Source organism: Pseudomonas putida (assembly GCF_002741075.1).
GTDB classification, from domain to species: Bacteria; Pseudomonadota; Gammaproteobacteria; order Pseudomonadales; family Pseudomonadaceae; genus Aquipseudomonas; species Aquipseudomonas putida_T.
This window is the reverse complement of record NZ_CP016446.1, coordinates 1-52710: the sequence shown is the minus strand read 5'-3', so window position 1 is coordinate 52710 and position 52710 is coordinate 1. Positions and strand designations below refer to the sequence as shown.

Annotated in this window: 59 protein-coding genes and 3 pseudogenes; 30 read left to right on the top strand and 32 right to left on the bottom strand. The window is 59.2% G+C overall.

The features are described from left to right. Positions 1-612: 612 nt before the first annotated feature. Genes IEC33019_RS00325 through IEC33019_RS00310 form a run of 4 tightly spaced genes read right to left on the bottom strand, consistent with a single transcriptional unit; the run spans position 613 to position 1955 of the window. On the bottom strand, positions 613-954 hold the full coding sequence (locus tag IEC33019_RS00325; protein WP_019692582.1) for a hypothetical protein: 342 nt from the start codon (positions 952-954) through the stop codon (positions 613-615). A gap of 10 nt (positions 955-964) precedes the next feature. Next, positions 965-1276 carry a TrbM/KikA/MpfK family conjugal transfer protein gene (locus IEC33019_RS00320; protein ID WP_019692583.1) on the bottom strand — a complete coding sequence of 104 codons (312 nt, stop codon included), beginning with the start codon at positions 1274-1276 and terminating at the stop codon, positions 965-967. 4 nt (positions 1277-1280) lie between these two features. After that, positions 1281-1697, bottom strand: coding sequence for a hypothetical protein (locus tag IEC33019_RS00315; protein WP_019692584.1), 417 nt, complete (start codon positions 1695-1697; stop codon positions 1281-1283). Between the two features lie 3 nt (positions 1698-1700). Next, on the bottom strand, positions 1701-1955 hold the full coding sequence (locus IEC33019_RS00310; RefSeq protein WP_086239839.1) for an H-NS histone family protein: 255 nt from the start codon (positions 1953-1955) through the stop codon (positions 1701-1703). Positions 1956-2017: 62 nt separating this feature from the next. On the opposite strand from IEC33019_RS00310, the gene IEC33019_RS00305 reads away from it, so the two are divergent. From IEC33019_RS00305 to IEC33019_RS00235, 15 genes are all read left to right on the top strand, one after another. Continuing rightward, on the top strand, positions 2018-2890 hold the full coding sequence (locus tag IEC33019_RS00305) for a lytic transglycosylase domain-containing protein (protein ID WP_019692586.1): 873 nt from the start codon (positions 2018-2020) through the stop codon (positions 2888-2890). A 175-nt stretch (positions 2891-3065) separates the two neighbouring features. Next, positions 3066-3365: a hypothetical protein gene (locus IEC33019_RS00300; protein WP_086239838.1), complete on the top strand. Its 300-nt coding sequence runs from the start codon at positions 3066-3068 to the stop codon at positions 3363-3365. 48 nt (positions 3366-3413) lie between these two features. Beyond that, positions 3414-3731: a type IV secretion system protein VirB3 gene (locus IEC33019_RS00295; RefSeq protein WP_044275511.1), complete on the top strand. Its 318-nt coding sequence runs from the start codon at positions 3414-3416 to the stop codon at positions 3729-3731. Further along, positions 3731-6379 carry a VirB4 family type IV secretion/conjugal transfer ATPase gene (locus IEC33019_RS00290; RefSeq protein ID WP_099592750.1) on the top strand — a complete coding sequence of 883 codons (2649 nt, stop codon included), beginning with the start codon at positions 3731-3733 and terminating at the stop codon, positions 6377-6379. Before IEC33019_RS00295 ends, IEC33019_RS00290 begins: the two co-directional genes overlap by 1 nt. 1 nt (position 6380) lies before the next feature. Beyond that, a complete protein-coding gene (locus tag IEC33019_RS00285; RefSeq protein ID WP_081311800.1) occupies positions 6381-7154 on the top strand; it encodes a type IV secretion system protein in 774 nt (257 codons plus the stop codon). A gap of 5 nt (positions 7155-7159) precedes the next feature. Then, entirely contained in the window at positions 7160-7405 is a 246-nt protein-coding gene (locus tag IEC33019_RS00280; protein WP_065862995.1) for an EexN family lipoprotein, read from the top strand. Between the two features lie 12 nt (positions 7406-7417). Beyond that, positions 7418-8485 (top strand): type IV secretion system protein, encoded by a 1068-nt coding sequence (locus tag IEC33019_RS27950; RefSeq protein ID WP_065862996.1) that lies wholly within the window; start codon positions 7418-7420, stop codon positions 8483-8485. Between the two features lie 91 nt (positions 8486-8576). Further along, on the top strand, positions 8577-8768 hold the full coding sequence (locus IEC33019_RS28025) for a hypothetical protein (RefSeq protein WP_032491391.1): 192 nt from the start codon (positions 8577-8579) through the stop codon (positions 8766-8768). Then, positions 8765-9484 carry a virB8 family protein gene (locus tag IEC33019_RS00265; RefSeq protein ID WP_065862997.1) on the top strand — a complete coding sequence of 240 codons (720 nt, stop codon included), beginning with the start codon at positions 8765-8767 and terminating at the stop codon, positions 9482-9484. Before IEC33019_RS28025 ends, IEC33019_RS00265 begins: the two co-directional genes overlap by 4 nt. A 2-nt stretch (positions 9485-9486) precedes the next feature. Continuing rightward, entirely contained in the window at positions 9487-10365 is an 879-nt protein-coding gene (locus tag IEC33019_RS00260) for a TrbG/VirB9 family P-type conjugative transfer protein (protein WP_065862998.1), read from the top strand. After that, positions 10362-11519: a type IV secretion system protein VirB10 gene (virB10, locus tag IEC33019_RS00255; RefSeq protein ID WP_065862999.1), complete on the top strand. Its 1158-nt coding sequence runs from the start codon at positions 10362-10364 to the stop codon at positions 11517-11519. Before IEC33019_RS00260 ends, virB10 begins: the two co-directional genes overlap by 4 nt. 11 nt (positions 11520-11530) lie before the next feature. Further along, a complete protein-coding gene (locus IEC33019_RS00250) occupies positions 11531-12562 on the top strand; it encodes an ATPase, T2SS/T4P/T4SS family (RefSeq protein WP_065863000.1) in 1032 nt (343 codons plus the stop codon). A gap of 51 nt (positions 12563-12613) precedes the next feature. Further along, a complete protein-coding gene (locus IEC33019_RS00245; RefSeq protein WP_099592748.1) occupies positions 12614-13165 on the top strand; it encodes a hypothetical protein in 552 nt (183 codons plus the stop codon). A gap of 11 nt (positions 13166-13176) precedes the next feature. Continuing rightward, positions 13177-13647, top strand: a complete 471-nt coding sequence (locus IEC33019_RS00240) for a hypothetical protein (RefSeq protein WP_132476325.1) — start codon at positions 13177-13179, stop codon at positions 13645-13647. A gap of 111 nt (positions 13648-13758) precedes the next feature. Then, entirely contained in the window at positions 13759-14502 is a 744-nt protein-coding gene (locus IEC33019_RS00235) for a hypothetical protein (RefSeq protein ID WP_181859260.1), read from the top strand. A gap of 35 nt (positions 14503-14537) precedes the next feature. On the opposite strand, the gene mobF is transcribed toward IEC33019_RS00235, so the two are convergent. The 3 genes from mobF to IEC33019_RS00220 are packed head-to-tail and all read right to left on the bottom strand — an operon-like array spanning position 14538 to position 19360. After that, complete coding sequence (gene mobF / locus IEC33019_RS00230) at positions 14538-17492, bottom strand: MobF family relaxase (RefSeq protein ID WP_015272413.1); 2955 nt, start codon at positions 17490-17492, stop codon at positions 14538-14540. Beyond that, positions 17493-19031: a type IV secretion system DNA-binding domain-containing protein gene (locus tag IEC33019_RS00225; protein ID WP_015272412.1), complete on the bottom strand. Its 1539-nt coding sequence runs from the start codon at positions 19029-19031 to the stop codon at positions 17493-17495. After that, positions 19031-19360 (bottom strand): hypothetical protein, encoded by a 330-nt coding sequence (locus tag IEC33019_RS00220; RefSeq protein ID WP_015272411.1) that lies wholly within the window; start codon positions 19358-19360, stop codon positions 19031-19033. Before IEC33019_RS00220 ends, IEC33019_RS00225 begins: the two co-directional genes overlap by 1 nt. Before the next feature lie 492 nt (positions 19361-19852). Here IEC33019_RS00220 and IEC33019_RS00215 point away from each other — a divergent pair, with 492 nt between their 5' ends. From IEC33019_RS00215 to IEC33019_RS00200, 4 genes are all read left to right on the top strand, one after another. After that, positions 19853-20215 carry a hypothetical protein gene (locus tag IEC33019_RS00215; protein ID WP_020723543.1) on the top strand — a complete coding sequence of 121 codons (363 nt, stop codon included), beginning with the start codon at positions 19853-19855 and terminating at the stop codon, positions 20213-20215. A 3-nt stretch (positions 20216-20218) separates the two neighbouring features. Beyond that, complete coding sequence (gene stbB / locus IEC33019_RS00210) at positions 20219-20923, top strand: StbB family protein (RefSeq protein ID WP_019692575.1); 705 nt, start codon at positions 20219-20221, stop codon at positions 20921-20923. 18 nt (positions 20924-20941) lie between these two features. Continuing rightward, complete coding sequence (gene stbC, locus IEC33019_RS00205; protein WP_232881935.1) at positions 20942-21325, top strand: plasmid stabilization protein StbC; 384 nt, start codon at positions 20942-20944, stop codon at positions 21323-21325. Positions 21326-21593: 268 nt separating this feature from the next. After that, on the top strand, positions 21594-22373 hold the full coding sequence (locus IEC33019_RS00200; RefSeq protein ID WP_019692577.1) for a SprT-like domain-containing protein: 780 nt from the start codon (positions 21594-21596) through the stop codon (positions 22371-22373). Between the two features lie 46 nt (positions 22374-22419). Here IEC33019_RS00200 and IEC33019_RS00195 read toward each other — a convergent pair whose 3' ends face one another. From IEC33019_RS00195 to IEC33019_RS00125, 15 genes are all read right to left on the bottom strand, one after another. After that, positions 22420-22665: a hypothetical protein gene (locus IEC33019_RS00195; RefSeq protein ID WP_015272406.1), complete on the bottom strand. Its 246-nt coding sequence runs from the start codon at positions 22663-22665 to the stop codon at positions 22420-22422. Positions 22666-22725: 60 nt separating this feature from the next. Next, positions 22726-22902, bottom strand: a complete 177-nt coding sequence (locus tag IEC33019_RS27235) for a hypothetical protein (protein WP_019692578.1) — start codon at positions 22900-22902, stop codon at positions 22726-22728. A gap of 70 nt (positions 22903-22972) precedes the next feature. Then, positions 22973-23227, bottom strand: a complete 255-nt coding sequence (locus tag IEC33019_RS00190) for a hypothetical protein (RefSeq protein WP_015272405.1) — start codon at positions 23225-23227, stop codon at positions 22973-22975. Between the two features lie 657 nt (positions 23228-23884). Further along, positions 23885-24097, bottom strand: a complete 213-nt coding sequence (locus tag IEC33019_RS00185; RefSeq protein WP_172959791.1) for a hypothetical protein — start codon at positions 24095-24097, stop codon at positions 23885-23887. A 47-nt stretch (positions 24098-24144) separates the two neighbouring features. Then, the gene (locus tag IEC33019_RS00180) at positions 24145-24495 is read right to left on the bottom strand and encodes a TrfB-related DNA-binding protein (protein WP_015272403.1); all 351 of its coding nucleotides are present in this window, start codon (positions 24493-24495) and stop codon (positions 24145-24147) included. A 60-nt stretch (positions 24496-24555) separates the two neighbouring features. Further along, on the bottom strand, positions 24556-25059 hold the full coding sequence (locus IEC33019_RS00175; protein ID WP_015272402.1) for a hypothetical protein: 504 nt from the start codon (positions 25057-25059) through the stop codon (positions 24556-24558). Positions 25060-25075: 16 nt separating this feature from the next. Further along, complete coding sequence (locus tag IEC33019_RS00170; RefSeq protein WP_015272401.1) at positions 25076-25504, bottom strand: hypothetical protein; 429 nt, start codon at positions 25502-25504, stop codon at positions 25076-25078. 55 nt (positions 25505-25559) lie between these two features. Then, a complete protein-coding gene (locus tag IEC33019_RS00165; RefSeq protein ID WP_015272400.1) occupies positions 25560-26396 on the bottom strand; it encodes a DUF932 domain-containing protein in 837 nt (278 codons plus the stop codon). Positions 26397-27076: 680 nt separating this feature from the next. After that, positions 27077-27337, bottom strand: a complete 261-nt coding sequence (locus IEC33019_RS00160) for a hypothetical protein (RefSeq protein WP_015272399.1) — start codon at positions 27335-27337, stop codon at positions 27077-27079. A 127-nt stretch (positions 27338-27464) separates the two neighbouring features. Further along, entirely contained in the window at positions 27465-27626 is a 162-nt protein-coding gene (locus IEC33019_RS27445) for a hypothetical protein (RefSeq protein ID WP_015272398.1), read from the bottom strand. A gap of 6 nt (positions 27627-27632) precedes the next feature. Beyond that, positions 27633-28070, bottom strand: a complete 438-nt coding sequence (locus IEC33019_RS00155; protein WP_012477632.1) for a type II toxin-antitoxin system VapC family toxin — start codon at positions 28068-28070, stop codon at positions 27633-27635. Beyond that, positions 28067-28303 carry a type II toxin-antitoxin system VapB family antitoxin gene (vapB, locus tag IEC33019_RS00150; protein ID WP_012477631.1) on the bottom strand — a complete coding sequence of 79 codons (237 nt, stop codon included), beginning with the start codon at positions 28301-28303 and terminating at the stop codon, positions 28067-28069. The genes IEC33019_RS00155 and vapB overlap by 4 nt, the downstream gene beginning before the upstream one ends. Positions 28304-28312: 9 nt before the next feature. Beyond that, positions 28313-28738, bottom strand: a complete 426-nt coding sequence (locus IEC33019_RS00145) for a DUF192 domain-containing protein (RefSeq protein WP_015272397.1) — start codon at positions 28736-28738, stop codon at positions 28313-28315. 352 nt (positions 28739-29090) lie between these two features. Continuing rightward, the gene (gene ltrA, locus IEC33019_RS00135; RefSeq protein ID WP_099592740.1) at positions 29091-30512 is read right to left on the bottom strand and encodes a group II intron reverse transcriptase/maturase; all 1422 of its coding nucleotides are present in this window, start codon (positions 30510-30512) and stop codon (positions 29091-29093) included. A 767-nt stretch (positions 30513-31279) separates the two neighbouring features. Beyond that, entirely contained in the window at positions 31280-31930 is a 651-nt protein-coding gene (locus IEC33019_RS00125; protein ID WP_015272395.1) for a DNA-binding protein, read from the bottom strand. 194 nt (positions 31931-32124) lie between these two features. On the opposite strand from IEC33019_RS00125, the gene IEC33019_RS00120 reads away from it, so the two are divergent. After that, a complete protein-coding gene (locus tag IEC33019_RS00120; RefSeq protein ID WP_099592737.1) occupies positions 32125-32337 on the top strand; it encodes a hypothetical protein in 213 nt (70 codons plus the stop codon). Here the strand turns inward: IEC33019_RS00120 and IEC33019_RS00115 are convergent. From IEC33019_RS00115 to intI1, 3 genes are all read right to left on the bottom strand, one after another. Then, entirely contained in the window at positions 32334-35300 is a 2967-nt protein-coding gene (locus IEC33019_RS00115; RefSeq protein WP_027590725.1) for a Tn3-like element TnAs1 family transposase, read from the bottom strand. The genes IEC33019_RS00120 and IEC33019_RS00115 overlap by 4 nt on opposite strands. 3 nt (positions 35301-35303) lie before the next feature. After that, positions 35304-35864, bottom strand: a complete 561-nt coding sequence (locus IEC33019_RS00110; RefSeq protein WP_015648284.1) for a recombinase family protein — start codon at positions 35862-35864, stop codon at positions 35304-35306. Between the two features lie 434 nt (positions 35865-36298). Then, positions 36299-37312 carry a class 1 integron integrase IntI1 gene (gene intI1 / locus IEC33019_RS00100; RefSeq protein WP_000845048.1) on the bottom strand — a complete coding sequence of 338 codons (1014 nt, stop codon included), beginning with the start codon at positions 37310-37312 and terminating at the stop codon, positions 36299-36301. A gap of 152 nt (positions 37313-37464) precedes the next feature. On the opposite strand from intI1, the gene IEC33019_RS00095 reads away from it, so the two are divergent. The 3 genes from IEC33019_RS00095 to IEC33019_RS00085 all read left to right on the top strand — a co-directional run bounded on the left by IEC33019_RS00095 (position 37465) and on the right by IEC33019_RS00085 (position 40192). Then, positions 37465-38202 (top strand): subclass B1 metallo-beta-lactamase BIM-1, encoded by a 738-nt coding sequence (locus IEC33019_RS00095; RefSeq protein ID WP_099592735.1) that lies wholly within the window; start codon positions 37465-37467, stop codon positions 38200-38202. A gap of 345 nt (positions 38203-38547) precedes the next feature. Then, positions 38548-39204 (top strand): quinolone resistance pentapeptide repeat protein QnrVC1, encoded by a 657-nt coding sequence (locus IEC33019_RS00090; protein WP_000415714.1) that lies wholly within the window; start codon positions 38548-38550, stop codon positions 39202-39204. 148 nt (positions 39205-39352) lie between these two features. Next, the gene (locus IEC33019_RS00085; protein ID WP_096862041.1) at positions 39353-40192 is read left to right on the top strand and encodes an AadA family aminoglycoside 3''-O-nucleotidyltransferase; all 840 of its coding nucleotides are present in this window, start codon (positions 39353-39355) and stop codon (positions 40190-40192) included. Between the two features lie 239 nt (positions 40193-40431). Here IEC33019_RS00085 and IEC33019_RS00080 read toward each other — a convergent pair whose 3' ends face one another. Then, entirely contained in the window at positions 40432-41475 is a 1044-nt protein-coding gene (locus IEC33019_RS00080; RefSeq protein WP_096862040.1) for an IS110 family transposase, read from the bottom strand. A gap of 221 nt (positions 41476-41696) precedes the next feature. Here IEC33019_RS00080 and IEC33019_RS00075 point away from each other — a divergent pair, with 221 nt between their 5' ends. The 7 genes and pseudogenes from IEC33019_RS00075 to IEC33019_RS00040 form a co-directional block, all read left to right on the top strand. Next, complete coding sequence (locus IEC33019_RS00075) at positions 41697-42044, top strand: quaternary ammonium compound efflux SMR transporter QacE delta 1 (protein ID WP_000679427.1); 348 nt, start codon at positions 41697-41699, stop codon at positions 42042-42044. Beyond that, positions 42038-42877, top strand: a complete 840-nt coding sequence (sul1, locus tag IEC33019_RS00070; protein WP_000259031.1) for a sulfonamide-resistant dihydropteroate synthase Sul1 — start codon at positions 42038-42040, stop codon at positions 42875-42877. The genes IEC33019_RS00075 and sul1 overlap by 7 nt, the downstream gene beginning before the upstream one ends. A gap of 127 nt (positions 42878-43004) precedes the next feature. Beyond that, on the top strand, positions 43005-43505 hold the full coding sequence (locus IEC33019_RS00060) for a GNAT family N-acetyltransferase (protein WP_000376623.1): 501 nt from the start codon (positions 43005-43007) through the stop codon (positions 43503-43505). A 320-nt stretch (positions 43506-43825) separates the two neighbouring features. Beyond that, positions 43826-43894: pseudogene (locus tag IEC33019_RS27660) on the top strand (hypothetical protein); the annotation flags it as partial. Positions 43895-44011: 117 nt separating this feature from the next. Further along, entirely contained in the window at positions 44012-44776 is a 765-nt protein-coding gene (locus tag IEC33019_RS00050) for an IS6-like element IS6100 family transposase (protein WP_001389365.1), read from the top strand. 24 nt (positions 44777-44800) lie between these two features. Beyond that, positions 44801-45385, top strand: a pseudogene (locus IEC33019_RS00045) (DUF4158 domain-containing protein); the annotation flags it as partial. Positions 45386-45682: 297 nt separating this feature from the next. Beyond that, positions 45683-48016: pseudogene (locus IEC33019_RS00040) on the top strand (Tn3-like element ISPa38 family transposase); the annotation flags it as partial. Positions 48017-48529: 513 nt separating this feature from the next. Here the strand turns inward: IEC33019_RS00040 and IEC33019_RS00035 are convergent. From IEC33019_RS00035 to IEC33019_RS00005, 6 genes are all read right to left on the bottom strand, one after another. Continuing rightward, positions 48530-49666, bottom strand: coding sequence for a replication initiator protein A (locus IEC33019_RS00035; RefSeq protein ID WP_015272393.1), 1137 nt, complete (start codon positions 49664-49666; stop codon positions 48530-48532). Next, on the bottom strand, positions 49653-50270 hold the full coding sequence (locus IEC33019_RS00030; protein ID WP_015272392.1) for a recombinase family protein: 618 nt from the start codon (positions 50268-50270) through the stop codon (positions 49653-49655). Before IEC33019_RS00030 ends, IEC33019_RS00035 begins: the two co-directional genes overlap by 14 nt. Before the next feature lie 338 nt (positions 50271-50608). Further along, positions 50609-50869 (bottom strand): hypothetical protein, encoded by a 261-nt coding sequence (locus tag IEC33019_RS00020; protein ID WP_015272389.1) that lies wholly within the window; start codon positions 50867-50869, stop codon positions 50609-50611. Positions 50870-50879: 10 nt separating this feature from the next. Beyond that, entirely contained in the window at positions 50880-51968 is a 1089-nt protein-coding gene (locus tag IEC33019_RS00015) for a DNA cytosine methyltransferase (protein ID WP_015272388.1), read from the bottom strand. 3 nt (positions 51969-51971) lie between these two features. After that, positions 51972-52322, bottom strand: coding sequence for a hypothetical protein (locus IEC33019_RS00010; protein WP_019692581.1), 351 nt, complete (start codon positions 52320-52322; stop codon positions 51972-51974). Further along, entirely contained in the window at positions 52322-52690 is a 369-nt protein-coding gene (locus IEC33019_RS00005; RefSeq protein WP_015272386.1) for a hypothetical protein, read from the bottom strand. Before IEC33019_RS00005 ends, IEC33019_RS00010 begins: the two co-directional genes overlap by 1 nt. Between the last annotated feature and the right edge of the window lie 20 nt (positions 52691-52710).

Below are 52710 nucleotides of genomic sequence, written 5' to 3'. Positions count from 1 at the left end.
CCCGGAGCGGTTGCCGCCGCTGGTTTCCGGGGTGTTGAAGCGGTATTGCTTCGACGTGGTTAGTATCTCAAATCGCGGCCCTGTCGTCAACTGTTGGTCAAACAATCTTTGACGAATAATTGACTTGACGCGGCGCGCTTTTCGGAGCTGCTTAGATGCCGAGGTGGGAGCGGGAGGTAAACATAAAGCGCGCCCGCGAAGCGGGTGCAGCCCCGCTTTTGCCCTGGAGCGTAAGTCTCCCCCGGTGGATCTGCTCGTCAGCCTTCGGTTGGTCGCGGTAAGCCCCGACTACCCGGAGCTGGGCCGCCGTCATGGGGACCGTGGAATAGCGGAGCGACCGGAGGGAGTGAGCATATGCCGCGAAAGCCCCTTGACGGCATAGGCCCAGCGGAGGGTAGGCGAATAGGGCTGATAGCGGCCAGCCGGAGGGTGATGAGCACACCCAGGACGCGCAGGGGCGGCAAGGTGGCCAGCAGGCCGCCGCGCAGGCCGACAGGCCGGAGGGCAAGCGGAGCGCGCAGCGCCTGGCGGGCCAGGTGCGCAGTAGGAAAGCCGTGGCCAAGGTTTCGCATGGGCAAGAAAAAGCCCGCTTGCGCGGGCTTCTGTGGAGGCTTATCGCCGTGGGTTGGTGTGCAGGCCCCAGCCGTACACTGGTGGTTGATCGCTGATGCGAATACCGCGTGTGTCTTCGCAAATCCGACCCGCGACTACTGCGCCTGGTGAGTAGATCTGACCGCCCAGCAGGCAGCCACGGGCAGGAGCTGGGGCAGGGCGGTTTGCCTTCGCTTCCAGGGCGGCGAGCTGGGCCGAAATGTTGACCAGACCTTGATTGACTTGGTGTAGCTGCTCGTTGGTCTGATCCGCCTGTTTCGACGTGGCGCAGCCAGTTAGGCCAACGGTGGCCAGCAACAATGCCGGCAGGAGTTTGGTGATAGTGCGAGTCCTGTTTTCCATAGAGATTTCCTTAACGTGTCATGCCGAACATTGAAATGATCGGGCTGATGGTGCCTTGGTTTTTGTCCGAGCCAGGGCAGGAATTCAAGAATTCTTCCCTGGCCCGGGCTGTTGCCTCGGGTTTGAATTTGCCCTTCTTCTTGACGACGATTGAGAAGAAGTCGGATACCGCTCCGCTGCAATCGCTGTCTGCCAGCGAACCGCCCTTGAGACCTGCTTTGCCTGCCATGCACATCATGGTCTTGCACGGGTCACGGGCTTCTGCGGTGCCTACCAGTACCAGGCTGGCCAAGAGGGCGACGACGACCGTTGATCGTTTCATGGGACTACTCTCCTTTTAGTCTGTGCTCGATGTGGAAAAATGCGCGGGCTAGGCGGTCGTAGCCGCCCGAGGCGGCAAGGAAGGCGATCAAACCGACTATGGACAGCACAACCAGTTTCGGATCGGGCCAGCCATTGGCGGCCTGGATGACGAATACCACCAGCATCGACACGGCGCCGAACGTCAGCACTAGGCTAATGGGGCGGCGCACAAGCCAAAGCAGTCGGCCTGCGAGGCCGAACAGGTTGCCGGTGGTGATACGCAAAGCATCGATGGCGAAGCGTTTAGCGCCCGAGGCAGCCCTTGCCAAGAACGACGGTTGCTTACCGTTCGCTGCTCGATCCTTCGTAGCCACAGTGCGGATCTTCTGCACCTGGCGGTTCCGCTTTCTGCCTGCGGGCAGCTCAACGACTTCACCCATATCTCAGTCCTCCTTTTCCTGTATCTCGAATTCCGCGAGCTGTCTGCCGGCGTCCAGATACTCCTTCAACCAAGCGGGGCGTTTACCCCTGCCGCTCCACGTATGAAACGGATTGGTTGGATCTCTATACCTGGCCTGGCCTCGCGGCGGTCTCTCTCCCAAAGGTACGAATTCCAGTTCGCGTGTTGTGGGCACGGATTTCGGTTTCCCCGCTGGTTTGCTCTTGTCGGCATCTTTGTCATCGCATTCGCTTGACATGTTCTCAACTGTCCTCATAATAGCGGTTACTCACTGAAATTGCAATTTCAAGGACAAACGGAATGGCCAACCATCAAACCTTCACCGCAGTCATTGCTCTTGCGCTCGTCGCCGCCGGAAATCCATTGCTGGCTAATGCGAACGGTAAATTGTCGATGAGTGTCATGGCTTTGGCAAAGCAATGTGCGCCGAACGTGGCGCCTGAGACGGTCGGTTATTTGGTTAGCCATGAGTCGAGAAACAACCCATTTGCAGTCCATGTAAACGGCGTGCCCTGGAGTAAGCAGCCGAAGACTGAAACCTTCGAGGACGCGAAGGGGGTAGTCGAAAAGCTTGCTCGCGAAGGCGCCAGTTTCGATACCGGCTACGGGCAAATCTGGTCGGGGAACTTGGCAGCGTTAGGGGTTTCTGCTGTGGACATGCTTGAGCCGTGTAAGAATCTGGCCGCCCTGGACCGAATCTTGTCGGACTGCTACCGGGCCGCTGTTGTGACTAATCAGGACGGGCAGGCTGCTTTGCGAAATGCCCTTAGTTGCTACAACACCGGCAACCAGCGGGACGGTTACACAAATGGATATGTGGGAAAGGTTCTTGCCGTGGCTCAAGCCAATAACACTATGAAAGTGCCTGCGCTGCGCGTCGATGGAGTCGAGAGTGAAGGCGGCCAGGTGGGAAGTAGCGTTGGGCAGGAGAACGCGCTACCGGCTGAAAACGCAAGGTTAGGTAGGTCTGATGGGTTCGATGATTCAACCCCGGACGGGTTTGCCAATAGCACTCAAGACGGTTTCGAGGTGATGGCGCGGCAACATGACGGAGCGCCCAATGAAGGTCTTTCTCATCCAGCAAAAACAATTAGAGGAAATGTGCAGCAAGAAGAAATTAATACGGACATGGATTCAGAGGTTGGAAGAAAAGAAATGGCTTCCACTCTTTGAAGTCATTAGCGACGACGGGCAAACGGTGTGTTGTTCGTTGCGCGTAAAGGATACAGGGGAGGTTAGAACGTGGGCTGATCTTCGACTGTTAGCCGAGTGGCTGAGGGAAAAGCTAAGCATCGAAAGGTGTGAGCTTCTATTAACGGACTTTGATTTACCAGTAACGGAGTGAAATATGGACAAACTGAATGTTGGTGTAAACGGCAAGAAACTGGGCATGGTCTGCATGGTTCTGCTGTGCATCTTTGGGTCTACCCTGGCCCAAGCAGCGGGGGTTGATACGGCAAACTCTTCGCTGACCTCGATGAAAACCTGGCTCGATACGTGGATTCCGCTGGCCTGTGCCGTGGTACTGGCGGTGCTGTGCATCCTCTGGTGGGCACACGTTGTACGCGCTGACTTCGCTACCCGTGGCGCCCTGGCAATGATCGGTGCTGGCTCTGCCAGTTACATCGTCAGTTTCTTCTTTGGCTGATACCAGAAGGGTGGGGCCTACGGGTCCCGCCCTTGGGAGGTTATCGAATTGAATTTCTCACAAGGACGGTTCCCCTTGTTCAAAGGGGCAACTCGGTTGCCGACCTTAGCTGGTGTACCTCGAACTGTGTTGCTCGTCACCTTCATGTTCTGCGGCGCGTTGTTCCAGTTCATTCACCTGTGGGCCATTGGGGTGTTCGTGTTCCTGTTTGTTATCGAATGGTGCATCACCAAGCATGACGACCGCGCTTTTCGGATTCTCTACCTGGCTTGGAAAACCAAGATTGTGAACAGGTCTGAATCGTCATTTACGAACTTGTGGGGTGGGTCCAGCTACTCGCCCAGGGACTACGGAGATCAAGACTAATGGCCGTAACAGCCCGTGATGTGAAGAGCGTCAAAAAATTCAAGAAGGAACCAGCCTTCAAAAAATTCCTACCCTATCAGCACCATATCACCGACCACGTAATCAGCACGGAAAACGGTGAGCTGCTGACGATGTTCAAGCTGCGCGGGCGCACGCATGACTGCGCCTCGGATCTTGACCTGATCCGCTGGCACCGCGACCTGAACACCATGTTCAGGCAGATCAGCACCGAACACGTAAAATACTGGACCCATCAGCATCACCGCGAGGTCAGCGACTACCCGGAAACGGAGTGGAACCTGGCGTTCGCCCAGCACTTTGACGACAGCTACCGCAAGAGCTTCCAAACCAAGCCGCTGATGGTGAACGATCTCTACCTCACTGTGGTTTACAACCCTGTTGGCGACCTGGCGCAAAAGGTCTTCTCCAAGATGGAGCGCCCTACCCGCGAGGAGTTGGTAGACATGCGCAACGAGGCGTTGAGCGCCTTGGAAGAGATCAGCAGCCGCATCATGCACACGCTCAAGCCTTACGATATTGAGCGACTGGGCGTCTACTATCGCAACAGCCGAGGCGAAATCACCATTGCCCAGGATCAGGACGATGATTCCTGGCTGGCTGATGAAACCGGGCTTGAGGCTGATGCCTTCGATATCGATCCTGACGACCTGTTGGCCGATACGGTGGCGAGCGCGCCGGCGCCGGCAATACCTGCGCAAGAAGGCGCCGGCAGCCTTCGGGCATTTTCTACTGCCCTGGAATGGCTCTCATTCCTCATCAACGGCTATTGGCAGCCTGTTCCCGTCTGCCGCTCGCAGATTCGCACATATTTGATGGAAAGCCGGCCCGTTTCCTCTCTTTGGGGCGACATTATCCAGCGCCGCCGTTTCGATGGCGTGGATTACTTGGCAGGCGTTGAGATCGTCGATTACGACGATGAGACGGAGCCTGGCCAGCTGAATTTGCTGATGGAAGCAGATTTTGAATACGTGCTGACGCAATCCTATTGCTGCATGTCCCTGGGTGCTGCTCAGACGTTCCTGTCTAATCAGCAAAAATCGATGCTGGAAACCAAGGACAAGGGCAAGTCGCAGATTCGGCAGTTGGAAGACGCCGAGGACGATGTGACCTCGCGGCGGTTCGTCATGGGTTTCCATCACGCGACCATCCACGTTTGGGCAAATACTTCGAAAGGCGTACAGAAACTGGCTCGCAAGGCCAAGGGCATGATGACCGACTGCGGTATCAAGGCTGACTCGGTTGGCCTCGCTTCCGAGGCTGCCTTCTACGCCATGCTGCCGGCCAACCATGCGTTTGTTCCCCGCCCGGTCCCAGTTAATAGCTGGAACTTCCTGTGCTTCTCGCCGTTTCACGGCTTCATGACTGGCAAGGCGAACAACAACCCATGGGGACCAGCAGTCACGTTGTTCAAGACCACGGCTGGTACGCCGTTGTTCTTCAACTGGCACGTGTCGCCAATGGAAGAACAGTCGTTCGGCAAGCGTCCGCCAGGCCATACCCTGATCCTGGGTCAGACCGGCGCCGGTAAGACGACTCTGCTCAATGCGTTGATTACTCAGTCCAGCAAGTTCGAGCCACGGGTTATCTGCTACGACAAAGACCGGGGCATGATGCCCCTGGTGACGTCCCTGGAAGGGCGCTATACCGTGCTGCGCGAGGGCGAATCGACGGGCTGGCAGCCGGCGCAAATCGAGCCGACTACCGCCAACGTTGCCATGGTCAAGCGTCTGATCAGGATTTGTGCGGAAACCACGAACGGCGGCCCGATTGAACAGACCGATGTGGAACTCATCGGCAAAGCTGTTGACCATGTGATGGTCAGTGGCCTGGTTGCCAAGGAGCTGCGTTCGTTCTATGCAATCTGGCGGCAGATTCCGGCAGCGGCGCGAGTCAACAACCAGCAGAAATTGAGCCTGGCTGAAATGCTCAAGCCCTGGTGCCGTGGTGGAGAACATGGGTGGTTGTTTGATAACCCGTCCGACGCCTTGACCTTCGACACGCACAAGGTGTTTGGCTTCGACCTGACCGACTTTATCGTGGCCCCGGATCAGCCGGCCCCACAAGCTCGCACGCCGTTGCTGATGTACCTGTTTTATCGGGTGCGCCTGGCTATCGATGGTAGCTGCCGCGTGATTCAGGTATTCGATGAGTTCGCCCAGTATCTGGACGATCCCTACATGGATGTGGAAGTGAAGCGCGGTTTGAAGACCGACCGGAAAAAGGACGCAATTTACGTCTTCTCCACGCAGGAACCAAACGACGCCCTGGAAAGCCGGATCGGCAAAACGATCATGCAGCAGTGCGTGACCAAGATCCTGCTGGAAAACCCGGAAGCTGACCCGGTGGACTACATGAAGGGGCTGAAACTGACCGAAGCGGAATACCAGGCGCTGCTTAACATCCCTGAATTCAGCCGTCAGTTCTTGGTCAAGCAGGGCAGTCAATCGGCCATCGCCACCATGGATCTGCGCGGGATGGAGAAGGCAATCAGCATCCTTTCGGGCACCCCGGACAATGCGGATCGACTGGAAAGCATCCTTGCCGCCAATCCAAACGCCAAGCCAGAGGTGTGGCTGCCGAAGTATTGGGAAGCGGTTTTACCCAAGCAACAGAACAGGAGCAATTGACATGGAAAAGTACGTTTTTGCCGCTACGGATACCCAGGACGTAATGCGTCTTCCGACGCTCAAGGCAAAGGCCATTGTGCGTAGCTGCACGATGGCCATCTTCCTGGGGGTCGCAAGCGTTTCGCATGCGCAGGTCGTTGTCGAAGATCCTGGCGTGCTGGCCAACACAGTGCTTCAGGTCGAGAACATGGTTCAGCAACTGGCCAACCTCAAGTCGCAGTTGGAAACCCAACAGGGCATGTACGCCTCCATGACCGGCGCACGTGGATTCGGTGGGATGCTCCCAGGCAGTGCTGGGGCATTGCAGAAAAACCTGCCTGCTGACTGGAGCAAGGTCTACTCCGACGCGATGAACAGCAATTCGAGCATCACAGGTTCTGTGCGCGACATGCTCGGGCAGTTCGATAGCGAGGTCGAGAATATGGGTCGGACCGAGGCCCTGGACCTGGTGAACCAACGTCTCAAGGAGAAAGGGGCGTATGACCGCGTGATGGCGCAGCAGGCTTACAACAACCAGATGCGTGAACTGGAAGATATCCAGACGCTGACCAACCAGATCGACACAACCACGTCGCAAAAAGAAATTGCAGACCTGCAAGCCCGGATCTCGACCGCCCAAGGTGCGATCCAGGGCGAGCAAGCCAAGCTGCAACTGATGGCCATCCTCCAGCAGTCGCAAGACAAGGTGCTGCAACAACAGCAACAGACTGCCGTTCGCCGCTATGTCATTGGCGATCAGAACGACAGTCTTGAAGCCCCCAACCTCACGGAATGACCGCTATGAAAAAGATCGTATGCCTGCTGCCACTCTTCGCTGCCCTGGCCGCTTGTGGTGAGGCCAACACCAAAGAGTGGTACATGCAGCATGACAAGGAACGGGCCGTTCGTGTTGCCGAGTGCCGTAACAATGCCAAGGAACAGGTGAGCGCTGATTGCCAGAATGCCCTGGCCGCCGAGGCTCAAGTCGTGACCATGGGCAAGGGACAGTCGGATTACAGCATCGACCTCAAGCTCGATAAGAAGTGACGGGGGTGAACAATGGCCTATAACGCAACGACTCAGATATTCAGCTACATGGACGAAGTGTCCAAGGAGTTAGTGGCGTCGAACGTGGCAACCATCATTGCCGCCGTGACGCCGTTGGTTGCCCTGGGCCTAACCATTGTTCTCATGGTCGAAGGCACCTTCAAACTCTACGGCGGTGATGGCGAACCGCTGACCGACATGCTCAAGAAGTTCGCCTTCTGGGGACTCATTCTGAGCATCTCGTCAGCAGGCGGTTGGTATCAGCGCGATCTCGCTGATGTAGCGCTGAAAACGCCTGATGAGTTCGCCTCGATCCTGATTGTCGATGGCAAGTCGGGTTCCAACGTGCAGAACGAAGTCGCCAGTACCATTGACAAGGCACTGGAGAATGGCTTGAAAACCGCGCAGCGCGCATTTGATAACGCAGGCGTGACCAGTGGTGCAGGCCTTGCGAGCTTCTTGCTGGCTGCTGCGGTGCTTCTTTCCACGGTGCTGGTCTGCGGCATTGGTGCGGCGTTGATCCTGATGGCCAAGTTTATGCTGGCCATCGCGGTCTGTTTCGGGCCGATCTTTATCATGTGCCTGATGTTCGACTCCCTGCGCGAACTGTTCTCGAAGTGGATTGGTTCGGTTATCAACTTCGGGCTGATAACCATCCTGCTGTCTGCCACCTTCGGCCTGCTGATGAAGTTTTACGGCAAAGCGGTGGCGGCGGCGGCAGATCCGGCAGCCGACTCGCCGATCTTGGTACCAATCATCACTTGCGGCCTTCTGACCGTGGTGACGTGGTTTGTTCTCAAGAAGATCCCCGACCTGGCCGCGTCGTGGGGCAGTGGTGTCTCGGTGCAGTTCGTACCGGGCCGTCAACGCCCAGGCAAAGGTGGCGGGGGCCAGGGTGCGGGTGGCGGCGGCAAAGGCGGTGCCGGTGCCGGCGCTGGCTCCGGTGCAGGAGCGGCAGGAGCTGGTGGTGGCGCAGCGGCTGGAGCAGGTGGCGCGGCTGCCGGAGCCGCTGGAGCAGCCGCGAGCGCTGTGGGTTCGGCCATGCAAGGCATGGCTAGAGGTTCACGCCGAGCAGGTTAAACGGAATCACATTTGGGCCATAATAGTCCTTGAAATTAGAATTTCAGGGATTTATTATGGCCCTGTCTTTTTCTCATCTGAGGTAAATCACATGGTGCGGTTTTCGACGGGATTGGTCGGGATCTTACTGGTTGCGGCTCTGGCTGGATGCGCAAGCAAGCCCAAGCCCGCACCTGAGCCTGACATGACGAATTTGGTGCCGGTCAACAAGACGTTGCCCAGTGCCCTTGTAGGACGCCCCGGGGTAATTCCCCAGGCCACGAATGGAGAACGTAAAGAATGAGTCGGGCTGATAAGAACGAGGCGATCACCAAGGCTGACATGGCCGTTTTCCAACAAGAGAGGCAGGATCTGGAAACGGATCTGCTTAGTGAGGTGTTGAACTCTCGTCGCACCGCCTGGTGGGCGGCGACTGGGCTGGGCGGCCTGGCGGCGGTGGCGTTCGCGGTAGCTGGCTTGACCATGTATCGCTATAGCCAGCCAGTGCCCGCCCATATGCTGGTTTTGAACCCCGATGGGAGCATCCAGCAAGTGTCGTTGCTGACACCGCAATCGACCTACGGGGAAGTGTCAGACACCTACTGGGTTTCTGGCTTCATCCGCCATTACGAAACCTACGAATTCAACACGGTGCAGGCGGACTATGACGCCGTTGGCCTCATGTCTGGCCCTGATGTGGCTGAGCAATACCAGAACCGCTACAAGTGGGGCACCAAGGAGGCGATGGACAAGGTTGTTGGCGACCGCAAATCCGTCAGGGTCAAGATTTCCTCGGTCATTCTCGACCGGGAAAAAGGCATCGCCACGGTTCGTTTCTCGACTACTGAAAAATACCGTTCGCGAGCGACCTCGGAAGAACCTCAATACTGGATCGCAACTCTGTCGTACACCTACGACAACACCTTGTTGAAAGCCTCCGAGCGCTACATCAACCCGCTGGGTTTCCGCGTCTACTCGTACAACGTGAACGCTGAAACCGCCGCAAAAGTTGGGGGCTGACTATGAATCGTAAATTCGCTATTGCAACCGCGTTGGCGGCGGCGCTGACATCGGCGCCGGTTCTGGCACTCAACGAGAAGACAGACAGCCCCTACGACTATCGGATCAAGACGGTGATCTACAACCCGATGGACGTTGTTCAGATTGACGGGGTGGTGGGTTTGCAAACGCTCATCCAGTTTGCGCCGGATGAGGTCTACGTGACGCATAACTTCGGTGCGAAAAGCGCCTGGGAGTTGGTCAACAAGGATAACAACGTGTTTATCCGGCCAATTGCCGAGCTGAGCGACACGAACCTGACGGTAGTGACCAACAAGCGGACGTATTACTTCCTACTCCACTACATCGGCAGCAATGTCGTCAAAGGCCCTGATGGCCAGGTGAAAGAAGAGTTCATCAAGACGCCCTGGAGCATGCGCAAAGCCACGGTCGGCGTCATCTTCAAATACCCGTTTGAAGACATGAAGGTCGCTAACAAGAAGCTCGAAGAACGCCGCATCCGCGAGGCGCTGGCCAAGGGTAATAACGGGCCGGTGAACATCGCCTATAGCCGCTCCGATGAAGAAAACAGCTCCGAGATCAGGCCGACCCACACCTGGGATGATTTCCGCTTTACCTACTTCGAGTTTCCGGCCAATGCAGCGTTGCCGAACGTCTACATGATTGGCCCGGATGGCAAGGAAACCATCCCTCAGACGCATATTGAGGGCGAGTATTCCAACATCATCGTTGCCGAGACAACGGCGCGTGAATGGCGGGTTCGCCTGGGTGATCGCGTGGTGGGTGTAGTCAATGGCGGTTACAACCCGGCGTTGGGCGCTAGCAAGACCGGCACCAACTCGCCCGAGGTCAAGCGTGTGTTGAAAGGGGGTGAAGAATGAGCCGCGACGTAAATATCGACGAACTGGAGACGTTCGAGGACGACCGGGGCGGGTTCGATGGTGGGCCGAAAAAGAAAGTGCCAGGCCTGCGAGCATTCATCGGCGTGCTGTTGCTGATTGCGCTGTGCCTCATCGGCTGGATCGTCTACAAAAACGTGATTGTTCCGAAACTCCAGCAGCAGGAACAGGCTGAAAAAGCGTCACCCAACAGGGCCAATAACCTGCCGCGTGCTAGCTTCGCAACCACGCCTGGTAACGCTGATGAAGAACCTGTCGAGCAGCCCGCCGAGCAGGCGCAATCCGCAAGTACCTACCAGCAGCAGGCACACCAGACACAGCCTGGACAGCAGGGAAAAGTCGAGCTGACGCCTGAACAAAAAGCCATGCAACGCCGCCTCAGTTCGTCGAGCGCTACAGAACAGATTGGCGCACAGGCTATGGCCGCGACTCCAAGTCGTGGCGAAAAAGCTGAACCAGTAAAAACTAGCAGTAGTAGCTCGGAGCTGGCTTCGCGCATGAACAGTGCCCGGTACGCTGCATCAAAGGCGACGCTCATGAAAAACATGGGTATGTCGATAGCCGCTGGCACGATGATTCGCTGCGGCACGATCACCGAGCTGGATACCACTGTCCCTGGTTTCGTGTCCTGCCAGGTGTCGAAGGAAGTCCGTTCGGCTGACGGCTCGGTGGTGCTGATCGACAAGGGCGCGACGATCACTGGTGAAGTCAGTGGCGGCATTCTGATGGGGCAGGCCAGGGCCTTTGTGCTCTGGTCGCGGGTTCGTAACCGTGACGGCGCTGTGGCCTACCTCGATGCACCTGGCACCAACCGCCTCGGTAGTGCCGGCGTGCCCGGCCAGGTCGATACCCACTTTTGGGATCGCTTCGGTGGTGCCATGTTCATTTCCGTGTTCAGTGACCTGAGCCGTGGTCTGATGCAGGCCCTGGTCAACTCCACCGACAAGTCCGACAGCGACACAACGGTGAACCTCGACAACACGTCCAACACCTCCGATTCGCTGGCCCGCGAAGTGTTGCGCGCCACGATCAATATCCCGCCAACCCTGACCGTGAATCACGGCGAGGCGGTATCGATCTTCGTGCCGCGTGACGTTGATTTCAGCGATGTGTATGGCCTGGAAATGGTGGAGTGAGGGAGGCACGTATGGATACTGCGACCGATATCGACCTGGCTTTAGCAGACATGGACATGGCCCTGGCGGCGGCGAACTTCGCCCCGCTTCGCCAGTACCTCGACGATCCAGAAGTGTTCGAGATCCGGGTGAACAAGTTTGGCCAGGTGGTATGTGACACGCCCAAAGGGCGTGTCTTGCATGCCGACCCACGGATCACCTACGACTACCTGTGGGCCTTGAATGACCATCTGCTGAGCCTCAACGGACTCGGCCGCACGCCAATCAGCTACGTGAAGTTGCCGGACGGATCTCGGGGAACGTTCTGCTGGCCCCCTGCGACTGTCGAGGGGACCATGCTCATGTCGATCCGTAAGCATTTGCCGGTATCGAAGAGCCTGAGCCAGCTTGCCCAGGAAGGCCGCTTTGCCAAGGTGCGGCATCGTAAGCAGTCTGAGCAATTCATGCTTGAGCCGTTCGAGGAAGAACTGCTTGAGTTGTTGGAAAAGGGTGATGTGGAAGGCTTCTTGACGCAGGCCGTCAAGACGAAGCGGAACATTGCCGTAGCCGGTCCTACCGGCTCCGGCAAAACCACGCTTACCCGCTCGCTGATGGGGGCGGTGCCTACGATTGAGCGTGTGCTGCTGATGGAAGATACGCACGAAATCGACGATAACCGCCTCGATGAAGTGGGCTATCTGATGTACGGGGAAGGCGATGGCCGAATGTCGGCCCGCGAATGCCTCAAGCTGTGCATGCGCCTGTCCCCTGACCGGATCTTCCTAACCGAGCTGCGCGACGATGCGGCGTGGGACTACCTGGCCGGCGCGAACACGGGGCACCCTGGGGGCATTTTTTCGACGCACGCTGACAGCGCGGCCAGTACCCCAGCGCGTATCGCCACTTTGGTAAAGGCCTCGGAAATCGGTCGGGCGCTCGACTACGACGTAATCATGAAGACCATCAACACCACGTTGGATGTGGTCGTGTACATGGAAAAACGTGAAGTGCTGGAAATCCTGTACGACCCGATGTTCAAGAAACAAGCAATGGCAGCGGTGTAGGAACTCAAGCCGCTTAGCGCCCTGCAGGGCTAAATCCAAGGAGAAGTACGCATGACCGAAGCAACCAATATCTGGACCGCCACCGCTACCGAAATCATCAACGCGGTGCGTGAAAGCGTTATCGCCATGGGTTGTGGAACGCCACAAACAGGTGATATCTACGACCAACTGCTGTTGATTGGTCGTAGTGGCGTGGAAGAGCTGGTGCCCTCCGTGAGCAAATTTGGCGCCCGAGAGTTTGAAAGCGTCATGGCCGTGGTCGTAGACCTGCTGGGCGGTGATGGCATTGCCGTCCACGGTGAGCTGCCTATTTGGCTCCGTGTTTATCCAAGCGTGGAAGGCAGGCTCCCTTCCTTCAGTGTCGATGACTGGCGATGGATTCGCCTATCCTCGGTTCAGGAGGTTCAGCCCCGCCGTGCAATCGCCATGGGCGAAGATCGGGCTAAATGGCAGCTCATGGTCAACGTTGTTGCCAATGGCCAGGTGTACCACGCTACCCAACGCCTGTTCCTCGGCGCATCGGTAGAGAAGCCGGTAGAACGCTTGCTGACGTTGGTTAGCGCCGCAGTGAGTGAAGAACAGCGTCGCCGGATGCAACTGTGATGGAGGCCAACATGGATTCACCACAACCGCACAGCACGGCCACCAAGGCGCTTGAAGTCTTGAGTGCTGCTCTGACGATCATTCGCCGTTTGTTTCTGCTGCTCATTGTCTATCCGGCTGTTGGTTTTTTCTTGTTGATGGGCCTCGCCTCCGATTGGTCGTTTACCGGGGCCGGTAAATGGCTGACGGATATGCAATACGAGGCCCAGCAGTTAGGAAAAGCGGAAGCGCCTGGTCATCTGCTGGTCAAGCGCTGCGCCGATGAAAGCCGGTCGCGTGGGGCCATGCCGGAGCCTGTGGCCACGTGTGATGCTTGGCAGGTGAAAGAGGTGGCTGTCGAAGCGCTGGCCAAGGAGGGTGGTAGGACGCTGGCCCTGATTTACTGTGCTTTCCTCGTAACAGGGTTCGGTGTGATGGTCTTCACCAGCCCAGCCTCGCCTCTTCGCTTGCGCGAGCGCCTTGGGTTGCAACGTCGCAAATAGCGCGCCCGGACCTAAAACAAAGCCCCGCATTGCGGGGCTTTTGTTTGCCGCTATATCGTGTGCTCGATCAGCTGGCCAGCGACACAAGATGTTGTGTTACGAGGGGAAATTTTGAAACAAACGAACTGGACGGTTATTGGTGTGGCCCGCTGGTACGACTGGAAGTTGGGCAAGCTTTCCGACCGGGACCTGGCCAGGGTGGTCGGAACTACCGAGGGCAGCATACGGCGCCGACGTGTTCAGTTCGGGATCGAGGTCTATTCGGTCGCAGTAGCTCTTGCCCCTTTCCATCACCTGCTGGGCCTGGAGTCGGACAGGTCTGTCTCTGCAAAAAGCGGGGTGTCGGTGAAGAGTATCCAGGCTTACCGCAAGTCCCAGGGCATCCCACCCCGTTCCAAGGTCACACGCCGTATTCAGCGCTTGCCGCTCGATCATCCCGTGAGGCCGTACAAGAGCGCGTTGGGCCTGGTGCCCGATGAAGACATAGCCAAGGCGTCGGGTGTGGCCGTAGAAGTCGTGCAGGCGCTGCGCGAGGCGTTCGGCCTGGATGCTGCTGTGGCGCCCTCCCCTGACCTGGCCAAGTCGGCGCCGGTCGAGGACTACCACGGCCCCGGACTCGGTTACGAATCGCTCCTGGGCACCATGTCTGCCGCCAAACTGAGTCGCACCGTAGGCGTGGCCTATGCGGTCGTAGAGGCGCGCCGGGAGTTCCTGGGCATCGCACCGTACAAGCGCGTATCGCGTGCTGATCGGTATGTACACCTGTTCGGCGTGGTGCCAAATAGCGTGCTGGCCAAGCTCGCAGGTGTGTCTCATGAGCGGATCGCTCAAATGCGCATGGCCAAGGGGCTTTAACGCACAGAAAAAAGGGGCCGAAGCCCCTTTGCTGGTTACAGGCCGAATGCCCTGCCCTTTTCTTTAGGCTGCTTGGTCGGCAACTGCTGGCCTTGCTGTTGCTTCTGCGCGGCGTCCTTCTGTTTGCCGGCCTGGTCGTGTCCTTTGCGCTCGAGCGCATGCCGCTGGAGCTGCTTGATATCCAGGGCGCCGGCCTTGGCATTCAAGCGACTGATCGCAGCCCCCAGCTTCTGCCGGTTATCGGTGAAGATTTCCGCTGCATGACGGGCGCGGCTGATCGCCACGTAGTACACGTCCTTGGCGGTCGTGCGCGACTGGGTTTCAAGGTTGATGAGTACCTTGTCGCAGGTGAGGCCCTGGGCGCTGTGAACGGTCGAGGCGTATGCCAGGCCGACGAACATAGCCGATGCGGTGTCCAGCTCGACCTGGCGGCCTTTGTCGCCTTCGAGCACCACACGGTCGCTGTGGATCTCCTTCACCACAAATCGGTCGCCGTTGGCCAGGTCCTTTTCGGCGTCGTTCCGGGTGATTTTCACCTGATCGCCAGGAGCCAGCTCAGTTCGCTCGACGCTGTAGACCGACAGCTTTGTGCATCGAGCCGGGGTGAATTGCAGTCTCTCGCCTTCCGGCCCCCGCACGGTGAGTTTGTTGCCGGGACCAGTGTCGAGTACCACGTACTGCACGCCCCGTTGCAGCCCGTTCTTATAGTCCACCTCGGGTACGACAATGCTGCCCTTGCCGTAGTATTTGCTATGCCGGCGCTCGGCCTGTGTCGTATCCAGGCGATTGAGCAATGGATATTCCGCGCCCTGTCCTTTCAGGCCCAGCGCCTCGCGCACCCCTTCGTTGATCTCGATCCGACTGGCGTTAGTACCGGTGATAATCAGCGCCTGGTCACGTTCGGCCTTTGGCATCGAGGCGTAGGCTTCGACAATGGCCTGGTAGCGTGCCCCGTTGTCCTCGATCTCGCGTATCTCGTTCACCAGCGGCAGCGATTGTTTGGATTTGCCCTCGGCGGCCAGCTTCACCGCTTCCAGCAACTGCGGGTCTTTCTGCCGCTGAATGTCGGTCAGCCGGGACGTTTCCATGCCGGCTTTCATCAACTGCTCGAAGGGTTTGCCGGCCTCGATAGCTTTGGTCTGTGCCACGTCGCCCAGGAAGACAACGCGAGCGCCGGCAGCCTCAATGGTTTTCATGGCCTCGTGCATCTGCCGCGCAGGAATTACGCCGGCCTCGTCGATAATCACGACGGTGTTGCTGTCGATCTTCTTATCGCGGGCCTTGAGGAATGATTGCAGAGTGCGCGCCTCCAGGCCCTCGGCCTGGAGCGCCTTTACCTGGCTCCCATAGGGCGCCAGGCTGGTGACACGGTATCCGTTCGCTTCCAGCAGATCCTTAGCCGCTACAGTCATGTAGCTTTTGCCGACGCCGGCAAAGCCCTGCACGCCGATGAACTGGTTTTGTGTGCGGGCGATCCGCATCACCGAGGACTGCTGTTCCGCGTTCAAGCCCCGATCGGCAAGGAAGGCTTCGGCGGCTTCCTTGGAGATCCGCGGCTGAACTGTACCGCGCCCCATTCGCTCGATTTGCAGCACCTCGCGTTCGCGCTTTTGCGCGATGTGCGTGGTGAAACGGCTTTCACCCTGACGCAGCCGTCCCGTGCGGATACCCTCATCAACGAGCCTGGCGGCCTCTGAGCGCGATTTGCCGGCACGGACAAGGTTTGCCACCCATTCCTTCCGGCTGAGCTGTGGCGCCTCCTGGCGGGCCTTCTCGGCGGCCTTCCCCTTCTTTCCATCGGCTGGGTTCTGCGATGAGTACAGCGGTTCCTCGCGGATCAGGTGGCCAGATGCGGCTCGCCGCTCGATGCCGGCGCGCACGTCGTCGATGGTGAGTGCGCCGTACCCGTGGCGCAGCGCGGTATCCATCAGCTCCTTCTGTCCGATCACGGCCTGGCGTTCGGTCAGACTCTTGATCGCGAATTCGATTACCTGGTCTGCACGGTACTCCAGGGGCTTCTCGATCTGCGGAGTGGCCGCGCTGCTTCGCTCGTTGCCGCCCTGGGCATCGGCGCCGACGCCGGCCCACTCGCGACTGTGGTAGTCGATACCCAAGGCCCTCGACCGCTCCAGCCAAACCTGGCGCAGTTCCTCGCGGTCGATGCCACCCTGCTTTTTGTCGCGGGTGGCCAGCGCGGCCTGGTTTTTTTCGGCATATGACGCTGTGCTGCGGTCCAGGCCTTTCGCCGCTAGCGCTGCCTCGATCTGCTGGCTGCGCGAACTGAATTCGCGGATCTGCTCATCGGAGAAGTGCGCCAGGTCGAATGTGCCGTTGCGCTCATAGCGCAACTGGAAGCCGGCCTTTTCCAGCTCGCGGGCCAGTTCCGCCTTGTAGACGTTGCCCAAGAACATGGACGAATTGAACACGCCGTCATTTTTCAGTGCCCGCCATTCGCCGTCGCTACGCTGGGTCATGTTCAGCACGAACGCATGGGTATGCAGGTCGGGGTCCAGGGCGCGTGACGTTTCGTGTCGGAACTTGGCCACCACCAAGTTGTTGGTGTTCTCGGTGCCGGTCTTCTTGTTGACCGTGATTCGCGCCTGGGACAGCCGTTCAGCTTCGCGGATCGCCGCCGCCACGGCCTTGTCGTGGGCTTCGATGATACTGGCGTCACCGTGGACCAAGGCCTGGAGCGACACGCCCTTGGGTGCCGAGAATGTGAGGTCGTACCCCAGCCGTTCCTTGCTGACCACTTTGCCGTCCGCCTCTTTGACGGTCCGCATGAGCTTCGTGTTGTCGCTAATCCGGCCATCCAGCAGCTCGCGGAATCGGGCCTGCTCTACCTCCCCGGACAGGCCCAATGCCTCGGCGCCGGCACCTTGCCATTGCATGGCGCCGCCGTCTTTTGCGTAGTAGTCATCCGCACCATCCGCGTAGTACGACACGACTTTGCCCAGTGATTGCCGAGAAATGGTCGTGATATCGAGCATTTAGATGATCTCAAGGTTTGGAACGATGCCCGGTACCGGGTTCGTGCGGGTGAAGTTGATCGGCTCAATGGCCACCCGTGCAATCGGGATGCTGCCGGGGAACGACAGGAAGCCTTCGAGGTTGTTCAAGGCCATGATTTCCGACGACATAACGATGCGCTCGGGCTTCACATCCTCGTTCTCGCTGCGAGTGCCCCAGTCACCCCAGCGCGAGCTGCGGCCTTCTTTTGTGCGCAGCACTTCATGCTCGCTCAAGGCTTTGGACATGCGTTCGGCGGTGGCTGTACCCATGCGGCCAACGGCCAAAGCGACCATCGTCCGGTGGTTGGCCAGCATGGTTTCGGCCAGCTTCTCGCCATACACGGATTCGAGCTGAGTGTAGGACTGGTAGCCCGATACCACGCAACCGCCCTTCTTCCGGCCCCGCGTCAGCATGTCGCCCAGGGTGGGCAACCGTTGCAGCGACTCCAGCTCGTCGAGGTACGTCCAGATTCGGCGCTTGGGGTTGGATTTCATCCCAAGGATGCTGGTGAAAATGGTATCAACCCAGCAACTAATCAGTGGGCGCAGCGCTTCGCGCATGTTCTCGTCCCAGGTGATAAACAAGTTGCCACCGTTAGGATCTTCGCACCACTGACGCAACGAAAAGTTGCCTGGCGGCATGTCAAAATGTGCAGGCAGTTTATTACTGAGGACAAAACGGACGCTGCCGGTAGCGCGTTCGTTTTCAGTGAACAGGGAGACGGCGCGAGTGCCTTTTACAAAACCTTGTAGCGCTTCCGAACTGCACTCGTTAGTCCATTTAAACACATTCCTCATGCCAGGATTTCGCGTGGTGTTGTACAGCTTTTTGGCAACTTCCGCGAACAACAGGCGTCCATACTGGTTCCATTCTTCCGAGTCGTTACTGTCCGACACCTGAATAATGGATTTTGCGTAGCGCTCGAAATCGTAGTGACTACGGATTTCGTTATAGAAGTTCCAGCCTTCCGTCCTGGCATCGTAGGGATTTAGGATTTTATCGCCCTTGCGGTAGAAGGTAGATAGGAACTCTCCATCGGGATCGAGGATCACCATGCGGTCTTTCCGCTGCATACAGCCATACATCATTTCGCGGAAAATCGTACTCTTACCTGTACCCGTTGCGCCGCCAACTGAAAAGTGTGTTGCTTCGGCAGCAATAGGAACAGGCACTCCGGCAATAGTTATTTGTTCCTCTTTTTCCTTGGTTAGTCGTTTAAGTTCACGCTGGGATACAAGTTGGCTACCACGAAAATACTTGTCGAAGTGGGCGCCGGCAAAAGTGGTCTTGCTCAACTTCACAATAAGCACGCACAGCGCAATCGCCAGTATCAATCCACCAACTAACGCAACCGCAAGCGGCCACAAGGTGAACGTATTTTTCGCCAGGTAAAATACCCTGTCGCGGGCGCCTTGTTTTTCAATTCCATACATCAGTTTGGCGGTAAAGAACCACGCGAACAGGGGCACCAGTACCATGACGGCAAGGCAGATTTGAGATCGTTGGCGCTCGTTCATCAGCTATCCCTCTTAGATGAATCCCATACGTCGAAGCCCAGGCGTTCGACCTCGGCCTGGGCTTCCCTCTTAGCATCCGGTTTGGACGCGGTGCGCAGAAGCAACAGCAGCTCGATCAAGATGGCCATCGACTGCCGGTCGATTCCTGCACCTGGCTGACCGTCGCCGCCAGGTCGTTGTTCGAGGCGCTGGAGGATCATTTCTAGCGTGTCCTCCTGCTCCATCTGCCGGAAAAGCTGCCGGCGAACATACTCCGAAATGTCGCCTTGCGACCGCTCTTCCAGCTCGATTTTCTGTGTTTCGGTGCATCGAAAGCTCACTGTGGGCACGGATGGCCTCCTTGTCTGACGTGTGTAAGACACAAAATACAGCAAAATCAGGGCCTGCGCGTACTTTTGTCTTACGCAGGTATTACGCTTTTCCGCAAGTCGTTGAAAATGCTTTATTTTTCAACGACTTAGCTACGCGAAGCGTTGCGTATGGTGTATAGCTCGTTAAGGGAAAATACCGCTCTGCTTTTAAGGGAAAAAATAGTCGTCTGCACCCCTCGGAGGCCGCAAAAAAGCGTCCTCCTGATCCCTCACGCGCAGCGTGAGGGCTTTCGCCGCCCAGGGGTGCCACTGAGTACGCTTTGAAGACAACCGAGAGACGACGTGAAGACAACGAAGAGACAAAAAAGGTACTTGCCAGACCAAAAAGGGACGGCTAGAGTACGGATCAGAGACAAAGAGGGGACAAAAGTGCCCGAGGTCGATAACGAGGGGTAAGCGATGCCACTGTCGCGACTAAAACCACGGAGCGATTCGGCCCTGGTGCGGAACATGCTCGGCGAGATCGAGGCCGCACTAACAGCCGGAGCCTCACGGGAGGATGTATGGGAAACGCTCAAAAATGAGCACGGGATGACCATCGGGTTTAACGGGTTTTGCAAGGCGCTGATGCGAGCGAGGGCCGCCAGGCAGGAGCGAGCTGGACCACCAGCGGCGACCACTCCACCACTCCCCCGTCTGGAAAGCGGTGGCCAGGGGAATGACGTGGATTGCGCAATCCAGAAAGCAGAATCCACGCCACCCGAGGCGGGCGCACCCTTAAAGGGCCGCATCGTCACCAGTAGCGATTTTGAGAAAGTCCATACCATGGACTTCTCGGATCTTGATGATAAATATACGGGCAAAAGGAAATAGCGTATGAAACGAGCGATCTTGAACTACAGCGGTAGCATCGGCAAAACCACTATCGCAGCGCACCTGCTCTACCCTCGCATGCCAAGTTCGGTATTCTTTGCCATCGAGTCGATTAACCAGTCTGCTTTGGACCTGGGCATTGCTGAGGTCAAGACCATGCGTGGTCGCGAAGTTGGCGACCTGATCGAAGAGCTGGTACTTGAGGACGTGGCGATTATTGACATTGGCGCGTCGAATATCGAGTCCTTCTTTGAAGCCGGTTCGCGCTACCATGGTTTCATAGATGAAATCGAACAATTCATTGTTCCGGTAACGCCAGAGCAAAAAGCGTGGCAAGAGAGTTTGAAAACTGTAGAAGCGCTGGCGACGATGGGCGTTACGGCTGATCGCATTATTCTGCTGCCGAACCGCATTCAAGATAATCCCGAAACTGAGATCCCGTCGATCTACAACTATGTGAAGAAAACCAAAAAGGCCACTATCAAGCCAGGCGCGTTCCTGTTCGATAGTGATGTATATGGCTATCTCGCTGCTAATAAAATGTCATTCGATCAGTTGATTGGCGATGACACCGACTACAAGGCGCTGGCACGGGCCGAAGCGGATGAGGTCCAGCGCAGCAAGTATGTAAGCCTCTATCGCTGGACAAGTTATGCAAAGCCTATTCGTCAAAACTTGGACGAATGCTACGCCGCTCTGACGGCATAAGCGACCGGAGTACCAGTAATGGATTCTAGGAAACCGAGAGAAGAAGTATTAATTGAGTGGTTCCTGGGCGACTCTAGAGAGATTGTGGTCGATCTCCAAAGCGCGGTTGCGGCGGCCCGCGAGGTCCACCAGTCGATGCAGGAGGCCGGCGCAAGCCTGGCCTCCACGGTCGAGGATGCGCGTGCCGAGCTGGTGACGGCTCACCGGGAGCTGACCGCCGCGATTCGAGAAACCGAGGCGCGGCAGGACAAGGCCCTGGAGAAGCTGGACCGCCAGGCCAAAAGCCTGTTGGCAGCGACCCAGCGCCGGACGGTGTGGGTGGCGGCGGTCTGCGCCGGCATTGCCGGCCTGGCCGGAGGCCTGGGCGGTGCCCTGCTCTTCTACCGTCTGGTTGCCGGCTAGCGCCGGGTTGTGACACACACTGAGGCCGCCGCAAGGCGGCCTCGCCGTTTGTGGGAGTCGCCGCAGGCGCTCCCGTGCGGCAAGCGGAGCGCGCAGCGCCTGGGAACCGGGCGCGGAGGCGAGAGGGATGGAAGCCCGAAGGGGCGAGACGCGGCGCAGCCGTGGCTCGATGCGCAGCACGACAGCCCGCGCCGAAGGCCTCGCCCTGGATTGCGCAATCCACTTCTATTAAACTGGATTGCACAATCCACAAGACAGGATCGTCACCATGTCGCTACTGCCGACTCATGAGGTCTATGCCGAGCTGCAACTGGCGTATGAACACTTCAACGTCCAGCTGTTCGACGGCCAGCTACCGGACTGCCTTATCACCCTCCAGCGTGAACGCCGAACCTACGGCTACTTCTCGCGCAAGCGTTTCGCCCGTCGTAGCGGTGAAATGACCGATGAAATCGCCATGAACCCCGGCTACTTCGCGATTCGCTCATTGCGCAAAACGCTGTCGGTGCTGGCCCATGAAATGGTGCACCTGTGGCAGTTCCACTTTGGCGCGCCTGGCCGGCGTGGCTACCACAACAAGGAATGGGCCGCACGCATGGAAGCCCTGGGCCTGATGCCCAGCAATACCGGCGCACCTGGTGGCAAGCGCCTGGGCGAACAGATGGATCACTACATCATCCCAGGCGGGCGCTTTGACGTGAGCTGTGCGGAGCTGCTGACGCGGGACTTCTCCCTGTCGTGGTACGACCGATTTCCCCCGGAACGACCGCAAATTGACCCGCCGACCGGCTCGAATGGGCGCGGGTTTGTCGATGACGTAGACGGTGAGGACGAAGGCCAGGGGCAAAGCGTGGATCAGGGCGGCGATGACCTGGGGCCGCTGGGTGAGTTGGTCGAGCTGCCGCCCGAGGTGCCGCCGAACCGGTCAAACCGGGTCAAGTACCGGTGCCCGAAGTGCGCAACGCAGGTATGGGGCAAGCCTGAGCTGGCGATTCTCTGCGGTGGTGAACACTGCGGCGGGTCGCCATTCCAGCCGGTCGCACGATGACAAAGGCCCGCGTAAGCGGGCCTTTTGGATTGCGCAATCCACATTTTCAACGGTGGCCAGGTCCTGCGCCTTGGCCTCGATCCCCAGCTTCCCAGCAGGCGGCGGCCTTGCGCAGCAAGCCGGCGCTATCGCGGTGCGCCAGTTCGCCCGGTTTGGTGATGAACGTTGCGGCGGCCTCGTAGAACTCTGCGGCCACTTCCCAATCGTGTTGCAGCTCGGCCTTGCGCGCAGCGGCGGCAAGCGCCTGGCACGTCCTGGCGGCCTTGGTCGGCGTGGTCTGGTGTCCGTACATATCCTGTTCTCCAGCGGGGAGCGCCGGGGCGAAGCCGCGGCGCTCGGTTGGGTAGTGGGGTTAGGCCCGTTTAACAGCCCGTGCGAGGGTCAGAAGGTCGGCGGCCTCCATTAACTGGCCGCGCTCGGCCAGTTGCTGCATGGACGGCACCGGGCGAGCTGGGGCCGCTGCGCGGCGCGCAGAAGCGGCCAGGCGGGCCAGGAAGACACGGAACGAGGGAAGGGCTTGAGTAGCCATAGGTAACTCCTTTTTTCGCAGAGGAAGGCCCGGAGCGGTTGCCGCCGCTGGTATCCGGGCCGGGGTTGGTTTACTTGGTCAGGCGCTCGCTGCGCACAAAGCCTTCGCACATGTCACGGAAGATCGTGGCGTGCATTTCCAGCGGGAACTCCGCGATCACCTCGCGGCGACCGATGCCGCCACGCTGGGCAACGATCATGTACATGGTGACGTTGGATGGGGTCTGGTTCGGGCGAGCCTGATGGGACACTTCAACGGTGAAGCCGCTGAACTCGCGCAGGGCCTCGGCTTCGCTGAAATACAGGATGTGGGTTTCGATAGTCATGGGTTGAATCTCCTTTCGCAGATTGCCCCGGAGCGGTTGCCGCCGCTGGTGTCCGGGGTGTCGAGGCGGTATTGCTTCGACGTGGTTAGTATCTCAAATCGCGGCCCTGTCGTCAACTGTTGGTCAAACAATCTTTGACGAATAATTGACTTGACGCGGCGCGCTTTTCGGAGCTGCTTAGATGCCGAGGTGGGAGCGGGAGGTAAACATAAAGCGCGCCCGCGAAGCGGGTGCAGCCCCGCTTTTGCCCTGGAGCGTAAGTCTCCCCCGGTGGATCTGCTCGTCAGCCTTCGGTTGGTCGCGGTAAGCCCCGACTACCCGGAGCTGGGCCGCCGTCATGGGGACCGTGGAATAGCGGAGCGACCGGAGGGAGTGAGCATATGCCGCGAAAGCCCCTTGACGGCATAGGCCCAGCGGAGGGTAGGCGAATAGGGCTGATAGCGGCCAGCCGAAGGGTGATGAGCACACCCAGGACGCGCAGGGGCGGCAAGGTGGCCAGCAGGCCGCCGCGCAGGCCGACAGGCCGGAGGGCAAGCGGAGCGCGCAGCGCCTGGCGGGCCAGGTGCGCAGGCGAGAGGGATTGAAGCCCGAAGGGGCGAGACACGGCGCAGCTGTGGCTCGATGCGTAGCACGAAAGCCCGGGCCGCAGGCCTCGCACTAGATTTTCTCGCTGGCCAGGTGGTGGAAGTACCAGGCCAATTCGGGACGGCCCCCGCCCATTTGTTGCTTGATCGCAGTCACCAGATCCTCGCGGACTTGGCCGGTCGCTGTTTCCAGGCGCTGGCGGATCTCTGCAACCTCGGCGCTGGCGACCCATTCAAGGCAGGGCAGGTAATCGAGCACGCCCTTTTCCTCTGTTGGTGTAAGCATCTGCAAATCCCTCAGCAGTCAAACTGTCCGTGACAGAAAGGCGCCATCTAGGCCTTTTTCTGTCGGTTAGGTGTCTTCTTTGTGGTCCCTGGTTGGGCCTCCTTTGGCTGCTCATGTTTGGCGGCCATCTGCTTGACCTGCTCGGCTTCCTCGGGGGTGAGCCAGACCATGACGGGCACAAGGCCGACGGTCTGGCGTTCCAGCACGGCGGTTACGCGCTTGATTGCAGCGTGTACAAGCTGCCGCGACTGGCCGATGTTGTTGGCCACCTCGATAGGTTCCTTGCCCTCCACCAGCACCGCCCTGGCAATGTCCAGGGTCTTGGTGGACATGCCCCGGAGCGCAGGCAGGGAAGCGGTCCATTGTTCGGCGGTGTATTTCGGCTGGGTGGGCTGCATTCGCGGTTCCTTACTGTTGGCTGAATGCCCTGCTACCGGCAGGGCTACGGGTCAAGCGTGCTACTGGTTCATTTGCTCGATGAAGCCCCGCGCATGCGCTTCCAGGCGGCGGGCATCTGTGGAACCGGCATGGAGCCGGTGCCGTTTGACGCCCTGGGCGGTGGCTTTCCAGATGACGTAAAACGTCCCCTCGTTGTTGCGCTCGATACTAATGGCAACGCCCTGGTCACTGGTACCAACCTTGGCGGCGACTGCCGCCACGGTTTCGCTTTCCAGTGTCTGGCGGTCCCATATCAGCAGGGGCACAAACTGCGGGTCGTTGATCGCGTCGGCTGTCTCCAGGCCGCCCGCATCGCACAACCACGCTTCGTCGTCATCGTCCCAGGCTTCGGCGGTGATCGGAAACATCCACGCCAGAAGTGGCCGACCGTCCTGCACCTGGCAGGCGTAAAGCTGGTCAGAGTCGAGCAGAAACGCCACGCAATCCCCAGGGATGAGCAGGCCATGCCCAGGGTTGGCCTTGAGTAACGATCGGTAGGCTTCCAACGTGCGTTCGTAAGTCATGGTCGGTTCCTCGATCTTAGGCCTTGGCCACGGCCAGGGAGTGGGTAGCGATGCGGCGCATGATGAGCAGGTGGGGCAGGGTGGCCAGGCCCGTCAAGGTCCAGTAGCGCCCGCCCCACTGGGCAAAAATGGTCGTCATGTTGCCGTGGTCCAGGTCGGCCAGCTTGAACGACGCGCCCAGCTCGTCGGCGTGGTAGTCGATGACGGGGCGCTGCGAAAGGTTGAACTCGAAACGGGCGGCGGTCGTGCGTGCCGGTGGCGTGCCATAGGCGCGTTCTTGATCGATCAAAAACGCCTCTTCGTCGCCCAGGATGGCGCCGGGGTAACGCACGCGCAGCTCGGGCAGCATCAGCCCGGAATGCTGGGCCATCCACATGTTTGGCCCGATCTGGCGGGCATAGTCGATGATCGCGGTATGGCCAGGGACATAGAAGACTTTGCACATGGTTCGATCCTCCAAGGGCGGGGGAAAGCCGGGCGTTTAACGCCCGGCTCGCCAGTTACGCGGCGGCTTGACCGCTGCGCAGGGCCTGGGCCAGTACCCACAAGGCGCGATTGAGTTTCACGTCTTGGTCAATGCCGTTAACGGCGCGGGTAGTTGTCCGGCGTCCTTGCTTGTTGCGGCCACGCAAGCCGCCCTTGATGGTGTTTTCCTGCACGCGGTTGAACGTGGTCCAGAGATCGCTTGCGCGGTCTTCGGCACGGCGCGGCATCAGCAGTTGCGACGGCGTGACCGGGGCAGGGCCTTCGGATGGGTCGTAGCGGTAGGCCAGGGCCGCCATGGCGAACGCTTCTTGCTCTTCCTGGCGCAAGTGGTAGTGCTGCATGTCGTCAAGGTTGGCGTCGATCTGCTCGAACTGGCCCAGCACCTCATAGGCACCTTCGATAACGTCGTTAACAACGTCAATGCGGCCGCTGTGGCGCACTTTCTGATCCATCGCCATGTCGCCCAGGACCAGCCCGTTAGCGCACACGAAACGGAACTTGCCGGCCATCATCTGGTAGCTGCTGCTGCCGTCGTGGCTGTTCAGCAGAATGATTTCGTTCGCTTCCTTGCTCATGATGTTGCTGGCATGGCGCAGGCGAATCATGTGCTTGGTGTGCTCGCGTTTGTCGGTGTTGCGGACGCGGGTCTGGCACGCCATGAACGGCTGAAAACCTTCTGTGCGCAGCGCATCGAGCACCTTGACGGTTGGAATGTACAGGTAACGTTCCGAACGGCTGTCGTGCGCTTCCTCGGCAAAGATCGAGGGCGCCACGCGGGCAATCTCGTCATTGGTCAGAGGGGCATCGCTGCGGATCATGCACGGATTACGGAAGTTGCTGGAAAGACGCATTTTTGTATCTCCTTCGCAGATTCCCCGGAGCGGTTGCTGCCGCTGGTGTCCGGGGTGTCGAGGCGGTATTGCTTCGACGTGGTTAGTATCTCAAATCGGGGCGCTGTCGTCAACTGTTGGTCAAACAATCTTTGACTAATAATTGACTTGACGCGGCGCGCTTTTCGGAGCTGCTTAGATGCCGAGGTGGGAGCGGGAGGTAAACATAAAGCGCGCCCGCGAAGCGGGTGCAGCCCCGCTTTTGCCCTGGAGCGTGAATCTCCCCCGGTGGATCTGCTCGTCAGCCTTCGGTTGGTCGCGGTAAGCCCCGACTACCCGGAGCTGGGCCGCCGTCATGGGGACCGTGGAATAGCGGAGCGACCGAAGGGAGTGAGCATATGCCGCGAAAGCCCCTTGACGGCATAGGCCCAGCGGAGGGTAGGCGATTAGGGCTGATAGCGGCCAGCCGGAGGGTGATGAGCACACCCAGGACGCGCAGGGGCGGCAAGGTGGCCAGCAGGCCGCCGCGCAGGCCGGCAGGCCGGAGGGCAAGCGGAGCGCGCAGCGCCTGGCGGGCCAGGTGCGCAGGCGAGAGGGATTGAAGCCCGAAGGGGCGAGACGCGGCGTAGCTGTGGCTCGATGCGTAGCACGAAAGCCCGGGCCGCAGGCCTCGCGCTATGCCTCGGATGACGGCAGGGCGATCACTCGCCGGCACCCTGCTCCAGCTCCAGCAAGCGCGCTGTGGCAGCCTGCTCGATCAACAAATACAGGCGCTCAACCTGCTGTTGTTCCAGCGCTTTCAACAATTCCAGGGCCTCCACCATGCCCTCGGCGCGGGCCTGGGAAATCAAGCAATTCGCCGCGCTGGTGGCGGTGTTCACTTCGGCCAGGCGCCTGCGCAATACAACCTGATAGCTCGGCGGCAGGATCAGGCCAGGCATCAACTCCTGTTCGTTTCGCATACCGGCCTCCCTCAGTTTTCGCCGACGACCTGGCGCACTTCGGCCATAACCTTGTTCCACTCGTCCACCGCATCAAACATCGCGCCGACCGCTGCCAAGGCGTGCTGTTGCTTGGTGTAAGTGCGGTTCATGTGCTCGGGTCGGCAAGCTGGGCCAGGCCGGTGAGCTGCCACCAGGCTGAGGTAAAGCCGTCGCTACGTTCGGGGCCATTGGGCAGGGTAAGCGCACCTTTCAACTGAGTGAGGTGCAGTTGGGCGCAATCAATGATGGCTTGTTCCAGTTCGGTCATGGCGTATCAACTCTTGGTAATGGCGGGTTGGGTCCAGTCCTCAAGGACTAGGCCAGGAACGCGAGCAAATTCGCGAGTGTTGTTCGTGACCAGAACACACCCAGCGGCCAGGGCATGGCCGGCTATCGCTGCATCGTTGTTGCCAATGGGCGTACCCAGGCGGGCGAGGGCGGTGCGGATCTGCGTTGTTTGATCTACGGCGGCGGCGTCCCAGGACAGGATGGCGTCCAGGCGCTGGATGAAGGCATCGACCATCGCTGCAACCTTGGGCGATGCCTTGGGGTTGGCGGCCCCGAAACGCATTTCGGAGTAGGTGATGGCCGAAACGACAATCCGGTGCTGATTAGTGACTGCCTGTTCCAGCTTGGCCAGCACCGCGTCGGGGCGCTCGCGCATGATGAACGAACAGATGTTCGTATCGAGCATGTACGTCTTTTTGCTCATGTGAAGTCACCCAGGAAACGGTCTTCCTCGATCACATCCTTTCGCTCGGTCAGAAAGTCAGGATCTGCGGCCGCCACGTCGCGCAACGATGCCCAGGAGGGGCGCACAGGGCGCAGGATCAGCGTTTCGCCGTCGCGGATAATCTCCAGCTCGGAAACGCCCTGGTACTCCATATCCCGAGGGATGCGGATCGCCTGGTTTCGGCTGTTCATGAAAATGGAAACGGTACGCATGGGAACCTCCTACAAGTTGAAACACGTTGAGGCGGTGATGGTGCTGCCGCGCTCGATGCCCAGGTTTGCAAGCTGGCCGCGTGGCACCTCGATAATGCCGAGGGCGGGCCGCAATGATGAATGCTTGGCGGTTGTGTGTGGCTCCAGCTCTTGTACGCTCTGGATAACCCCATCTGCTCCGATCCAAGCCGCGTCTAATGGGGCAGGGGTGTTCTTCATCCACACAAATCGCACTGCCGGCGTAGTCCAGAGAAACAGCATGCCTCGCCCTGGATCTGGCCGCCCGGCGAGGCCCTGCGCCTGTGCGGCTTCGGTGGTGGCCACGGGTAGGTCGAGTGTCGCGCCATTCTGGAACGACAACCGGCAATCATCGCTATAAGCCGGTGTGGTGAGCACGGCCCCCAAAAGCAACGCAGGTAAGCAGCGGTTGAGCATCGGAACCTCCTTCAATCTCCAAGAGAATCCTAGCATATGGCAAGCATATGTCAATTGAGCAATTGAGCGCGCTGGGGTGCGTCGTTATACTGCGGGCATGCGCTCCTTCGCAGAGCACTAGAAGCCCGTTTTGCATTGCTGTGCAGCGGGCTTCGCCATTTCTGGCCCTCCTGTAATCCCTCCCCAAGAATCCCTGAATCTTCGTAGAGCCTGGTGCGTGTGGCTGACTAGCGAGGCTTGCCCGAGTCTGTCCGGTGCGAGTGGCGGGCGGCTGCCGGCAGATCGAGTAGGAGGCGGATTCACACCCGCCGTCCTCTCACACCACCGTGCGTACGGTTCCGTACACGGCGGTTCAAGCTATGCGGCTAAGCCGGTTGATCGTATCCAGTATCGAGACCAGTCCGAGTCGATCCCATAGCTTCTTCGGCAGCGCCTGATTCATATGTGGCGCCCCCGAGTTCCACCACGGGCCTCGGCCGTTATAGGCCGATTTACAGGCACGCTCTTCGCTTAAGCCCAGACGCATCAGGTTGCGCGCCCTCGTAGAGGGCTGCTTCCATTGGCGCCAGATGGCACAGCGGAGTTTGTGCCTGATCCAGCCATCCAGCTCCTCAAGTGGCCGTTTGCTCTGGCTGAGCTTGAAGTAACCCGCCCAGCCTCGTAGTACAGGGTTTATCCGCTCGATGGTATTCATCACCTTGCGACCCCGTGCACCGCGTAGCAGCCCTGCGAGCCGGTCGCGCAGGCGACCCAGGCTCATCGTTGCCACCCGCAGCCTTGGCTGCTGATGCCAGCTCATCCCATAGCCCAAGTAGTCACACTTCCAGGCTCTCGCGACTCGACTCTTCTTCTGATTCACCGTCAGTTTCAAACGTTGTTTCAGGAAGCGCTCGACACTGGCCAGTACCCGTTCGCCAGCCCGAGAACTGCGCACATACATGTTCGCGTCATCGGCATAGCGCACGAAGCGATGGCCCCGCCGCTCCAGTTCGCGGTCAAGTTCATCGAGCAGGATATTCGATAACAACGGCGAAAGTGGCCCGCCTTGCGGCGTCCCCTCTTGCCGTTGGCTGACGATCCCGCCCAACATGACCCCGGCCTCAAGGTAGCGACGGATCAGTCTGAGCACACTCTTGTCTTCGATACGGCGTTCGATACACGCCATCAGGATGTCGTGATTGACCCGATCGAAGAACTTCTCCAGATCGATTTCCACGCACCACCGGTGCCCCGAAGCCACATGGGCACGGGCCATCTCGACGGCTTGGTGAGCACTTCTGCCCGGACGAAAGCCGTAGCTGTAGTCCGAGAACAGCGGATCGAAGAGGGGCGTAAGTTGTTGTAGCAAAGCCTGCTGGATCAGGCGATCCACGACACTGGGAATACCCAGTTGCCGGCTACCGCCTTGCGGTTTGGGGATTTCGACCGCCCGCACGGCTTGGGGATGGTATTCACCGGCATGCAGCCGGGCTTTGAGGATCGGCCAATACTGGTTCACATAGCCCGCCAAGTCGGCGACCGTCATGCCATCGGCACCCGGCGCTCCCTTATTGCTGACTACACGTTTATACGCACGCCTGAGGTTGGCCGGTGCAAGCACCCGCTCCATTAGCGTGTCCGGCTCCGCGTTCGTCCACGTCGATGACGTCGTCGGCACCTTTGCACTGTCAGGCATCATCCTCGGCTTCTGGCCGGGACTCGGGGTGACAGTTTCCTGGACGGGAAATTTCTGCATTACGGCTACCCACGAGACAGTGACGCCTACTGGCGGCATAACCTGTTCGGCCCTTGGTGGCTTGGTTAACCGCCACTTATTACGGCTTCGGCTGACTTCTGCACGCTCATCCCGTCGCCTCTCGACGCGCGGTAGCACCGTGGCAAACGTGCAGATCTCCCAGGGTAATTCGCGCGACCTTCCTGCTTATGCCTGTCGGATCTACGTCGTAGCGTTCCGTGCAAGTATTGGGCTTTGACGATTTGCGCCGTCTTACCCCGCTACGCCGCCTGATCCGCTTCCTGTTCGTCAGGCCAGCATTTTGCCTCGGGCTTCCTTCAGATTCGCAGTCGCCCGCGACACCCTTGCCTCTGGCTAACACTTCCCCTTGCCGGGTGTGTAGAGGACTTTCACCTCCAAGTCACCCGCTTGGCCACCACAGCCAAACGAGTTGCGCTAACGCGCAACGCGCCATGCCTGGCGCACGCAAGAAAAAGCCCGCATCGCGGGCTTGGGGAAGTGCTGATACCGATCAACTCATTAAGTCGGTGATGGTTCGGCCCAGGTTGATAGCGAACAAGAGCAGGGTTAAAACCCAGTACAATGGCAGGCGCTTATCCTTGGCGCTGTAACCCTCGCTGAATCTGTTTTGAGGCGCCGTCGAGGCGTACAGAGCGCCCCGAAAGCCTTTGGGAATGACTACGACAAAGGCGAACAGTAGCCAATCGAAGCCCGTCTCTTGCATGGGGCCGTGATAAGCCAGCCACGCGGCAAAGCCAATCCAGATTAGTGCTATCCATGTGATTGATCTCCCTTTCGTTTGTGGGTTACTTGCCCTTCTTAGCCAGGCCAAGCTGTTTTTCCAGAGCCTCTACCTGACCTTCGGCGCGTGCTGCGCGGTCCAGGGCCTGGCGTTCGCTCTTGCGTGCCTCGATAGCTTCGGAGTCCTTTTCGTTGGCCCTGGTGACAGCCCGGTGGATCTCCTGGGCGCTGTGGTCCTTCTGGTGCTTCAACTCCAGCTCGGCACGTTCTTCCAGGGCGTGATAGTTGGCCTGTAGCTCGCGGTACAGCGCTGCGGTTTCCTCCAGGCCCGCGATCTTGGCGCGCAGGTCGTGCAGCTCTGCATCCATGCTATCAGCTAGGGCAATCGCTTCCTCGGCCTGCTCGCGGATCTGCGCGGCATTCTCTTCGATCACTCGGCGCTTTCCGTCCAGGGCCTGGTCGGCAGCAACACGGGCCAGGTTCCAGATATCGGCGCCGAAGTTCTCCAGCAACTGGGCCAGGGCAGGTGGTGGTGGGTCGATGAGTGGCTGGGCCTCTTGCTGCTTGCGGTTCTTCCACTCGCTCATGGCCTCCTGAATGGTCGTAAAGCTGCCGACGCCACCCAGGCGCTTGCGCACGTTGGCCAGGGTGGGCTTAGTGCCGTCAGCGTCCAGTTCGTCGGCGGCCTTCCAGATCATTTCCTTGGTGAGTGCCATGGGGCGTGCTCCTTTGTATGTTGTAGCGTGTAGTATTATACAACATACTACAAAATACAATACAGCCTAACGCGGCCAGTTGGCCTTGTTGGCTCCGCTCCAGCGCGGCGGGCGAGCCACCGCACCAGAGCGCAGCAGCCGTTCGATTCCACCCTCCTATACTTCAATGCCCCGCCTCCATAGGAGTTGCTGCCATGTATGACGACCAGCCACCCTTCGCACCGTTGCCTCCTAAGAATGACTGCCCGGACGGCATGAGCCACGACCGCACGGTCTACTACGGCATGGCGCAGGGCTTGCTGTCGGCCCTGTTCGTTTCGGGGATCATCAAGCCGTTTGACTATGAGCAACGCCGCGCTGGACTGGTGTGGGGGAGCCCGCAGAATTCGGAAAAAATCGTACGCTAAGGTTTTCCGGGCATTCGTAGCGGGCGGAACTTACCGTCTTCCAGCCTGCGGCTCTGCCGCCAGACGTAATCGCCAGTCAGGTTGATGTGCTCCCAGCCCAGCGGCGACAGGTATTGCAGCAGCTCGCCGTCTACCGGCTTGCCCGTGTCGCCCATCGCCTGGGTGGCGCGCTCCAGGTACACCGTGTTCCACAGCACGATGGCCGCCGTCACCAGGTTGAGGCCGCTGGCCCGATAGCGCTGCTGCTCGAAGCTCCGATCCCTGATCTCACCGAGGCGGTTGAAGAACACCGCCCTGGCCAGGGAGTTGCGCGCTTCCCCCTTGTTCAATCCGGCATGCACGCGGCGGCGCAGCTCGACGCTCTGCAACCAGTCGAGGATGAACAGCGTGCGCTCGATCCGGCCCAGCTCGCGCAGGGCCACGGCCAGGCCGTTCTGGCGCGGATAGCTGCCGAGCTTGCGCAGCATCAGCGAGGCGGTGACCGTGCCCTGCTTGATCGAGCTGGCCAGGCGCAGGATGTCGTCCCAATGGGCGCGGACGTGCTTGATGTTCAGGGTGCCGCCGATCAGCGGGCGCAGCGTCGGGTAGGCCTGCACGACCTGCGGCACGTACAGTTTGGTTTCGCCGAGGTCGCGGATGCGTGGCGCGAAGCGGAAGCCCAGCAGGTGCATCAGGGCAAAGACGTGATCGGTGAAGCCGGCCGTGTCGGTGTAGTGCTCCTCGATCCGTAGATCGGACTCGTGGTACAGCAAGCCGTCGAGCACATAGGTGGAATCGCGCACGCCGACATTCACCACGCGGGTGCTGAACGGCGCGTACTGGTCGGAGATGTGGGTGTAGAACAGCCGTCCCGGCTCGCTGCCGTACTTCGGGTTGACGTGCCCGGTGCTTTCGCCCCGGCCGCCTGCGCGGAAGCGCTGGCCATCGGAGGATGAGGTGGTGCCGTCGCCCCAGTGGGCGGCGAAGGCATGGTGGTACTGGTGGTTGACCAGCTCGGCCAGGGCCGCCGAGTAGGTTTCGTCGCGGATGTGCCAGGCTTGCAGCCAGGACAGCTTGGCGTAGGTCAGGCCGGGGCTCGACTCGGCCATCTTGGTCAGCCCGAGGTTGATCGCATCACCGAGGATTGCGGACAGCAGCAACGTCCGGTCTTTGGTCTCGGCACCGTCCTTCAGGTGGGTGAAGTGGCGGCTGAAGCCCGTCCAGTCGTCCACGTCCATCAGCAGTTCGGTGATCTTGATGCGCGGCAGCAACTGGCTGGTCTGGTCGATCAGCGCCTGCGCCCGATCCGGCACCGCAGAATCCAGTGGGGTGATCTTCAGCCCGGACTCGGTGAGGATGGCATCGGGCAACTCGTTGTCCTTGGCCAGGCGGGTGACGATGGCCAACTGCTCGTCCAGCAGCTGTAAACGCTCTTCCAGGTACTGGTCGCTGTTCGGGTTGATCGCCAGGGGCAGGGCCTGCTCGTGCTTGAGCGCGGCGAACTTCTCTGCCGGCAGCAGATAGTCGTCGAAGTCGCGGAACTGCCGCGAGCCTTTGACCCAGATGTCGCCGGAGCGCAGGGCATTTTTCAGTTCGGACAGGGCGCAGATTTCGTAGAAGCGCCGGTCGAGGCCTTCCGGGGTGATCACCAGCGGCTTCCAGCGCGGCTTGATGAAGTCTGTGAGCGCATCGGCCGGCACCTTGCGCAAGTTGTCGGCGTTCATCTCGCGCAGGGTCTGCACGGCTGCCAGCACGCCTTGCGCGGCCGGTGCGGCGCGCAGTTCCAGTACCTCCAGCAGGGCCGGCGTGTAGCGGCGCAGGGTGGCGAAGTTCTCGCCGACCAGGTGCAGATGATCGAAGCCCTCCGGCCGGGCCAGCAGCTCGGCCTCGCTGACGCTCTCGGTGAACTCATCCCAGGGAATCACCGCCTCGATGGCCGCGTAGGGATCGCTGCCGCTTTCCTTGGCTTCCAGCAGAGCCTGGCCGATTTTTGAGTACAGGCGCACCTTGTCGTTGATCGCCTTGCCCTGCTTCTGGAACTGCTGCTGATGCTTGTGCTTCGCGCTGCTGAACAGCTTGACCAGGATACGGTCATGCAAATCGACCAGTTCATCAATCACGGTCGCGGTGCTCTCCAGCACCACGGCGGCCAGGGTCGCGTAACGTCGCTGCGGCTCGAACTTGCCGAGGTCTTTGGGCGTCATCTGCCCACCCTCGCGGGCCAGCTTGAGCAGGCGGTTCTGGTGGATGTGCCGGCCCAGGCCTTCGGGCAAGTCCACCAGCTGAAATGTCTTCAGCCGCTCGATGTGTTCAAGCATGTGCCGGGAGTTGGGTTTCAGCGGTGCCTGTCGCAGCCAGGTCAACCAGGTGATGCTGCTGCCGGCCTTGAGCTTCAACAGCTCGTCCAGCTTGGCCCGATGCGAGTCCGTGAGTGGTTCGACCAGGGCGCGGTAGACCCGCCGATTGGCCCGCGCAATGGCCTCCGAGCAGGCCCGGTCGATCACGCTCAGCGCCGGCAGGATGCGCCGCTTCTGCCGCAGGCTCTCCAGCGCCTGACCGGCCAGCAGCAAGCTCTTGTCGGTTTGCTGGGCCAGCTCGGTCAATTCGCGCACCAGGACGCGGAAGTCCGACAGGCCGAATGGAGCCAGTTGCAGGTAGGTGCGCAGTTCCTGGGCGTGCTCGCGGCGAGTCACGTCCCGCTCGCCGTACTTCGCCCAGCTCGCCGGCTCGGCCTGAACCTGCTTGGCCACCCACAGGATGACCGGCTCGGGCAGCTCGCTGTCGGTGCCCAGCGCATAGCCGGGGTAGCGCAGCAGGCAGAGCTGCACCGCGAAGCCCAGGCGGTTGGCGTCGCCGCGCCGCTGACGGATCAGCGACAGGTCGGAATCGTTGAAGGTGTAGTAGCGGATCAGGTCATCCTGGCTTTCCGGCAACGCAAGCAGGGTGTCCCGCTCCGTGGCCGAGAGGATCAAGCGACGCGGCATGTATCAGTCGTCCGTGCGGAGGTACTGGTAGAGGGTTTCCCGGCTGATGTTGAACTCGCGGGCAAGCTGCGCCTTGGGCTCGCCGGCAGCCGCCCGCTGCCGCAGGGTAGCAGCCTGCTCGTCGGACAGGGCCTTCTTGCGGCCCCGGTACGCGCCGCGCTGCTTGGCCAGGGCGATGCCTTCGCGCTGCCGCTCACGGATCAGGGCGCGCTCGAACTCGGCGAAGGCCCCCATGACCGACAACATGAGGTTGGCCATCGGCGAGTCCTCGCCGGTGAACACCAGGCCTTCCTTCAAGAACTCGATGCGCACACCGCGCTTGGTCAGCTTCTGCACCAGGCGGCGCAAATCATCGAGGTTTCGTGCCAGGCGATCCATGCTGTGCACCACCACGGTATCGCCTTCGCGGACGAAACCGAGCATGGCCTCCAGCTGTGGACGCTGGGTGTCCTTGCCCGAGGCTTTGTCGGTGAACAGCTTGCCGATCTCGACCTGCTCAAGTTGGCGTTCCGGGTTCTGGTCGTAACTGCTGACCCGGACGTAACCGATGCGTTGTCCCTGCAAGATGCCTCCATGGGCTGGATGGGCGGCAGGGCTTACGTTGGTTTTTGGTTCCATTGCGCCCTAAGCCTTGAATTTGTCAGGCTGAAATCTGTGACCTTGGCAAGCAGGTGTCAAAGAATATGAAAGTAGACTCTATTCTGACGGTGCGGCGCGGCCTTTCCTGACATCCAGTTAGGGTATACCCTATCCGTACACCCTGAAAACCGGCTCCCGTGCGTCTGGATAGGGCCGTTGTCGTTTTCAGAAGACGGCTGCACTGAACGTCAGAAGCCGACTGCACTATAGCAGCGGAGGGGTTGGATCCATCAGGCAACGACGGGCTGCTGCCGGCCATCAGCGGACGCAGGGAGGACTTTCCGCAACCGGCCGTTCGATGCGGCACCGATGGCCTTCGCGCAGGGGTAGTGAATCCGCCAGGATTGACTTGCGCTGCCCTACCTCTCACTAGTGAGGGGCGGCAGCGCATCAAGCGGTGAGCGCACTCCGGCACCGCCAACTTTCAGCACATGCGTGTAAATCATCGTCGTAGAGACGTCGGAATGGCCGAGCAGATCCTGCACGGTTCGAATGTCGTAACCGCTGCGGAGCAAGGCCGTCGCGAACGAGTGGCGGAGGGTGTGCGGTGTGGCGGGCTTCGTGATGCCTGCTTGTTCTACGGCACGTTTGAAGGCGCGCTGAAAGGTCTGGTCATACATGTGATGGCGACGCACGACACCGCTCCGTGGATCGGTCGAATGCGTGTGCTGCGCAAAAACCCAGAACCACGGCCAGGAATGCCCGGCGCGCGGATACTTCCGCTCAAGGGCGTCGGGAAGCGCAACGCCGCTGCGGCCCTCGGCCTGGTCCTTCAGCCACCATGCCCGTGCACGCGACAGCTGCTCGCGCAGGCTGGGTGCCAAGCTCTCGGGTAACATCAAGGCCCGATCCTTGGAGCCCTTGCCCTCCCGCACGATGATCGTGCCGTGATCGAAATCCAGATCCTTGACCCGCAGTTGCAAACCCTCACTGATCCGCATGCCCGTTCCATACAGAAGCTGGGCGAACAAACGATGCTCGCCTTCCAGAAAACCGAGGATGCGAACCACTTCATCCGGGGTCAGCACCACCGGCAAGCGCCGCGACGGCCGAGGTCTTCCGATCTCCTGAAGCCAGGGCAGATCCGTGCACAGCACCTTGCCGTAGAAGAACAGCAAGGCCGCCAATGCCTGACGATGCGTGGAGACCGAAACCTTGCGCTCGTTCGCCAGCCAGGACAGAAATGCCTCGACTTCGCTGCTGCCCAAGGTTGCCGGGTGACGCACACCGTGGAAACGGATGAAGGCACGAACCCAGTGGACATAAGCCTGTTCGGTTCGTAAGCTGTAATGCAAGTAGCGTATGCGCTCACGCAACTGGTCCAGAACCTTGACCGAACGCAGCGGTGGTAACGGCGCAGTGGCGGTTTTCATGGCTTGTTATGACTGTTTTTTTGTACAGTCTATGCCTCGGGCATCCAAGCAGCAAGCGCGTTACGCCGTGGGTCGATGTTTGATGTTATGGAGCAGCAACGATGTTACGCAGCAGGGCAGTCGCCCTAAAACAAAGTTAGAAAGGAATAAAAATGAGAATATCGTTAGCTTTATGCTTGCTTAGTATTTTAAATTTTGCTGTTGCAGAAGAGGTATTGCCAGAAATAAAAGTTGAAAAGCTAGAAGAAGGAATCTATCTTCACACATCTTATCTAGAGTATCAGGGAAATATTTATGAAAAACATGGGTTGGTAGTTATTGATGATCGTAAGGCATATATAATTGATACGCCAGTTTTGGCTATAGATACTGAGCGGCTAGTAAAGTGGTTTGAAGAGCGTAACTTTACTATAGGGGCTAGTTTCTCAACACATTTTCATAGTGACAGTTCCGGCGGCATAGAATGGCTAAATAAAAATTCTATTCCTACATATGCATCTGAATTAACAAATGAACTTCTAAAAAAAGACGGCAAGGCGCAAGCTAAAAACTCTTTTAATGCAGTTAGTTTTTGGCTAGTTAAAAACAAAATTGAAGTTTTTTATCCGGGGCCAGGGCATACACAGGATAACGAGGTCGTGTGGATACCTAGTAAGAAAATATTATTCGGTGGTTGTTTTGTTAAGCCAGACGGTCTTGGGTATTTGGGTGACGCAAATTTAGAAGCTTGGCCAAATTCTGCTAGAAAGTTAATGTCTAAATATAGCAACGCAAAACTGGTTATTCCAAGCCATAGTGAAATAGGAAATGCATCACTCTTGAAGCGTACATGGGAGCAGGCTGTTAAAGGGCTAAATGACAGTAAAAAAACATCACAGCTCAGCAAATAAATTTCTAACAAGTCGCTCAAGCACCAGTCGCTACGCTCCTTGGACAGTTTTTAAGTCGCAGTTTTGTGGTTTTGCTGCGCAAAAGTATTCCACAAAACCACAACTTAAAAACTGCCGCTTAGCTCGGCGTTATGTGCTTTCTCTAAAACAAGCCAGATTCACTGAAACTTTCTTCTGGCTGGCCGCATCGGTCGTTTCGAATTAGCCACCTTTAAAATGCCGTTTTGATGCCTTATTTTGGCTAAAACGGGGTGTTTTAAGTTTCTGTTTTTATTGGTTTTGTTTTTGTTGAGAACTTTCAGGTAAATGATAGTCTTCAAATCAAATGTTTTTTGGAGCCACAGCATGGAAAAATCAAAGCAATTATATAATCAAGTGAACTTCTCACATCAGGACTTGCAAGAACATATCTTTAGCAATTGTACTTTTATACATTGTAATTTTAAGCGCTCAAACCTCCGAGATACACAGTTCATTAACTGTACTTTCATAGAGCAGGGGGCATTGGAAGGGTGCGATTTTTCTTATGCTGATCTTCGAGATGCTTCATTTAAAAACTGTCAGCTTTCAATGTCCCATTTTAAGGGGGCAAATTGCTTTGGTATTGAACTGAGAGATTGTGATCTTAAAGGAGCAAATTTTAGTCAAGTTAGTTTTGTAAATCAGGTTTCGAATAAAATGTACTTTTGTTCTGCATACATAACAGGTTGTAACTTATCCTATGCCAATTTTGAGCAGCAGCTTATTGAAAAATGTGACCTGTTCGAAAATAGATGGATTGGTGCAAATCTTCGAGGCGCTTCATTTAAAGAATCAGATTTAAGCCGTGGTGTTTTTTCGGAAGACTGCTGGGAACAGTTTAGAGTACAAGGCTGTGATTTAAGCCATTCAGAGCTTTATGGTTTAGATCCTCGAAAGATTGATCTTACGGGTGTAAAAATATGCTCGTGGCAACAGGAACAGTTACTGGAGCAATTAGGGGTAATCATTGTTCCTGACTAAGCGCAAGATTCGGCTACGCACATAACAAACGCTTTAAGACGGATTCGCAACGTTTGGCGGTTTTAGTTTGAATTGGCTTTTGTATTTACGGTGTAATAATTGAGTGTTGTGGTAGCGTTGCTCACCACTTAAGCGGGCGTTAGACATCATGAGTAACGCAGTACCCGCCGAGATTTCGGTACAGCTATCACTGGCTCTCAACGCCATCGAGCGTCATCTGGAATCAACGTTGCTGGCCGTGCATTTGTACGGCTCTGCACTGGACGGTGGCCTGAAGCCATACAGTGATATTGATTTGCTGGTTACTGTGGCTGCACAGCTCGATGAGACTGTCCGACAAGCCCTGGTCGTAGATCTCTTGGAAATTTCTGCCTCCCCTGGCCAAAGTGAGGCTCTCCGCGCCTTGGAAGTTACCATCGTCGTGCATGGTGATGTTGTCCCTTGGCGTTATCCGGCCAGACGGGAACTGCAATTCGGGGAGTGGCAGCGTAAGGACATTCTTGCGGGCATCTTCGAGCCCGCCACAACCGATGTTGATCTGGCTATTCTGCTAACTAAAGTAAGGCAGCATAGCCTTGCATTGGCAGGTTCGGCCGCAGAGGATTTCTTTAACCCAGTTCCGGAAGGCGATCTATTCAAGGCATTGAGCGACACTCTGAAACTATGGAATTCGCAGCCGGATTGGGAAGGCGATGAGCGGAATGTAGTGCTTACCTTGTCTCGCATTTGGTACAGCGCAGCAACCGGCAAGATCGCACCGAAGGATATCGTTGCCAACTGGGCAATTGAGCGTCTGCCAGATCAACATAAGCCCGTACTGCTTGAAGCCCGGCAGGCTTATCTTGGACAAGGAGAAGATTGCTTGGCCTCACGCGCGGATCAGTTGGCGGCGTTCGTTCACTTCGTGAAACATGAAGCCACTAAATTGCTTGGTGCCATGCCAGTGATGTCTAACAATTCATATATGGACTCTCCCCACAAGTGGTGAGCAAAGCATTGCTTTTGCACCTGTCGTCAGCGCGGTTGCATTCGTATATCCGGCCTGTTGTGGGCTTTCTTGCCCTGGCCAATCTGTAGTTCGCGCAGCGGGGGCCAAGCGTTCAATCGATCACGCGGATCATGATTGTTATCGGCCTTATTCCGCTGCAGGACTCGCCTGTTCCGACAGTGCTGCTGTTCACCACAACCACCAGAAAACCATCTTGCCGTTCTGATTACCCCCCGCCGTCAGGCGGGCTTTGTGCTTTGCCAATTGCCATTGAAGCGCCGCTCATGGCACCACACGGCCCAGCAGATCCGCACCAGTTTGTTGGCCAGGGCTACCGCAGCCTTGTTGTGGCCGATGCGCGCCGCCGTTGCCACGGCCCAGCGTTGCAGCTGCGTCAGCTTTTCCGGGGTACGTGCCTGACAGCGTTGTGCAGCCAGCAAGGCTGCCCGTGAGCCATGGATTAGCAGGGTACGCACATAGACGTTGCCCTGTCGGCTGATGTGGCCGAGCTTGCGGCGCTCGCCACTGCTGAACTCGCGCGGGGTCATGCCCAGCCAGGCACTGAGCTGGCGACCACTGGCAAAGCGCTCGGGCCTGCCAACGGCGGCTGTCAGGGCGCTGGCGGTCAGCAGCCCAATGCCGCTGACCTCATCCAGCTTGCGTACGATGTCATCGTCGGCATGCCAGCGTTTGAGCTGCTGCTCGCACTCGGCCATGCACTGCTCATACAGGTTGATTTCGGCCAGGACGATATGCAGCAGACGGCTCAGGGGCGCGAGCTCGGGCTGGTCAACCCGCTCGCTGGCGGCGCGGATGAAGGCGGCGGTCGAGGCGGGGGCCTCGATACCGGCTTCACGCAATAGACCGCGCAGCAGGTTGATCCGCTGGGTGCGGCTTTTCTTCCAGGTTTCCCGCAGCCCGTGCAACTGTTGCAGCTGTTGCTGGCTGTGGCTTTTCACCGGCACGGGATGAATATCGGTGCAGCGTGCCGCTTCGAGCATGGCGTCGCAGTCATTGCGGTCGGTCTTGTTGCGGCGGCGATAGGGCCGCACGTAGCGCGGATGCAGTAGCCTCACCTGATGCCCCAGGGCTTGCGCTACACGTCCCCAGTAGTGGGCCGTGCCACAGGCCTCCATCACCCACTCGACCGGTTCGGCCTGCTCCTGTATATATCGCCGGAACGCCTCTCGGTTCAGCCGCTTGCGCTGCACCACCTGGCCGGAACGGACACTCTCGGCAACTTGGTAAACGGATTTGGCCAGATCAACTGCAATGCGTTTCATACCGACTCTCCCAATTTCAGCCACCACGATGCTTGGTATAGAAGGGTGGTGCGGGGGGAGTCCATTACAGCATTCAAGCCGAACCCGCTTCGCGGGTCGGCTTAATTCAGGTGTTAGATGCACTAAGCACATAATTGCTCACAGCCAAACTATCAGGTCAAGTCTGCTTTTATTATTTTTAAGCGTGCATAATAAGCCCTACACAAATTGGGAGATATATCATGAAAGGCTGGCTTTTTCTTGTTATCGCAATAGTTGGCGAAGTAATCGCAACATCCGCATTAAAATCTAGCGAGGGCTTTACTAAGCTTGCCCCTTCCGCCGTTGTCATAATCGGTTATGGCATCGCATTTTATTTTCTTTCTCTGGTTCTGAAATCCATCCCTGTCGGTGTTGCTTATGCAGTCTGGTCGGGACTCGGCGTCGTCATAATTACAGCCATTGCCTGGTTGCTTCATGGGCAAAAGCTTGATGCGTGGGGCTTTGTAGGTATGGGGCTCATAATTGCTGCCTTTTTGCTCGCCCGATCCCCATCGTGGAAGTCGCTGCGGAGGCCGACGCCATGGTGACGGTGTTCGGCATTCTGAATCTCACCGAGGACTCCTTCTTCGATGAGAGCCGGCGGCTAGACCCCGCCGGCGCTGTCACCGCGGCGATCGAAATGCTGCGAGTCGGATCAGACGTCGTGGATGTCGGACCGGCCGCCAGCCATCCGGACGCGAGGCCTGTATCGCCGGCCGATGAGATCAGACGTATTGCGCCGCTCTTAGACGCCCTGTCCGATCAGATGCACCGTGTTTCAATCGACAGCTTCCAACCGGAAACCCAGCGCTATGCGCTCAAGCGCGGCGTGGGCTACCTGAACGATATCCAAGGATTTCCTGACCCTGCGCTCTATCCCGATATTGCTGAGGCGGACTGCAGGCTGGTGGTTATGCACTCAGCGCAGCGGGATGGCATCGCCACCCGCACCGGTCACCTTCGACCCGAAGACGCGCTCGACGAGATTGTGCGGTTCTTCGAGGCGCGGGTTTCCGCCTTGCGACGGAGCGGGGTCGCTGCCGACCGGCTCATCCTCGATCCGGGGATGGGATTTTTCTTGAGCCCCGCACCGGAAACATCGCTGCACGTGCTGTCGAACCTTCAAAAGCTGAAGTCGGCGTTGGGGCTTCCGCTATTGGTCTCGGTGTCGCGGAAATCCTTCTTGGGCGCCACCGTTGGCCTTCCTGTAAAGGATCTGGGTCCAGCGAGCCTTGCGGCGGAACTTCACGCGATCGGCAATGGCGCTGACTACGTCCGCACCCACGCGCCTGGAGATCTGCGAAGCGCAATCACCTTCTCGGAAACCCTCGCGAAATTTCGCAGTCGCGACGCCAGAGACCGAGGGTTAGATCATGCCTAGCATTCACCTTCCGGCCGCCCGCTAGCGGACCCTGGTCAGGTTCCGCGAAGGTGGGCGCAGACATGCTGGGCTCGTCAGGATCAAACTGCACTATGAGGCGGCGGTTCATACCGCGCCAGGGGAGCGAATGGACAGCGAGGAGCCTCCGAACGTTCGGGTCGCCTGCTCGGGTGATATCGACGAGGTTGTGCGGCTGATGCACGACGCTGCGGCGTGGATGTCCGCCAAGGGAACGCCCGCCTGGGACGTCGCGCGGATCGACCGGACATTCGCGGAGACCTTCGTCCTGAGATCCGAGCTCCTAGTCGCGAGTTGCAGCGACGGCATCGTCGGCTGTTGCACCTTGTCGGCCGAGGATCCCGAGTTCTGGCCCGACGCCCTCAAGGGGGAGGCCGCATATCTGCACAAGCTCGCGGTGCGACGGACACATGCGGGCCGGGGTGTCAGCTCCGCGCTGATCGAGGCTTGCCGCCATGCCGCGCGAACGCAGGGGTGCGCCAAGCTGCGGCTCGACTGCCACCCGAACCTGCGTGGCCTATACGAGCGGCTCGGATTCACCCACGTCGACACTTTCAATCCCGGCTGGGATCCAACCTTCATCGCAGAACGCCTAGAACTCGAAATCTAACGTCCGTTCGGGCATCGAGGTCCATGTCGGGGTGGGACGGGCCCGTGGCTTCAAGATCACTTGCAGTCCGACCGCGATGTCTTGGTTGCGCGAGAGGTTGTCGATATCCTCCACTTCCATCATCAACCCTGGATAATGCCGCCGCCGTCATCGCCGCCGACGCCCGTGCCGGGCTTTTCGGGCCTGTCAGGCTTGCTCGGCCTTCAGCCTGCCTGGGCGAGATCTCCGGCGGACGGATTAACGGCGGAGCTTCGCCGCCTTTCGTGCGTGTGAAGGCCGAAGATAGTTCTCTCAAAAACATCCGTTTATGAGAGATACCAAATGTCATTTTCAGAAGACGACTGCACCAGTTGATTGGGCGTAATGGCTGTTGTGCAGCCAGCTCCTGACAGTTCAATATCAGAAGTGATCTGCACCAATCTCGACTATGCTCAATACTCAAGGGGGCTCTGTTGCAAAAATCGTGAAGCTTGAGCATGCTTGGCGGAGATTGGACGGACGGAACGATGACGGATTTCAAGTGGCGCCATTTCCAGGGTGATGTGATCCTGTGGGCGGTGCGCTGGTATTGTCGCTATCCGATCAGCTATCGCGACCTTGAGGAAATGCTGGCGGAACGCGGCATTTCGGTCGACCATACGACGATCTATCGCTGGGTCCAGTGCTACGCCCCGGAGATGGAGAAGCGGCTGCGCTGGTTCTGGCGGCGTGGCTTTGATCCGAGCTGGCGCCTGGATGAAACCTACGTCAAGGTGCGGGGCAAGTGGACCTACCTGTACCGGGCAGTCGACAAGCGGGGCGACACGATCGATTTCTACCTGTCGCCGACCCGCAGCGCCAAGGCAGCGAAGCGGTTCCTGGGCAAGGCCCTGCGAGGCCTGAAGCACTGGGAAAAGCCTGCCACGCTCAATACCGACAAAGCGCCGAGCTATGGTGCAGCGATCACCGAATTGAAGCGCGAAGGAAAGCTGGACCGGGAGACGGCCCACCGGCAGGTGAAGTATCTCAATAACGTGATCGAGGCCGATCACGGAAAGCTCAAGATACTGATCAAGCCGGTGCGCGGTTTCAAATCGATCCCCACGGCCTATGCCACGATCAAGGGATTCGAAGTCATGCGAGCCCTGCGCAAAGGACAGGCTCGCCCCTGGTGCCTGCAGCCCGGCATCAGGGGCGAGGTGCGCCTTGTGGAGAGAGCTTTTGGCATTGGGCCCTCGGCGCTGACGGAGGCCATGGGCATGCTCAACCACCATTTCGCAGCAGCCGCCTGATCGGCGCAGAGCGACAGCCTACCTCTGACTGCCGCCAATCTTTGCAACAGAGCCCGTCACTACACGTTCAGCGAAAGCGACCTCTCCATCATCCGGCAGCGGCGCGGCCCGGCCAATCGGCTGGGCTTCGCGGTGCAGCTCTGCTACCTGCGCTTTCCCGGCGTCATCCTTGGCGCTGATGAGCCACCGTTCCCGCCATTGCTGAGACTGGTCGCCAACCAGCTCAAGGTCGGCATCGAAAGCTGGGACGAGTACGGGCAGCGTGAGCAGACCCGACGCGAGCACCTGGTCGAGCTGCAAACGGTGTTCGGCTTCCAGCCGTTCACGATTGGCCACTACCGGCAGGCTGTCCAGTTGCTGACCGAGCTGGCCATGCAAACCGACAAGGGCATCGTGCTGGCCAGAGCCTTGATCGAGCACCTGCGGCGGCAGTCGGTCATTGTGCCCGCCCTCAACGCCGTCGAGCGGGCGAGCGCCGAAGCGATTACCCGCGCCAACCGGCGTCTCTACGACGCCTTGGCTGAGCCGCTGACGGACGTGCATCGCCGTCGCCTCGACGATCTGCTCAAGCGCCGCGACAACGGCAAGACGACGTGGCTGGCCTGGCTGCGGCTGTGAAAATCAGCGATAAATGAGAACTGTCCCAACGCTATTTGAGAACGAAGGTGCAGCATCCTCGCTTGGTAACAAAGGTGTGGGCTCTAATCTTGAGGTCGCAAGCAAAATCAATCACTTACGACTCATCCACTTCGTGCCGAAGTATTCCCTACCGTCCAGCAGTCTTGGATTCGGCAGAAACCTCATAGCGGGAACGCTTAGTGCTCGATTGGCCGCATCGGCGCTCTCATTTACCGAAGCAAATTCGCAATATCTATGTGTGTTCTCATTAACCGGTGTTTCTAACAGCGGCAATCCCCGGTCAAACCGAACTCGCGGCACATGCTGGAACACATCGAACGCCTCAAGGCGTGGCAGGCGCTCGACCTGCCCTCCGGCATCGAGCGGCTGGTTCACCAGAACCGGCTGCTCAAGATCGCCCGCGAGGGCGGCCAGATGACGCCCGCCGACCTGGCGAAGTTCGAGCCGCAGCGGCGTTACGCGACCCTGGTGGCGCTCGCCATCGAGGGCATGGCCACCGTCACCGACGAAATCATCGACCTGCATGACCGCATCCTGGGCAAGCTGTTCAATGCCGCCAAGAACAAGCATCAGCAGCAGTTCCAGGCATCCGGCAAGGCGATCAATGCCAAGGTGCGGCTGTTCGGGCGCATCGGCCAGGCGCTGATCGAGGCCAAGCAAGCGGGCCGCGATCCGTTCGCCGCCATCGAGGCCGTCATGTCCTGGGATGCTTTCGCCGAGAGCGTCACCGAAGCGCAGCGGCTCGCGCAACCCGAGGACTTCGATTTCCTGCACCGCATCGGCGAGAGCTACGCCACGCTGCGCCGCTACGCGCCGGAATTTCTCGACGTGCTCAAGTTGCGGGCCGCGCCCGCCGCCAAGGACGTACTCGACGCCATCGAGGTGCTGCGCAGCATGAACAGCGACAACGCCCGCAAGGTGCCCACCGACGCGCCGACCGAGTTCATCAAGCCGCGCTGGCAGAAGCTGGTGATGACCGACACCGGCATCGACCGGCGCTACTACGAACTGTGCGCGCTGTCGGAGCTGAAGAACGCGCTGCGCTCCGGCGACATCTGGGTGCAAGGCTCGCGCCAGTTCAAGGACTTCGAGGACTACCTGGTGCCGCCCGCGAAATTCGCCAGCCTCAAGCAGGCCAGCGAATTGCCGCTGGCCGTGGCCACCGATTGCGACCAGTACCTGCATGACCGGCTGACGCTGCTGGAAACGCAGCTCGCCACCGTCAACCGCATGGCGCTGGCCAACGAGCTGCCGGACGCCATCATCACGGAGTCGGGCCTGAAGATCACGCCGCTCGATGCGGCGGTGCCCGATACCGCACAGGCCCTGATCGACCAGACGGCGATGATCCTACCGCACGTCAAGATCACCGAATTGCTGCTGGAGGTAGACGAATGGACGGGCTTCACCCGGCACTTCGCCCACCTGAAGTCAGGCGACCTGGCCAAGGACAAAAACCTGTTGCTGACCACGATCCTCGCCGACGCGATCAACCTGGGCCTGACCAAGATGGCGGAATCGTGCCCCGGCACGACCTACGCCAAGCTGGCCTGGCTGCAAGCCTGGCACATCCGCGACGAAACCTACGGGGCGGCACTGGCCGAGCTGGTCAACCCGCAGTTCCGACATCCCTTCGCCGAGCATTGGGGCGACGGCACCACGTCATCGTCGGACGGCCAGAACTTCCGCACCGGCAGCAAGGCCGAGAGCACCGGCCACATCAATCCGAAATACGGCAGCAGCCCAGGGCGGACGTTCTACACCCATATCTCCGACCAGTACGCGCCGTTCCACACCAAGGTCGTGAACGTCGGCGTGCGCGACTCGACCTACGTGCTCGACGGCCTGCTGTATCACGAATCCGACCTGCGGATCGAGGAGCACTACACCGACACGGCAGGGTTCACGGACCACGTCTTCGCGTTGATGCACCTGCTGGGCTTCCGCTTCGCCCCGCGCATTCGTGACCTGGGCGACACCAAGCTCTACATCCCGAAGGGCGATGCCACCTACGAGGCGTTGAAACCGATGATCGGCGGCACGCTCAACATCAAGCACGTCCGCGCCCATTGGGATGAAATCCTGCGGATGGCCACCTCGATCAAGCAGGGCACGGCGACGGCCTCGCTGATGCTCAGGAAGCTTGGCAGCTACCCGCGCCAGAACGGCCTGGCCGTCGCCCTGCGTGAGCTGGGACGCATCGAGCGCACACTGTTCATCCTGGACTGGCTGCAAAGCGTCGAGCTGCGCCGCCGCGTGCATGCCGGGCTGAACAAAGGCGAGGCGCGCAACGCGCTGGCCCGCGCCGTGTTCTTCAACCGCCTGGGGGAAATCCGCGACCGCAGCTTCGAGCAGCAGCGCTACCGGGCCAGCGGCCTCAACCTGGTGACGGCGGCCATCGTGCTATGGAACACGGTCTATCTGGAGCGGGCCGCGAACGCCTTGCGTGGCCACGGTCAAGCCGTCGATGACGGCCTGTTGCAGTACCTGTCGCCGCTCGGCTGGGAGCACATCAACCTGACCGGCGATTACCTCTGGCGCAGCAGCGCCAAGATCGGCGCGGGCAAGTTCAGGCCGCTACGGCCGCTGCAACCGGCTTAGCGTGCTTTATTTTCCGTTTTCTGAGACGACCCCGTGTGGGAGTACCAGTGGGGCAATCAGGACAACCCGGAGTGATCCCGTGGCGCGTGCACGGTGCCGGTGTCGAACGCTATCCGTGAGTTATCCACAAGCTCAGTCAAATCAGAGCCGTTAAAGGTTTAAGTTAAAAGGTTAATACGCGCGCGCGTTGTTAGCGTTTTGCGAGGCCTTGATTTACCTGGGCTGGCGGGTGGTTCTGGTCCCCGGAGTGACGAAATAGGCGGTCCCTGGAGTGACGAACCCCAGTCCCCGAAGTGACGAATCGGCGGTCCCTAGAGTGACGAATCGCGGTCCCTGGAGTGACGAACCGGCTAGGCCGCGAAATTGGGCGCGGTCCCTGGAGTGACGAATGCGCAGATAAAGCCCCCGAAGGGGCTGCGGTACAGCTCAAGAACGCATGAATCAATAGAGAAAAACCCTTACACATCAGTGGATTGACCCCTTCCGGTCCCTGGAGTGACGAATTGCCATGACTCATGCAGCGGGTGCGGCCTTTGCTTTGCGTGGCGTCTTGATACCGTTGCGCGTGGCTTTGAGCAAGGCCGCTTTGCCGGCGTCGGACTTGTTGAAGAACAACACCGCGTCTTCGTCGGGCAGGTAGGTCATGTAGTAGTCGAGCAAGCTGCCGGCCTCGGCCAGCTCCTTGACCTTGGCGCGAAACTTCTTTTCCGCCTGGGCGCTTCCGACCTTCTTTTGCAGCAGAGTCAGGCCGATCTTCCATTGGCCCTGGCCGCCGCAATGCTTTCGGCAAAGCTCATAGATGCGTTTGGCGATGGCGCTGCGTAGCCCGAAATAGTCGCCCGGAATGGTCAACACATCCATGGCTTTCGCAGCGTTAAATGTGGTGTCGGATACCTTGATCCGAATGGCGCACATGCGGTTCTTGGCGCCCCTGGTGATGATCTCCACGTCATCGAGCAGGCCCACCCAGCGCCGGCTACCGTCACGGTCTTTCGTCGATTCAAAGGTGGCCCGCATGCGAGTACCGGTGAGCCTGTCGAACGCCTTGCTAAGCAGCTCATAGCCGCGCTCGCTGGTACTGCTGCGCGTGAAGCTCAACAGTTCGTGAGCGGTCGTCTCGATAGTCGGTGATACGGCTATGCCGGCGTTGATCGCGGCCACCAGCTTCGACACGCAAAACAGCACGATATCCTTGTCATGCTGGGTCGCCCGACCGGCAACGCTGGGAATGATCTCGATCTTGTTCCCGTTGTGCTCGTAGGTGATCTGCCTGGTGTCTCCGTCTTCCACGGCGTAGATCGGGTGCTCCATTGTAGGCCGCTCGTCCTTGGGGATCGCCGGCAGGCCGGTCGCAATCCAGAAATCGAGCTGCGTTTCGAGCACCACAACTTGCTTGCGGCCCGCTGAGGCCTTCACCGCCTCGCGCCCTGGTGTCTTGTCCTTCGGCTGCTTCGCCTCTTCGCGTTTCAGCCGCTCCGCCGCCTGCTGGTAGGTTTCGCCTGGCCGGGCTTCGGCCTCAATGCGCTTGCGCCACTTGTCGATGTTGATTGCGTCCTGCCCGACCAAGGGGGCTTTGGCCGCAGAGCGACGTTTCGGCAGTGGCGAGGTGGCCAGGTCGGGATCGATATCAAACAACTCATTGGACGACATGCTGGGCCTCCTTGCTCAGATACTTGTAGATGGTGGTTCTGCTGACTTTGAACCTGGCGGCCACGTCGCTGACGGTCGTCAAGGGATCGGCCAGCAGGATCTTGATATCGCGGATCTCCTTCGCTCCAAGCGTCGGCTTGCGACCCCCTTTGCGCCCACGTGCGCGGGCGGCCTCCAGGCCGGCCATGGTCCGTTCGCGGTTTAGCTCGCGTTCGTACTCCGCCAGGGTGGCGAAGACGTTCAACTGCATCCGTCCGCCCGCCGTGCTGGTGTCGATGTGCTCGGTGAGCGATTCAAAGCGAACCTGCATGGCTTCCAGTTGCGCCATGAGCTGGAGCAGGTGGGAGAGGCTGCGACCGAAGCGGGAAAGCTGCCACACGACAACGGTATCCCCTGGGCGGAGTGCTTTTAGCATCTGCTCCAGCTCGGGCCGGTTGGCCCTGGCCCCGCTGATCTGTTCCTCATAGATCCGCGTACAACCAGCGGCGACAAGCGCGTCTCGCTGTAGGTCCAGGTTCTGGTCCTGCTTGCTGGTTCGGGCGTACCCAATGCGCAGGCCTCCGGTCAATATGTCCAGGGTTGAAGAGTCTTTGCCGTTACGCATGGTCACCTCCATGTGGTTGGCCTGGTTTGTCGGTCGATAGCACCACGCCGCCATCCCACTCGGCCACGACCTCGGCCCCGCAACATGTACAAGCGGTCGTCAACTCGGCAGCGGTTTCGGCCAGGTGTAGCTGGCCAGCATGGCCGCATGCGGTGCAACGGTACACGTACAGCGTGGTCGGGATGGGTTTGCTCATCATGGCAATTTCCGTACACCTAATGTAGACACTGAAAAGTTTACGAGAAAGTTAACAGTTATGCCCCAAAAAAAACGCCCCTGGGCGCTTTTTTTGAAGTGTGCAGAAAACGACCGTTTACTGCACAGGCATTTGCCGGGATCTACGCGGCTTCCTCTGCGACAACGGTGCAGTGGTCCAGGGACACTGCGCCCGAAACATCCTCCACCATGATGACCGGTTCGCAGCACATGACGAATGCTCGACCGCAGGTTTTGGTCTGGATCGACTCGCCCGAGCCAAGCAACTCTTCATAGGTCACTGTCACGCCTTCTTTGTACTGGGCGTTCCAGTCGTAACACTGGATCTTGGCTGCATCCTCCTGCTCGCGCAGGGTCATATTTGGGCGCTTCGGTTTCGGCATAACGGCAGTCCTATGTAGGTGGGTTCTGTGTAGAGATCGCTTGGCGTAGCGCTGACTCGGCAGCGCTATCGTCCATGTCCATGTAGTAAGCATCCGCCACCAGCTCGTCGATCTCGCGGGCGCTCACATTAGCATCGAGCGCGGCGCGTAGCAGGCCGGCGTCGAGTCGGTCGTATTTGTAGGCTATGGCCAGCGCCGGGTTGTCCTGGGCGTTGTTGGCCATGAAGAACCCGTAGGAAAACCCTTCCGGGGTTGCGCTGCGGGCGTTCTTGGTGGCGAGGCGGTTGCCGCCGAACTTGCGGTGCATCTTCGAGCCGTCCGAGGCCTCGACCGGGGCAATGGGCAGGTTTGCATTGAAGCGGCCCCAAAGCAGGGTTTTCTTCGTGTACGGGTCGCCCAGGTGGTGCGGGTCGAAGGCTAGGCGCCACGGCGGCAGGCCGCCCAGCTTTTCGATCCGACCTACCGGGTTCTCGATGGCCCATACGGCAGGCCGGAAATATTCAATGGTGCGCAATGTCTGGTGAACGAGCTGCACGGCGGCAACCGTGCGCCCGTCTGCATCTTTGGCTGCGAAGTGTCGGGCGCCACTGGTGGCGAATTCTGTGCACGGGCACGCGGCGAGGATGGCGTAGATATCCAGGCCGTCGAAATCGCCAAACCAGTCACCGAAGAAGCCGGCGCCGAACTCGTTTACGTCGCCGGTAACGGGGTTGTCCTGTATGTCGAAGCGCAGGACCTGGTAGCCGGCATCCTCCCACGGCTGCGACCACTGCCCGGTATGGTCGAACAGCGACAGCACTACCTTGTCGGCATTGGCCCGCCCTTCGCCCTGGGCGAAGGCGTGGCGCTTCCATTCGGCAATGCGGGCTTGGGCGGCGGCCTGGTCAAGCCAGCCGTGTGACCGGGTGTGGCGGGCCACCTTGTCGGCCAGGCGCACGATCTCGGACGGCCTAGGCGCGTCGAACAAGTGGTGCTCCAGCTCGCCCGAGCTAATGGCGCTGAACTCGGCGGTGATCTGGCTTAGCTCGAAGTCGTCAACGCCCAGGGCCTGGGCGGTGAATAGCCCAGGCTGTGCTGGGCGGATCTGCGTACTGAGCATGGTTCACTCCCCCTTGAAGTAGTCGGGGCGCTGCTCCAGCTCGCGGGCGATCAACTCGTCAGCGAACAGCGGCGCGGCCTTCTCGATGCGCTTGGCCATCTTCTGCTTGCGTACCCGGTCTTTGGCCTCGGCACTCCAGCGCTTGACGGCGCGGGACTGGGGGAAGTCCAGGCAAACACCGTAACCCACGGGGCGGCGCTGCCATGCCTGGTGCATTTCTTCCGGCATCCGCGTCCCCGCTGGGGCCTCGATCACCAGCAACTCAAAGTCGCCAGGGCAGGGCTGGTGCGGCAGGCACCATCGAAGGGAGTAGCGCCACATGGGCGGCGCTACGTGATGGGCATTCGCAGCCATCAGACAAAATCCCAACTTGTCTGGTCCCAGCCCGGCAGCTTGGACTGAGCTATGCGGCGAATTTCATGCAGGGTGCGGAATGCCTGGGTAGCGTAATAGTCGGGGTTTTGGTTGGACTGATACTCCAAGCACTGGATGAGTTTGAGGGCTTCGAGCGGGGTAGGTTTGCGCACAGTTTCATCCAGGCCGAACAGCTCGCCCTTGAAGGTTTCGCCAGGGTAGCGGGTGCGCACGGAGCGAATGTTTTCGTCAAGCAGTTGCTGGCCTTGATCCGCAAGGATCTGGTAGGTGGTCGCATCCGGCTTGCCGGTGCAGGTGAACATGAGAATGGCGGAGATGTGAAAACGATTCAGGATATAAGCGCTCATGGAAACTCCTTCGCAGATTC

Excerpts from the sequence above, each read along its gene's own strand:
- IEC33019_RS00325 (WP_019692582.1), bottom strand. The coding sequence starts at position 954 with ATGGAAAACAGGACTCGCACTATCACCAAACTCCTGCCGGCATTGTTG.
- IEC33019_RS00320 (WP_019692583.1), bottom strand. The coding sequence starts at position 1,276 with ATGAAACGATCAACGGTCGTCGTCGCCCTCTTGGCCAGCCTGGTACTG.
- IEC33019_RS00315 (WP_019692584.1), bottom strand. The coding sequence starts at position 1,697 with ATGGGTGAAGTCGTTGAGCTGCCCGCAGGCAGAAAGCGGAACCGCCAG.
- IEC33019_RS00310 (WP_086239839.1), bottom strand. The coding sequence starts at position 1,955 with ATGTCAAGCGAATGCGATGACAAAGATGCCGACAAGAGCAAACCAGCG.
- IEC33019_RS00305 (WP_019692586.1), top strand. The coding sequence starts at position 2,018 with ATGGCCAACCATCAAACCTTCACCGCAGTCATTGCTCTTGCGCTCGTC.
- IEC33019_RS00300 (WP_086239838.1), top strand. The coding sequence starts at position 3,066 with ATGGACAAACTGAATGTTGGTGTAAACGGCAAGAAACTGGGCATGGTC.
- IEC33019_RS00290 (WP_099592750.1), top strand. The coding sequence starts at position 3,731 with ATGGCCGTAACAGCCCGTGATGTGAAGAGCGTCAAAAAATTCAAGAAG.
- IEC33019_RS00285 (WP_081311800.1), top strand. The coding sequence starts at position 6,381 with ATGGAAAAGTACGTTTTTGCCGCTACGGATACCCAGGACGTAATGCGT.
- IEC33019_RS00280 (WP_065862995.1), top strand. The coding sequence starts at position 7,160 with ATGAAAAAGATCGTATGCCTGCTGCCACTCTTCGCTGCCCTGGCCGCT.
- IEC33019_RS27950 (WP_065862996.1), top strand. The coding sequence starts at position 7,418 with ATGGCCTATAACGCAACGACTCAGATATTCAGCTACATGGACGAAGTG.
- IEC33019_RS28025 (WP_032491391.1), top strand. The coding sequence starts at position 8,577 with ATGGTGCGGTTTTCGACGGGATTGGTCGGGATCTTACTGGTTGCGGCT.
- IEC33019_RS00265 (WP_065862997.1), top strand. The coding sequence starts at position 8,765 with ATGAGTCGGGCTGATAAGAACGAGGCGATCACCAAGGCTGACATGGCC.
- IEC33019_RS00260 (WP_065862998.1), top strand. The coding sequence starts at position 9,487 with ATGAATCGTAAATTCGCTATTGCAACCGCGTTGGCGGCGGCGCTGACA.
- virB10 (WP_065862999.1), top strand. The coding sequence starts at position 10,362 with ATGAGCCGCGACGTAAATATCGACGAACTGGAGACGTTCGAGGACGAC.
- IEC33019_RS00250 (WP_065863000.1), top strand. The coding sequence starts at position 11,531 with ATGGATACTGCGACCGATATCGACCTGGCTTTAGCAGACATGGACATG.
- IEC33019_RS00245 (WP_099592748.1), top strand. The coding sequence starts at position 12,614 with ATGACCGAAGCAACCAATATCTGGACCGCCACCGCTACCGAAATCATC.
- IEC33019_RS00240 (WP_132476325.1), top strand. The coding sequence starts at position 13,177 with ATGGATTCACCACAACCGCACAGCACGGCCACCAAGGCGCTTGAAGTC.
- mobF (WP_015272413.1), bottom strand. The coding sequence starts at position 17,492 with ATGCTCGATATCACGACCATTTCTCGGCAATCACTGGGCAAAGTCGTG.
- IEC33019_RS00225 (WP_015272412.1), bottom strand. The coding sequence starts at position 19,031 with ATGAACGAGCGCCAACGATCTCAAATCTGCCTTGCCGTCATGGTACTG.
- IEC33019_RS00215 (WP_020723543.1), top strand. The coding sequence starts at position 19,853 with ATGCTCGGCGAGATCGAGGCCGCACTAACAGCCGGAGCCTCACGGGAG.
- stbB (WP_019692575.1), top strand. The coding sequence starts at position 20,219 with ATGAAACGAGCGATCTTGAACTACAGCGGTAGCATCGGCAAAACCACT.
- stbC (WP_232881935.1), top strand. The coding sequence starts at position 20,942 with ATGGATTCTAGGAAACCGAGAGAAGAAGTATTAATTGAGTGGTTCCTG.
- IEC33019_RS00200 (WP_019692577.1), top strand. The coding sequence starts at position 21,594 with ATGTCGCTACTGCCGACTCATGAGGTCTATGCCGAGCTGCAACTGGCG.
- IEC33019_RS00195 (WP_015272406.1), bottom strand. The coding sequence starts at position 22,665 with ATGTACGGACACCAGACCACGCCGACCAAGGCCGCCAGGACGTGCCAG.
- IEC33019_RS27235 (WP_019692578.1), bottom strand. The coding sequence starts at position 22,902 with ATGGCTACTCAAGCCCTTCCCTCGTTCCGTGTCTTCCTGGCCCGCCTG.
- IEC33019_RS00190 (WP_015272405.1), bottom strand. The coding sequence starts at position 23,227 with ATGACTATCGAAACCCACATCCTGTATTTCAGCGAAGCCGAGGCCCTG.
- IEC33019_RS00185 (WP_172959791.1), bottom strand. The coding sequence starts at position 24,097 with ATGCTTACACCAACAGAGGAAAAGGGCGTGCTCGATTACCTGCCCTGC.
- IEC33019_RS00180 (WP_015272403.1), bottom strand. The coding sequence starts at position 24,495 with ATGCAGCCCACCCAGCCGAAATACACCGCCGAACAATGGACCGCTTCC.
- IEC33019_RS00175 (WP_015272402.1), bottom strand. The coding sequence starts at position 25,059 with ATGACTTACGAACGCACGTTGGAAGCCTACCGATCGTTACTCAAGGCC.
- IEC33019_RS00170 (WP_015272401.1), bottom strand. The coding sequence starts at position 25,504 with ATGTGCAAAGTCTTCTATGTCCCTGGCCATACCGCGATCATCGACTAT.
- IEC33019_RS00165 (WP_015272400.1), bottom strand. The coding sequence starts at position 26,396 with ATGCGTCTTTCCAGCAACTTCCGTAATCCGTGCATGATCCGCAGCGAT.
- IEC33019_RS00160 (WP_015272399.1), bottom strand. The coding sequence starts at position 27,337 with ATGCGAAACGAACAGGAGTTGATGCCTGGCCTGATCCTGCCGCCGAGC.
- IEC33019_RS27445 (WP_015272398.1), bottom strand. The coding sequence starts at position 27,626 with ATGACCGAACTGGAACAAGCCATCATTGATTGCGCCCAACTGCACCTC.
- IEC33019_RS00155 (WP_012477632.1), bottom strand. The coding sequence starts at position 28,070 with ATGAGCAAAAAGACGTACATGCTCGATACGAACATCTGTTCGTTCATC.
- vapB (WP_012477631.1), bottom strand. The coding sequence starts at position 28,303 with ATGCGTACCGTTTCCATTTTCATGAACAGCCGAAACCAGGCGATCCGC.
- IEC33019_RS00145 (WP_015272397.1), bottom strand. The coding sequence starts at position 28,738 with ATGCTCAACCGCTGCTTACCTGCGTTGCTTTTGGGGGCCGTGCTCACC.
- ltrA (WP_099592740.1), bottom strand. The coding sequence starts at position 30,512 with ATGCCGCCAGTAGGCGTCACTGTCTCGTGGGTAGCCGTAATGCAGAAA.
- IEC33019_RS00125 (WP_015272395.1), bottom strand. The coding sequence starts at position 31,930 with ATGGCACTCACCAAGGAAATGATCTGGAAGGCCGCCGACGAACTGGAC.
- IEC33019_RS00120 (WP_099592737.1), top strand. The coding sequence starts at position 32,125 with ATGTATGACGACCAGCCACCCTTCGCACCGTTGCCTCCTAAGAATGAC.
- IEC33019_RS00115 (WP_027590725.1), bottom strand. The coding sequence starts at position 35,300 with ATGCCGCGTCGCTTGATCCTCTCGGCCACGGAGCGGGACACCCTGCTT.
- intI1 (WP_000845048.1), bottom strand. The coding sequence starts at position 37,312 with ATGAAAACCGCCACTGCGCCGTTACCACCGCTGCGTTCGGTCAAGGTT.
- IEC33019_RS00095 (WP_099592735.1), top strand. The coding sequence starts at position 37,465 with ATGAGAATATCGTTAGCTTTATGCTTGCTTAGTATTTTAAATTTTGCT.
- IEC33019_RS00090 (WP_000415714.1), top strand. The coding sequence starts at position 38,548 with ATGGAAAAATCAAAGCAATTATATAATCAAGTGAACTTCTCACATCAG.
- IEC33019_RS00085 (WP_096862041.1), top strand. The coding sequence starts at position 39,353 with ATGAGTAACGCAGTACCCGCCGAGATTTCGGTACAGCTATCACTGGCT.
- IEC33019_RS00080 (WP_096862040.1), bottom strand. The coding sequence starts at position 41,475 with ATGAAACGCATTGCAGTTGATCTGGCCAAATCCGTTTACCAAGTTGCC.
- IEC33019_RS00075 (WP_000679427.1), top strand. The coding sequence starts at position 41,697 with ATGAAAGGCTGGCTTTTTCTTGTTATCGCAATAGTTGGCGAAGTAATC.
- sul1 (WP_000259031.1), top strand. The coding sequence starts at position 42,038 with ATGGTGACGGTGTTCGGCATTCTGAATCTCACCGAGGACTCCTTCTTC.
- IEC33019_RS00060 (WP_000376623.1), top strand. The coding sequence starts at position 43,005 with ATGGACAGCGAGGAGCCTCCGAACGTTCGGGTCGCCTGCTCGGGTGAT.
- IEC33019_RS00050 (WP_001389365.1), top strand. The coding sequence starts at position 44,012 with ATGACGGATTTCAAGTGGCGCCATTTCCAGGGTGATGTGATCCTGTGG.
- IEC33019_RS00035 (WP_015272393.1), bottom strand. The coding sequence starts at position 49,666 with ATGTCGTCCAATGAGTTGTTTGATATCGATCCCGACCTGGCCACCTCG.
- IEC33019_RS00030 (WP_015272392.1), bottom strand. The coding sequence starts at position 50,270 with ATGCGTAACGGCAAAGACTCTTCAACCCTGGACATATTGACCGGAGGC.
- IEC33019_RS00020 (WP_015272389.1), bottom strand. The coding sequence starts at position 50,869 with ATGCCGAAACCGAAGCGCCCAAATATGACCCTGCGCGAGCAGGAGGAT.
- IEC33019_RS00015 (WP_015272388.1), bottom strand. The coding sequence starts at position 51,968 with ATGCTCAGTACGCAGATCCGCCCAGCACAGCCTGGGCTATTCACCGCC.
- IEC33019_RS00010 (WP_019692581.1), bottom strand. The coding sequence starts at position 52,322 with ATGGCTGCGAATGCCCATCACGTAGCGCCGCCCATGTGGCGCTACTCC.
- IEC33019_RS00005 (WP_015272386.1), bottom strand. The coding sequence starts at position 52,690 with ATGAGCGCTTATATCCTGAATCGTTTTCACATCTCCGCCATTCTCATG.